A 57,671-nucleotide genomic window follows, 5' to 3' on the forward strand; every position below is an offset into this window, starting at 1 on the left:
GTAGGGGCGGGAGGCCTCCCGCCCCTACGGAGAGGGGGCACTGGAGGGCCAGGGGGGATGGGGGTGAGGAGAGTTGGGGAGTGAAAGCAGCCTTATGAGGTCAAAATTAAGGTAACAGTGTACTACTCCCTTGTAAAGTTAGATTTGAATAACGTATCCGTATCCATTTCTTACGAAAATCACCCTACGATTTTCACGCTTTGTGGCGATCCAATAGGTCATGATCGTTTAGTAGGTGGAAAAAGAAACACCCTCCCTGGCCCCCCCTCCAGGGGGGACTGACGTGGGGTTGCTGCTGCTGAAGTCCCCCCTGGAGGGACAGGGCTGTTAAGTTCTAGAGTATTTCGAGAATTTTTTGATATTTTTGATAAGATGAGTTCCAGAGAAACGCCCTAGATTCGTGCCCACCAAAAGTGATTTATCAATACTTTTCAAAAGTCCCATTCCTTCTCTCCCCGCATGCGGGAAGGGAGAGAAGGAGGGGCTGGGTGGGGCCAGGAGAGGAGGTTAGGTGAAAAACCCCTCTATTCTTTATACCCTATACTTATCTCCCACACTTCCACACCGATTTGATATTACCCACCTTTTTTCCATCTTTAAAATCAAAGGGGATCTCGGTTTGCTCAAAAAATGCTATCCCATCCGGTAGGGATGAAGAAAGTACAGGATTTACCTGATCTCAAATACAGAATCTGCTGGATTGATTCTGCCGTTAATAAAAAATACCTTCAAAGATGATCTACAAATCGGGCCGTTGGATAGAAGCTCTCCAGATAGAGGGGGAAATCTATGATAAAACTCAAAACATTTATCTTTGCAATGGCAGTTATAGCAGGCATTATGATCTCTCATCATACCGCCCTGGCCGCCACTTTCACGGTCGATTCCACAGGAGATGGAGGGGATAGTAATTTAACCGATGGGATTTGTAACGATGGAACCGGGAAGTGTACCCTACGTGCAGCCATTCAGCAAGCCAACAGTACGTTGGCCACAGATACCATTCAATTCAACATCCCCGGTATAGGTATCCAAACCATCACGCCTGGATCGGCCCTGCCTACGATCACCAATCCGGTCATCCTGGATGGAACCACACAACCTGGTTTTATAACCACCCCTCTGATTGAATTAGATGGAAGCAATGCCGGGCCAGGAGTGGATGGATTACGGATTACTGCTGGAAATAGTACTGTAAAGGGGTTGATCATCAACCGATTTGGAGGGAACGGAATTACACTGGCCTTCAACGGTGGTAACACCATTACGGGCAATTTTATCGGAGTCAATGCTACCGGTGTTCTCGCCATGGGTAACGCCAAAGATGGAATCTTCATCAATGGAGTTTCCAATAACACCATCGGTGGAACCACGCTGGTCACGGGTAACCTCATTTCAGGTAACAATTCAGACGGCATCGAGATCTCCGGCAATGGTGCAACTAACAATATCGTACAGGGTAACTTCATCGGTACCGATCTTACCGGTGCCCTGGACCTGGGTAATTTGCAAAATGGAATATTTATCAACGGCGCTTCCAACAACACCCTGGGTGGGACAACCTCCGGAACCGGTAACCTTATTTCAGGTAATAACTCCCACGGCATTGAGATCTCCGGCAGTGGCGCAACAGGAAACCGGGTCCAGGGTAATTTTATCGGTACCAACAGCACCGGTACCGTTGCCTTGGGTAACAGTGGTAATGGGATTCTTATTTCCGGAGTAGCCAATAATATCATTGGTGGGTCTACGTCAGGATCCGGTAACGTACTTTCCGGTAACAACTTGAATGGAATTCAAATTTCGGGCACCGGCGCAACCGGCAATCAAGTTCAAGGTAACTTCATCGGCACCCATATCAATGGTAGCCTCGCATTGGGTAATAACGCCAATGGCATTCTCATTTCCAATGCCTCCAATAACACCATCGGTGGGACAACCCTTGGGGCCGGTAATATCATCTCAGGTAACAATTCAGATGGTATTGAAATCTCGGGTACCGGCGCGACTAATAATCAAGTCCAGGGTAACTTCATCGGTACCGACATCAGCGGCCTTATTATCCTGAGTAATACCGGTAATGGAGTCCTGATCTCCAATGCTTTTAATAATACCATCGGTGGAACTGCAGCAGGAGCCGGTAACCTCATCTCGGGTAATAACGCAACAGGTATTACCATCTCCGGTAATAGCGCAACGGGTAATCAGGTTCAGGGTAACCTGATCGGGACCAACCTGGGAGGTAGTAGTGCCCTGGGTAATGCCAGTGAGGGGATACTGATCTCCAGTGCCTCTAATAATACTATCGGTGGAACAACTTCAGCCGCCCGCAATATTATCTCCGGTAATACCAGTCATGGAATTACCCTCTCGGGTAGCGGAACCAGTGGGAATTTGATCCAGGGTAACTTCATCGGTACCGATAGTAACGGCACCAACCGCTTAGGAAACTCTCAAACTGGAGTATTTATCAATGGGGTCTCCAATAACGTTATCGGAGGAACTGCTACCGGAGCAGGAAACGTTATTTCGGGTAATAACTCGGATGGTATAAGAATCCTCAGTACCAATGCAACGGGAAATCTGATTCGAGGAAACCTTATCGGAGTCAATGTGAACGGTACTGTGGCTTTAAGTAATGGGGGTAATGGGATCTTTATTAATAATGCCCCCGGTAATACTGTTGGCGGAACAACGTCTGGAGCCCGTAATGTTATTTCGGGTAATAACTCGGATGGGATTGAGATTTCAGGTACTGGTGCCACCGGGAATCTCATCCAAGGCAATTATATCGGTACCGATATCAACGGTACCGCCGCTCTGGCCAATATCGGTAACGGGGTATTCATCAACGGGGCATCCAGCAACACCGTGGGAGGTACAGTCACCGGGTCCCGTAATGTTATTTCGGGTAATAACTCGGATGGGATTGAGATTTCAGGTACCGGTGCCACCGGGAATCTCATCCAAGGCAATTATATCGGTCTTACCTCCGCCGGCACTGCTACGTTGGGTAATGCGGGTCACGGCGTGCTCCTTAACGACGTAGCCAATAATACCGTGGGTGGATTGACGGTCGGCGAACGTAACATTATCTCGGGTAATGCTCTGACCGGTATTGCCATCTCGGGTACCGGAGCTACCGGGAACTTAATCCAGGGTAATTTCATCGGTACGGACTCCACGGGTACTATCGCTTTGGGTAATACCAGCCATGGTGTGGTCCTGGCTTCATCGGCAAGCAACAACACCATAGGCGGTACGGCGAACGGAGCAGGTAATGTCATTGCCTTTAACGGGAGTGATGGAATATTCGCCAATTCAGGTACCGGTAATCTCTTCTCGCGCAATTCTATCTTCTCCAACACCGATTTAGGAATAGATTTGGGAAGTAATGGAGTCACTCTCAACGATGCTGGTGATGGAGATACAGGGGCCAACAATCTTCAGAATTTTCCCGTCCTAACTTCGGCCAACTCCGGAGGAGGGGGAACGACCGTCCAGGGAACCTTTAACAGTATGGCCAATACCAACTTTGTCCTGGAGTTCTTTTCTAACAGTACCTGTAACGCTTCTGGCAATGGGGAAGGAGCAACATTCCTTGGCTCGACCACCGTAATAACCGATTCTGCCGGTAATGCAAATATCAATATTACTTCCACAACGGTAGTTCCTACAGGTCAGTTTATCACCGCAACGGCTACAGATCCCAATAACAACACCTCCGAGTTCTCTAACTGTATTCAGGTTAATCGGGCAGATCTTTCGGTCATCAAAACGGACTCCCCAGACCCTACCACTGTAAATGCAACCCTGACCTATACGATTCGAGTAACCAACAATGGCCCCTCCCAGGCTACCAACGTAACCTTGACCGATACCCTTCCATCCAGTGTGACTTTTGTCTCCTCTTTACCCGGCTCACCAACCTGTACCCCATCGGGTAGTACTGTTACCTGTAATCTCGGAACCCTCAACAGTGGAGCAATCTCTACCGTTACCATCCTCGTTATACCCACCTCGGCAGGAACCATTACCAACACCGTCAGTGTTACAGGGGGTGGGATTGATCCTAATCCGGCTAACAATACAGAAACGGAATCTACTACGGTTACATCGGCCGATCTGGCCATTACCAAGTCAGATTCCCCAGATCCGGTCCTGATAGGAAGCAACCTGACCTATACCCTGACTGTGACCAACAACGGTCCTTTCCAGGCGACAGGGGTAGTGGTGACCGACACGTTACCTGCCAGTGTCATCCTGGTTTCGGCGCCAGGCTGTACCCAGGCCGGTAGTACGGTTACCTGTAACCTCGGATCTATCAACAGCGGTTCCAGTGCCAGCGTCACCATTGTAGTCCAACCTACTACCGTGGGAACGATCAGTAATACTGCCAGTGTGACCAGTAATACCTTTGATCCTACACCAGCTAATAATACCACAACGGCTCAGCTTACGACGGTTAACCCGGTCGTAGATCTGGCCCTTACCAAGACGGATTCTCCAGATCCGGCTACAACAACGGCAGATCTGACTTATACCCTGACAGTTAACAACAATGGCCCTTCTCCGGCTACGGGAGTAACCCTGACCGATACCCTCCCTTCGGGAGTGATCTTTCGCTCGGTCTCTCCTACCCAGGGGAGTTGTAGCGGGACGAGTACCATTACTTGTAATCTCGGAACGATTAGTAACGGTGGCAGTGCAACCGTTACCATCGTCGTCACCCCCAACACCACCACTACCCTGGTTAATACGGCCAGTGTAACCGCCAATGAAACAGACTCCAATACAGCCAACAACACCGCTACCCAATCCACTGCAATCGTAATAATCGGGTTATCCGTTATTCAATCGGATTCACCGGATCCAGTAGCCGTGGGAACGGACGTGACTTATACCATCCGGGTAATCAATAATAGTAATTCCCAGGCTACCCAGGTAGTACTTACAGATACGCTGACCGGTAACTTTTCCTTCGTCTCGGCTACATCCACTCAAGGAACTTGCAGTGGAACCACCACCATCACCTGCAATATAGGAACTATGAATAAAGGAGTGGTTACCATAACGGTCAAGGTCAACCCCACGGCAGTAGGTACTATTACCAGTACGGCCACGGTAACCAGTAATCCACCTGATTCCAATCTGGCCGATAATACGGCTGTGGAGACTACCACGGTGACAGTTACCGATCTGGCAATTACCCAATCCGATTCTCCAGATCCTGTGACCGTAGGTGCTAACCTGACCTATACCCTGGTGGCTACCAACAATGGTCCTTCCCTGGCTACCGGAGTGATTGTAACCGATACCCTTCCGGTCAGTGTGACCTATGTTTCTGCAAACAGTACGCAGGGAACTTGTAGTAAGGGAAGTGGTACCGTCACCTGCTCCCTGGGTAACCTGGCTAATGGAGCCAGCGCTACGATTAATATAGTGGTGACCCCTATAACGGTGGGAATCATCAACAATACCGTACAGATAGCCGGCAATGAAGCCGATTCCAATCTGAGTAACAATACAAGTTTGCAAAGCACAACCATCACGGCAGCCGATCTTTCTGTTACTCAGACCGATTCTCCGGATCCTATAAAGGTTGGGAATAACCTGACCTATACCCTTCAAGTAACCAATAACGGTCCTTCTTCCGCTGCCAATGTGACTTTAACGGATACCCTTCCGGTCAATGTGACTTTTGTTTCGGTTACACCTAATCAGGGGAGTTGCAGCGTCACAACAACCGTAACCTGTAATTTAGGCACTTTGACAACCGGAGCCAGTGCAACCGTTAGCCTTATCGTCCAGCCTACCGGGGCAGGAGCGATTACCAACAGCGCCAGTGTGTCAAGTAGTCAGTTTGACCCGAATACAACCAATAATACTTCCAGTCAAGGTACTACCGTTGATCCCACTGCAGATTTGTCGGTCACCCAACTGGACATACCAGATCCGGTAACCGTCGGAGCCAACCTGACTTATCTCCTTACGGTTACCAACCAGGGTCCTTCCCAGGCCACGGGTGTGACTTTGACAGATATGCTCCCGCCCAACATCACCTTTGTTTCAGTCACCACAAGCCAGGGGAACTGTAGCCTGACCATTGGCGTTAATTGTACCTTAAATACTTTGGCCGTTGGGGCTACCGCTACCGTTACCATCCTCGTCAAACCCCCAACGGCAGGAACTATAACCAATACGGTTACCGTGGCAAGCCTCGTATTTGATCCTGTTTTGACTAACAATACAAATTCACAAAATACCGAGGTTACCGCTGCTAACCTGACAATTACAAGTAGCGATTCACCAGACCCTGTAACGATCGGAGCCGGTCTGACTTATACCCTTCAAGTAACCAACAACGGTCCTTCAGCAGCCACCGGAGTAACCTTAACCGATATCCTTCCTGTCGGCGTAACTCTTGTTTCAGCCACTCCTGATCAAGGGAGTTGTACAGGTGTAACGCCGGTAAGTTGTGCTCTGGGAACCCTTAACAATGGAGCCACAGCAACCGTAACCCTCGTGATGAATGCCCCCACAGCTACAGGAACCATTACAAATACGGCGACCGTAGCAAGCAATGAATTTGACCCGAACTTATCTGATAACACGACCTCTCAAGATACTACGGTTAATCCCGCAGCCGATCTCATGGTTACTCAATCTGATTCGCCGGATCCGGTAGCTGTGGGGAATAATGTTACTTATACCATTACCGTCACCAATAACGGCCCTTCTGTGGCTACAGGAGTAACCCTGACAGACACACTTCCGGCCGGAGTCCTCTTTGTCTCGGCTACGTTAAGCTCAGGAAATTGTAACGGAACCGGCCCGGTTATCTGTTCTTTGGGTACTTTAGCTAAAGGGGCAAGTATTACCATAGCCCTTGTCGTTAAATCTACCACAACAGGATCTATCAGTAATACAGTCCGTATTACAGGGAATGAAACCGATCCCAATACGGCCAATAATAGCCAGATAACCAGTACTTTAGTTACCCTGGCAACCGATCTTGCCATTACTCAGGCCGATTCCCCAGATCCGGTCCTGGTAGGAACCAATCTGAGTTATACCATAACTGTCATCAACAACGGTCCTTCGGCGGCTACAGGGGTAACTTTAACCGACACCTTACCTTCCGGTATGACCTTTATTTCTGCTACCCCCAGTCAGGGAACCTGTACAGGAACAAGCCCGGTAACCTGTACTCTGGGTATTTTACCCGTCAGCGCCACAGCTACCGTTATTCTTGTCGGGAAGCCTACCACCACAGGATCCCTTGTTCATACCGTAAGTGTAGCCAATCTGGCAACCAATGAAACAGACCCGAACCTGGCCAATAATACGGCCACTGAGAATACAACGGTTAATCCGGCAGCCGATCTGGCTGTCTCTCAATTAGATTCTCCGGATCCGGTAACAATTGGGAATAATATCACCTATACCATAACCGTTACCAATAACGGTCTCTCAACTGCGACGGGAGTAACTCTCCAGGATACTCTACCTGCCGGAGCCACTTTTGTTTCCATTACACCCGGTCAAGGGAGTTGTAGTGGAACAGGTACGATAAATTGTTCTCTGGGTACTTTAGCCAGTGGGACTAATACCCTTATTACTCTTGTGGTTAAGCCGACCCTAGCAGGAACCCTGAATAATAAGGTCAGTGTAACGGCCAATGAATCCGATCCTGATATGAGTAACAATACCGGAACAGCCGACACAACCGTCAATCCGGCGGCTGACCTGTCGATCCGTATAACAGACTCGCCAGATCCGGTGGGGGTTGGAATAAACTTAACCTATACCCTGACCATTACCAACAATGGCCCTTCATCGGCCACGGGCATAACTCTAGTCGACACATTACCCGCCGGAGTGATCTTCATTTCGATAACACCCAGTCAGGGAAATTGTAATGGAACGAGTACCCTGACCTGTAACCTGGGAACTTTAAATAGTGGTGCCGGAGCCACGGTGGTCTTGATCGTTAAACCTCAGGTGTTGGGAATCCTCAGCCACGCCGGTAGTGTGACAGGTAACGAGTTCGATCCCAACACGGTGAATAATATAGCCACCCAAACCACCACCGTAACAGCCTTCATTGTTAATTCTACTTTAGATCCTGGAAATGGGGTCTGTGATGCGACAGAGTGCACTTTGCGGGAAGCCATTAATACAGCTAACGCTACCGCCGGAACCGATGTGATTCTATTCAACCTCCCCGGGGCAGGCCCCTATACGATTCAGCTTATCTCGGCGTTACCCGATATCGCCGACCCCATCTGGATCGATGGTACCAGCCAGCCTGGCTTTACAGGTACTCCCCTCATCGAACTGAATGGAAGTAGTGCGGGGATCGGAGCCAATGGATTAAAAATTACTGCCGGAAATAGTATTGTCAAAGGACTTATCATCAATCGATTCGCCGGAAATGGAATTCTTATCACAACCGGCGGGGGTAATCTCATCCAGGGTAATTTTATTGGTACTGACGTCTCCGGTACCACCGCCCTGGGTAATGGGGGTACCGGTATATTCATCAATCTGGCATCCAATAATTTAATCGGGGGGACTACCCCGGGGTCGGGTAATGTCATTTCGGGTAACGGTTCTGCGGGTATTCAGATCTTCGGTGGAAGTGCAACGGGGAATCGGATTCAGGGTAACTTTGTCGGTACTAACTTTAACGGTACCGTTGCCTTAGGGAATGCCTTTGATGGGATATTCCTTGTCAATGCCCCGGGCAATACCCTCGGAGGTACCACCCCAGGAGCCCGTAATATCATCTCGGGCAATAAGTTAAACGGAATTGAAATCCTGGGGACCGGAGCAACCGGAAATTGGGTGCAGGGTAATTTCATTGGAACCCAAGCAGACGGTATCGGTCCGTTAGGAAATACCTTATACGGTGTGCTTATAAATACTTCGGCAAGTAATAATACCATCGGTGGGACAGCTCCGGGTGCAGGCAATATTATTGCTTTTAATGGAAGTGATGGAATATTTATAGATTCTGGCATCGGGAATGCTCTTTTTCTCAATTCTATCTTTTCTAATTCGGGTCTTGGGATTGATCTGGGCCTCAAGGGCATAACTTCCAACGATTCCGGAGATGGAGACTCAGGAGCCAACAATCTTCAGAATTTCCCTCTGTTAACCTCAGCTGTTTCCAGTGGTGGCAGTACAACCGTTCAAGGAACTTTGAATAGCACACCTAACACCCGTTTTAGAGTTGAATTCTACTTTAGCAATACCTGTGATCCTTCGGGAAATGGTGAAGGTACCGATATTCTCGGTGTAACGACCCTAACAACGGATGGAAGTGGTAATGCATCTGTGAATGTTACCTTTCCGGTTTTAATTCCGGCAGGTCAGGTGGTAACGGCCACGGTAACAGACTCCAACAATAACACCTCCGAGTTCTCTCCCTGTGTTACGGTAACCCTGACTCCACCTCCAACACCGACTCCAACAGCCACACCGACGGCTACCCCGACCCCTGTCCCGACCCCGGTTATTACTTCTATAATCTGGGGGATTTCGGGGGATGTTCCCATACCCAGAGATTACAACGGAGATAATAAGGCAGATATCACCGTATGGAGACCCGGTGCAGGGGATTGGTTCATTATGCTGGATCCTCCCATTATTCAACCTTGGGGGGTAAAAGGGGATAAACTGGTACCGGGTGATTATGATGGAGATGGAAAGACGGATATAGCAGTCTTTCGACCTTCTATCGGAACCTGGTTTGCCTTGAAATCTTCGGGAGGGGTTTTCGTACAAAAGTTCGGGTCGTCTTCAGATATTCCGGCTCCTGAGGACTATGACGGAGATGGCGTTACAGATCTGGCCGTCTTTAGACCCTTTCTGGGTACCTGGGGAATTAAGCTCTCCAGCAATCCAGGAAATCTGAAACCGATCCGCTGGGGATTATCCGGAGATATACCCGTACCGGCCGATTATGATGGGGATAAAAAGGCAGATGTAGCCGTATGGAGACCCGCGGAAGGGAACTGGTATATCAGTTTTTCAACAGGAGGTTCTACAATCCTACAGCTCGGTTTACCGGGTGATATACCCGTACCGGCCGATTATGATGGAGATGGGAAAGCGGATCTGGCCGTCTGGAGGCCCGGTGATGGAATGTGGCACATTACTTTTTCCTCAACCGGTTTGTTTAGCTCCACACAGTGGGGTTTATTGGGTGATATACCCGTACCGGCCGATTATGATGGAGATGGGAAAGCGGATCTGGCCGTTTGGAGACCCGGCGACGGAACCTGGAATATCATCTTTGAGAAATAAAATCATGCGGCATTCTGAGTCTGGTAGAGAAGTGGTTAAAGTCCTCATCGTGGACAATCATGCATTCTTTAGAAGAACTTTGAGAAGTTATCTTGAGGAAATTAAAGGCTTCGAAGTTATGGAGGAAGCAGAGGAGGGCGAGGATGTTTTTAAGCTTATGGAGAAACTGAGTCCCCACCTTATCCTGATGGATGTTTTTCTTTCAGGAAACCGTAACAGTTTCAAAATCTGTAAGCTTCTTAAACAGAGAAACCCGGCTTTAAAGATTATTCTCTACTCCTTATATGATCTTGAAATACAAGAGGGAAATAACCTGGGGATTGATGGCTTTTTAGTCAAAGATGCGCTCTTTGATGGACTTTTGCCCTTAGTAAGGGAATTTTTCCAAAATCAGAAAAGGAAAGTAATCTACCATTAAAAACTGGTACCCGGCTGGATAGGGGTGGACGGCTCCAACGGGTAGCAGGGCCTACAAAAACAATCCGACAGGCTATCTCCTAAGCTTGTCGAAGAAAACTATCATGATGATGAACTCAAAAAAGCGAAGAAATTACCTGATCGGTTTTGTGTTGGGGCTTATGGTAAGTTGTCCGTTGTCCACCGGAGCAGACAATGAGCAACGAACCGGGGGTCATACACCTGCCTATCTGGCACTCAGTAACCTGCCTTTAAGCTTTGAAGTCAATCAGGGTCAGAGTGATGCGCAAGTAAAATTTCTGTCCCGTGGCAGCGGTTATAGTCTGTTTTTGACGGCCAACGAAGCCGTACTGGTTCTAAATCCTATAACCGATATTCAAAATAGAGGGGATCCCTCTGGTGCCTCAGTAAAGGATAACAGACGAAGAACAACCGACCATCCCTATGTTTTACGCATGCACCTGGTCGGTGCCAATCCCTCTCCTCAGGTGATGGGACTGGATGAGCTACCCGGTAAAAGTCATTATCTGACAGGTAATGATCCGCAAAAGTGGCACATCCAGATTCCTACTTTTGCCCGGGTCAAATATGGGGAGATATACCCCGGCATAGACCTGATTTACTACGGTAACCAACAGCAATTGGAGTATGATTTCGTTATTGCTCCCGGTGCAGACCCCGGAAAGATCCGGCTGGCTTTCACAGGTGCAGATGACATCCAGGTAAGTCCGGAAGGGGATCTTGTTCTGGCCCTTGCCGATGAAACTATCCGTTTACATAAACCTCATATTTACCAGGAGATCGACGGAATCCAACAGAAGATCCCGGGTCGTTATGTACGTCTCGAACCTTCTTCACAGCCCCCGGAAGAAGACCCCCCGACCACGGACTGCAAATCACAAACCACGTTTAGCTTTGAAATAGCTGCCTATGATCCCGGCAGACCCCTCATTATCGATCCTGTGTTGAGTTATTTTACAACCCTTACCGGTAGCAAGAATAATGTTGGTAACGGGATTGCTGTAGATGCTGCGGGAGGTATCTATGTGACCGGTTATACGGTATCAACGGATTTTTCGGTTGGGGCAACAGGGGGACAACCTTTACAGTCCTCTTCTGGAGGAGGTTCCTCAGATGCTTTCGTAGCCAAGTTAAATGTTGCGGGAACGGCCATTGTTTATGCTACATATCTGGGGGGTAATGGAACAGATATCGGTAATAGTATTGCGGTAGACACGTTCGGCAACGCTTATATAACAGGATCTACTACCTCAACCAACTTTCCGGTAACTACCGGAGCCCTGGATACGAATTGCGGTACGGATGGTAATTGTAATAGTGTAGGAGCCCTTAGTTTTCTGGATGCCTTTGTAGCTAAATTGAATCCTACCGGCACCGGTCTGATCTATGCCACCTATTTGGGCGGAAGTGGCGATGATGAAGGTTTTGGAATTGCCGTAAATACCTCCGGTAATGCCTATGTAACCGGGCGAACGAAATCGCTGGACTTTACGACAGTAAATGCACTTCAAGCCAATAACGGTGGAATTCAAGATGCCTTTATTGCGAAGCTCAATACGGCAGGAAGTACTTTGGTTTATAGTACTTACTTCGGAGGGAGTGGGAGTGATGCGGGTTTCGGTATTGCTCTGGATTCCTCCGAAAATGTTTACTTAACCGGAGAAACCGAGTCACTCAACTTTCCAACCCTGAATCCCTTCCAATCAGCCTTAGGTGGTTTACCCCTTATTAGCAAGGATGCCTTTGTGGCAAAATTAAACGGAAGTGGCAATACACTGCTGTATTCTACCTACCTGGGGGGCAGTGACACCGATAAAGGTTTGGGAATCGCAGTAGATAACTCCGGCAAGATTTATGTAACCGGCATTACCTCTTCGATGAACTTCCCGGTAGCCAATCCCTTTCAAGCTTCTTATCAGGGTTCTCAAGATGCCTTTGTAGCCAAACTGGATCCCTCTCAATCTGGAGGAGCCTCCCTGGTTTATTCGACTTACCTGGGGGGTACTGCCACAGATGAAGGTTTTGCCATTGCCGTGGATGCCATCGGTAATGCCTACATAACTGGAGATACCGGGTCTAATAATTTCCCCCTTGCCATTCCCTTTCAGCCTACCATCAGTGGTGGCTTTGATGCCTTCTTAACAAAGTTGAGCGCTACCGGTACGACCCTTCTTTATTCTACCTTTATAGGTAGAAATAGTAACGATCGTGGTCTGGGTGTTGCCGTGGATACTTCTGGTAATGCTTATGTGGCAGGAAGCCTGGGTAGCGATGTTTTAATCGTCAAAGCGACTCCCTCCATTGATCTGGCGGTTATCAAAACCGATGATCCAGATCCTGTGCTGGCCGGACAGAGTCTTACCTATACCGTAACCGTTACCAATAAGGGTCCTGATGTGGCAACAGGGGTTACCCTGACCGATACCTTGCCGGGGAATGTGATCCTTATCTCGGCTACTCCCAGCCAGGGAACTTCCTGTACCCTGATAGGGGTTCAGGTTATTTGTAATCTGGGAACTTTAAATGCCGGGGCTAGCGCTACGGTTACCCTGGAAGTCACGGCACCTGCTGTAGCCACCACCCTGACCAATACGGTCACCGTCACAGGAATAGAACCGGATTCCAATGGGACTAATAATACAACCAGTCAAACTACAACTGTCAATCCTGCGGCAGATCTGTCCATTACCAAAACCGATAATCCCGACCCTGTTTTAACCGGGCAAACCCTCACCTATACCCTTACCGTCCTCAACCAGGGACCGTCCGGAGCTACCAATGTAACCGTCACAGATACCTTACCGGGGAATGTGACCTTTGTTTCGGCTACGCCCAGTCAAGGTACCGGCTGTACCCAGGAAAGTGGTAAAGTAACCTGTGGATTAGGTGCAATAGCCAGTGGAAATACGGCTACCTTAACGATTCTGCTCATTCCCCAGGCCGGGGGATCTCTCACCAACACGGCTACCGTAACAGCAACCGAAGCCGATCCTGATGGAAATAATAATAAGGTTACCCAAGACACGACCGTTACTCCTGTGGCCAATCTTTCTATAACCCAATCAGATACACCAGATCCTGTACTGGCGGGTCAAAAATTGACCTATCTCCTTACCGTTGGTAATGGAGGCCCGGATCCGGCGACAGGGGTCACAGTGGTGGATACCTTACCGGGAAGTGTTACTTTTATCTCGACTACCCCTACCCAGGGTTCATGTGGTAACACAGGGAGTACGGTTACCTGTAATTTAGGAACACTGGCTAAGGGGGCCACCGCAACGGTTACGATCCTGGTAACGGCTCCGTTAACCGCCATGAACCTTACCAATACCGCTACCGTAACTGGAAATGAGATCGATTCCAACGGTACCAACAATACGGTGGCCGAGAGTACAACAGTCAATCCGGCAGCGGATCTTTCTATCACCCAGACGGATACTCCGGATCCCTTGTTTGCAGGTCAAAATTTAACCTATCTTCTCCAGGTAACCAATAACGGTCCGTCCGGTGCGACGGGGGTTACCGTGACCGATACCCTTCCAGGCGGTGTAAGCTTCCTTTCGGTAACTCCCAGTCAGGGAAGTTGTAGCGGGACAGGGGTCCTGACCTGTAATCTGGGAACGTTGGTCAATGGAGTTACGGCGACCATCACGATATCGGTAACGGTACCACTAACAGCCGGAACCCTTACCAATACGGCTACGGTCACAGGGAGTCCCGCAGACCCCAACAGTGCCAATAATACCTCTGCAGAGACTACTTCTGTTAATGCAGCCGATCTTTCTCTGAAGAAAGTAGGTTCTCCAAATCCTGTCTTTGCAGGAGAAAATTTAACCTATCTCCTCACCGTAACCAACAACGGGCCTTCGACGGCCACAGGGATAACCCTGTCCGATACCTTACCGTTGGGAGTTACTTTTGTTTCTGCGAATGCCGGTCAGGGAACCGGTTGTACCTTGACCGGTGGTAAGGTTAATTGCAGTCTTGGTAGCCTGACCCGTGGATCTACGGCTACAGTTACCCTTCTTGTGGCAGCCCCTCTGGTAGCGGGGACCCTTACGAATACGGCTACCGTAACTGCAAACGAGCCTGATTTAACCAACTCCAATAACACGGCTACCATAACCACCACCGTCAGTCCACCCCCTACCCCGACTCCCACGCCGACCCCTACCCCCACGGCTACGCCGACTCCTACCCCCGCTCCCACGCTGACCCCTACCCCCCTGCCTACTCCCAACATCACATCGATACCCTGGGGTATTCAGGGGGATATTCCGATCCCAGGAGATTATAACGGAGATAAGAAGGCAGATCCTACAGTATGGAGACCTGGCGAGGGGGATTGGTTTATTTTGCTGGATCCGACCATTGTCCAGCCCTGGGGTATCCAGGGAGATAAGCTGGTACCGGGTGAATACGACGGGGATGGAAAAGAAGATATTGCAGTTTTTCGACCTTCCACGGGAACCTGGTTTATCTTAGGATCTTCGAGTGGACCTTTGGTCCGCACATTTGGAACCCGCAGCGATATACCGGTACCTGCCGATTATGATGGAGATGGAATTACAGATTTGGCCATTTTCAGACCTTCCTTAGGGATTTGGGTTATAAGCCCCTCCAGCAGTCCGGGAGGTCCGGTACCTGTTCCACAACCGAGCAACCTGATTCAGATACCCTGGGGAATAGCGGGAGACACACCGGTACCTGCCGATTATGATGGAGATGGAAAAGCCGATGTGGCGGTATGGAGAGCCACTGATGGGAATTGGTACCTTAATTTCTCAAGTGGCGGGTTCGATACGGTAACTTTAGGCTTACCCACCCTGTCGGGAGACACACCGGTACCTGCCGATTATGATGGAGATGGAAAGACCGATATAGCCATCTGGCGACCGGGTAATGGAACCTGGTACTTTACTCTCTCCTCAACAGGTTTACTTAATTCCAGGTCGTGGGGCTTATTCGGTGATATTCCTGTACCAGCCGATTACGATGGGGATGGAAGAGCCGATCTGGCCGTGTGGCGACCGGTTGATGGGACCTGGAATATTGTCTTCGATAAAACGGGAACTCCACCCCTCACCCCAACTCCGACCCCAACCCCTAACCCCTCAACTCCTGAACCCCTGATAACCTTCTGGGGCATTCAGGGGGATATTCCGGTCCCGGGAGATTACAATGGGGATAAGAAGGATGATCTGGCCGTATGGAGGCCTGGAGAAGGAAGCTGGTTTATCCTGTTAGATCCCCCTATTATTCAGCCCTGGGGTACAAAGGGGGATAAGTTGGTTCCGGGAGATTATGATGGAGATGGAAAAGAAGATATTGCAGTTTTTCGACCTTCCGTTGGAGCCTGGATCATTTTAGGCTCTTCCAGCGGACCTTTAATACGTGTCTTTGGAACCTCCACAGATACCCCTGTACCGGCCGATTATGATGGGGATAAAATAACAGATCTGGCTATTTTTAGACCATCCCTGGGGGTGTGGATGATAAATCTGTCCGGCAACCCGGGAGGTTCCGGATCGGGAAACCTCCTTCAGGTAGTCTGGGGGATGGCAGGAGATATCCCGGTACCTGGGGATTATGATGGGGATGGCAAGGAGGATGTGGCCGTATGGCGACCCGGGGATGGGAATTGGTATATCAATTTTTCAAGTGGGGGTTTCACCATATTTCCCTTGGGCTTACCGGTTCTACCGGATGATATCCCGGTACCTGCTGACTATGATGGGGACGGAAAAACTGATATAGCTATCTGGCGACCCGGGGATGGGACCTGGCATATTACTTTTTCCTCGACGGGTTTATTTGGTACCAAACAATGGGGTTTGTTTAACGATGTTCCCGTACCCGCCGATTATAACGGCGATGGAAAGGCCGATCTGGCCGTATGGCGACCCAGTGATGGAAGCTGGAACATTACCTTTGACAAGTAAAACAGAAGTCCGTTGCTCGTTGTTCGTTGTCTTTTATTCTTTATCCTAACAACGAACAATGAATAAGCGACCGATGACAATGGTCCGATGAACATGAGATTGAAAAAATATCAATGGATTACCTGGACAGGTGTAGTGATGGTTGTCGGAGTATTTCTATTACTTCCCAGGTCAACACTTGCCGGCAATACCTTCTTCTTTAGCAACTCTACCCTGGATTTTGGGAGTGTTACCATAGGTCAGACTGCTTTTCTGACTTTAACCATTGCCAATATGCCGGCTTCGAAAACAGACGTAGATGAGATCAACGGAAGCGTCTTTGCCATACCCAGTGGGGGAACCTGTAGCTCGGCGAACAGTACGGTCTTTTCAACTGCTGCTTTTTCTATCATCAGCGGCGGTGGTGCCTTTAATTTAGGCCCTGGACAAAAGAAGGATATTAAATTTGGTTTCGCTCCTTCGGCAGCCATCACCTATTCTGATACGGTATGCCTGACGGCCAATCTGGTTCATATCGATTCCAGTGGAAACAAAACGATAACTCCTTTCATAGGATCTCCCTATGCCATCCCCATTAACGGAAAAGGGGTATCGGCCAGGATTAATATGGAAGTAAGTTTAACTTCCATAAGTTTTGGAGATGTGGTGGTAGGTCAGGCGGCCACCCAGACCCTTACCATTACCAATTTATCCAATTCGACGGATTCTTTAGATGGGACGGTGGGAAATCTCTCAAGCCCATTTTTTGTAGTCAGTGGGGGAGGTTCATTCAGTCTGTCGCCAGGCCAGTCCAGACAGGTCAGGATCAGTTTTTCTCCCGTGGCGTTAATCACCTCTACCACAACTTTATCTATTACCCATAATGCAACGAGTTCAAACTGCAGTACGCCCGGGACGTGTAACATATCCTTAACGGGAACAGGGGTAGAGACGATCAACTTATCCATAAGCCCTTTATCGATAAATTTCGGTAACATTCTTGTAGGTCAGGCCTCTAATCAAAGCATTACAATCACCAATGATTCGAATTCCACAGGTATTTTAGAAGGGTCGGTGGCTGCACCTCTTGCTCCTTTTTCTGTAGTGAACGGAGGAGGTACATTTAGTCTACCCCCCGGTGCCTCCAAGACCATCACAGTAAGGTACGCTCCAACGGCCGTTTCGATAGTTCCGGATCAGACTACCCTTCTCATAACCCATAATGCCTCAAATTCAAACTGTGGTACTCCGTCTCCTTGTGGGATAAGCTTGATAGGGAATGGTGTAGAGTTAATCAAGTTATCTATCAACCCTACTCCTGTGGATTTCGGTAATGTTGCCGTAGGACAAACTGCCAGGCAGACTCTGACCATTACCAATTCGTCTACCTCCCCGACTTTGTTAGAAGGGAGCATTGGGACCCTTACAGGCCCGTTTTCTGTAGTCAGCGGGGGTGGCTCCTTCAGCTTATCCTCGGGCCAGTCGCGATCTGTCATCATCAGCTTTTCTCCTACCTCTTCGGGGACAACTTTTACCGATACCCTGGTCATTACCCATAATGCGACCACTCAAACCAGCCCTACCACTGTAACGGTAACCGGAACAGGAATAGAAGCCATTAACTTATCGGTAAGTCCTTCACCGGTAAACTTCGGTAATGTTGCCGTAAATCAATTTTCTGATCAAACTTTTACCCTCACCAACAACGCAAACTCGACCACAACCCTGGAAGGGGAGGTTGATGTAACCAGTCTCTCAGGTCCGTTCTCCGTAGTGAGTGGAGGGGGTTCCTTCAGCCTTTTACCTGGTAAATCTAAGACGGTTACCGTAAGATTTGCTCCGACGGCTCCGGGTACGGTTTCTGGAACCTTAAAAATTACCCATAATGCCACCAATCAGGGTAGTCCAACGAGTGTGTTATTAACGGGAATGGGGACCTCTATCATTAATGTAGCTTTAGTACCCACGTCCATAAGTTTTGATAATGTTCTGGTAGGTCAATCCGCCCGACAAACCCTTACCCTCACCAATTTATCCTCCTCATTGGGCATTCTGGAGGGGACGGTAGGGACCCTGTCCGCTCCTTTTATCCTTATCAGTGGGGGCGGCTCTTTCAGTTTAGCACCAGGTCAATCCCGGTTCATTATCCTTAGTTTTTCCCCAACTTCGGCCGGAAACTTTTCAGATACGTTGGTTATTACCCACAATGCCACCAATCAATCAGGTCCCACCAATGTGCCGTTAAGCGGAACCGGAGTACCGGTTATTGATATAACTGTAAGTCCCTCTCCGATAAATTTCGGCAGTATCCTGGCAGGTCAATCGGCTACCCAAACCATTACCATTACCAATGCACCTACTTCTACAAATACCTTGACGGGAAGTGTGGCGAGTCTCTCGGCTCCATTTTCAGTGGTTAGTGGAGGAAATTCATTTAGTCTTGCACCTGGAAAATCCCGAACGGTTATCGTGAGCTTTACCCCTACGACAACCGGGTCTTTTTCGGATACCCTGACGATCACCCACAATGCCACCAATCAGACCAGTCCTATTAACCTACCGATAACCGGAACCGGGGAAGTTTCTGTGATCAATATGGATGTAACTCCGAGTCTTGTAGATTTTGGTGGAGTGATTGTCGGTAAATCCGTCACTCAAACCCTTGTTATTACCAATGTATCCTCCTCGACCACTACCTTAGAGGGAAGTGTAGACAGTTTATCAGGTTCGTTTTCTCTGGTCAGTGGGGGAGGAACGTTTAGCTTAGCTCCTGGGAAATCCAAATCCGTCATTGTTAGTTTCTCTCCGACTTCTACAGGGAATTTCTCTCAATCACTTTCTATTACCCACAATGCCACCAACCAGGTAAGTCCTACCTTCGTACCCTTAAATGGAACCGGGCTTCCGGCAATTAATCTGACCGTCAGTCCTTCGTCTGTGGATTTTGGCAATATCCTTGTAGGTCAATCTGCTAACCAAACCATTACGATTACCAATCAGTCCAGTTCCACCGGAACTTTAGAGGGGAGTATTGGAAATGTCGTAGGTCCATTCTCGGTCGTCAGTGGGGGAGGTACTTTTAGCCTGGCCCCTGGAAAATCCAGGTCGGTTGTAGTAGGTTTTTCTCCTGTCTTTTCCGGGACTTTTTCTCAAACCCTGGCTTTTACCCACAATGCCACCAATCAGAGTAGTCCTACCAATGTGACCTTAACAGGGACGGGAATTCTATCTACTATCAATATAGATGTGAGTGCAAATCTTTTAGATTTTAGTAATGTTCAGGTGGGCCGATCGGCCACTCAAACCCTTGTCATTACCAACTTATCTTCCTCGACGGATATTTTAGAAGGGAGCATTGAGAGCTTATCCGGTCCGTTCTTTGTAGTTTCGGGAGGAGGTACGTTTAGTTTATCGCCTGGTAAATCCAGGTCGGTGGTTATAGGTTTCTCTCCGACGTCCGAAGGAGTCTTTTCCCAAACCCTCGATATTACCCATAATGCGACCAATCAGCCGAGTCCCATGAGTATCTCCTTAAAGGGAAACGGAACTCCAACTATTAATCTTTCCATCAGTCCTGCATCGCTGGCATTTGGTAATTTAACGGTGAATGATCTCGCCAATCAGACCCTGACCATCGCCAATCTCCCTACTTCCTCCAATACTCTGGAGGGGAGTGTTGGTAATCTGTCGGGTCCGTTTTCTGTGGTCAGTGGAGGGGGAGTATTTAGTTTAGCTCCCGGGAAATCGAAAACTCTGGTCATAAGTTTTTCTCCAACTTCTGCAGGCTCCTTCTCACAAACCTTGCCCATCACCCATAATGCAACCAATCAACCGAGTCCTACCGGTGTTGTAGTCAGTGGTACCGGCGTATCTGCCGTGATCAATATCAACATTGAAGTAGTTCCAAATCCGGTAAGCTTTGGGAGTATTCCAATAGGAGACGCATCGCGACAGACCATCACCATTACCAACCAGGCCAATTCCACAGGGAATTTGGAGGGGAGTGTAAGTACGCTGTCACCTCCTTTTTCAATAGTTAGTGGAATCGGTCCGTTCACTTTACCACCCGGACGATCCCAAACCGTTTTGGTAGGGTTTTCTCCAACTTCGGAAGGGGTTGCCACCCAAACCTTAACCATTACCCATAATGCCACCAACACTTCCAGTCCTGTGGAGGTTTTGTTAACGGGAACCGGTGTCCCTCAGGTTAATATCTCGGTAAATCCCACTCCGGTGAACTTCGGTGAGGTTATTGTAGGCAAAGCCGATACCCAAACGTTTGTAATTACAAACAATAATAATTCAACCGGTACCTTAACAGGGACGGTAGGTGACTTATCGGATCCCTTTTCCATCGTCAGTGGGGGAGGCGCATTCAGTCTAGCACCCCAGCAATCGAGAACCGTCATTGTTCGTTTTACTCCCAGCTCGATAGGGTCCTTTTCCCAAACCTTAACCATTACCCATAATGCCACGAATACTCCCAGTCCTATCCAGTTCCCGGTGAATGGAACAGGGTCCCTGACCATTAATCTCTCCATCAGCTCTACTTCAGTGGGTTTTGGCAATATTGCCGTGGGTAAGTCCTCGGTTCAAACTATTACCATTACCAACGATTTGAGTTCAACAGCCCTGTTAATTGGGAGTGTCGGGAATCCTACTGGTCCCTTTTCTGTAACTAAAGGGGGAGGACCCTTTAGCCTGGAGCCGGGGAAATCTTTATCGGTAGTGGTGGGCTTTTCTCCCTCCTTTGCCGGTATATTTTCTGGAGTTTTACCCATTACCCATAATGCAACCAATCAAAGTACCCCCCTGAATGTGTTGCTTACAGGAGCAACACCTATCGGCTGGGGGATTGGTAAAGATATTCCGGTGCCGCGGGATTATGATGGCGACAAGAAAGCAGATATTGCCGTTTGGCGACCCAGCGAGGGAAACTGGTACATTTTAGCCAGCAGTAATCCTATTCCCTTTGTTCCGGCCTGGGGATTACCTGGAGATAAACCTGTACCGGCCGATTACGATGGGGATGGAAAAGCGGATCTGGCCGTTTTTCGACCTTCCACAGGAACGTGGTTGATTTTGAACTCTTCGGGGGGAATTGTCATCGAGAATTTCGGAGCTTCTAATGATACCCCCGTTCCGGGAGATTACGATGGGGATGGAAAAGCGGATATCGCCGTCTTTAGACCTACGTTGGGGGAGTGGGATATCAAGCCTTCGGGAGGTGGAACCATGCTTCAGGTCTTATGGGGATTGAGGGGAGATACGCCGGTGCCTGGAGACTATGATGGAGATAAAATAACCGATCTGGCCGTCTGGCGACCTACAGAAGGGGTCTGGTACATCGCTTTTTCAAGCGGTGGTAGCCTTGCAGCACCCTGGGGGTTGCCAGGTGATACGCCGGTACCCGGAGATTACAACGGAGATGGAAAAACAGATCTGGCCATATGGAGATCTAAGGATGGAACCTGGAACCTCGCCTTGTCGGATGGAACCGTTAATACCACGTTATGGGGCTTACCCGGTGATATTCCCGTTCCGGCAGATTATAATGGGGACGGAAGGATTGATTTGGCAGTATGGAGACCGAAAGAAGGGAACTGGTACGTTCTCTTTTAAACAAAGCCTGTTCTGAACCCCCACGCTCCTATCCCTTTAAGGGTATTTTTTCGGCCTTAACTCCTCCCGCTTTCCCTTCCTTCGAGGGAAGAAGAGAGTGGGGATCCAGGTGATCCCGAAGTTCCCCTTCTCGGCATAGGAAGGGAGCGAGGGGATTAGGTGAGAAAAAACTATCCCTGATAACCTTTCCCCTCTCCCGAAGCTTCGGGAGAGGAGAGTGAGGGGATGAGGATAAAATCAAAAAGCAAAAATGAGAATGCAGAGAAGTCGGAGTCCATGGAAGAAGTCTTTCTTCTACCTTTTACCTTTTGTCCTTTACCTTTCGATTTTTTCGCTCTTTTCCGACATAGCCTCTGCAGCCCAGAGCCGACCCGTTATCATAGACCCTACAGAGTTGGACTTTGGGGATACCCCTTTGTGTCAGCAGTCGACCCAGAAGATTATCATTGCAAATAATGCCAACGGAAGAATGGGAAATGTCAATATCGGCTCGCTGACAAGCCCCTTTAACGTAGATAGTTTTGGACCTTGTTATGATAACCAGGGTCAGCTTATTCAGGGATGTACGAATCCTAACCCGGTTATATTACCACCGGGTAAAAAATTGCTTATCCAGGTTAGTTTTTCTCCGACCTCTGCCGGGTCCTTTTCGGATACCCTTGTCATTAACCAGACGTCTGCACAAAGAGGAAATCAAAACATAACCAAAAATTTACCCGTACGGGGAAGAGGAACGCCCCCCACCATAAATGCAGAGATAAGTCCTAACCCGGTGGATTTTGGCAATGCCATTGTAGGAAGGTTTGTGACCCAAACGGTTCTGATTACGAACCGTGCCGATTCAACCGGAAAGTTAGAAGGTACAGCCAGTATCTCTCCAGGCCCACCCTCGCCATTTTTTGTGGTTGGGGGGGGTTCATTTAGTCTTAACCCAGGAAAATCGCAAATAATCACCCTTCGTTTTACTCCCACCTCGATAGGGTCGGCTTCCGCCAATCTTGTAATTACTTATAAACAGGTACCTTGTGATTCAAACAGTCCAACCCGTACGACGACCGTGGGACTGACAGGAACCGGAGTCCCTTTGATCAGCATGGCTGTAAATCCCTCATCCTTGAGTTTTGGTGATGTCCCCACAGGTCAGTTTGCCACCCAGGCTGTTCGGATTACAAACTTATCCAGCTCGACCGGTACGTTAACCGTCAACATAGGTGCCCTTCCGCCGCCCTTTTCTATCATTGGTGGGAATAGCGCCGATCTGGCTCCCGGGGATTCCATGATTGTAGCAGTTCGTTTCTCTCCCCTTACTCCAGGACCGTTTTCTGGGATCCTTAATATCACCCATAATGCCAGTCGTGTAGTAGGTTCTACGACGCAATCATCTCCCTTCCAGGTTCCCCTCAGTGGAACCGGCGTATTACCTACTATCGGTATAGTGGTAAGTCCAAATCCGGTAGATTTTGGTAGTGTCCCGGTAGGAAAATCTTCTGTTCAGGTTATTACCATCGAGAATCCATTTTCCTCGACGGCTCCTCTAGATGGAACTGTTGGTAACCTTTCCAGCCCGTTTTCTGTAACAAAAAGCGAGAATCCCTTCAGTCTGGCACCCGGGAAATCGATAAAAGTTGCCGTAAGTTTTTCTCCCACCCAGGTGGGTCCATTTTCTACCACCCTGATTATTACCCATAATGCGCCCAATGGAGCTCCTGGAGGCGTTACAAATATACCCATCACGGGAGTTGGCGGACCTGCCGTTAATCTGGCCATCCAGCCTTCACCCGTGAACTTTGGGGATGTTGCCGTAGGTCAATCTGCCAAACAGGTTATTACCATTGCCAACATGCCTTCTTCAACCGGTGTGTTGGAGGGGACCCTCTCCAGTATCTCAGGTCCCTTTTCTATCATAAGTGGCGGAACGGGGACTTCCGATCTCGGCAGTTCGTTTAGTCTGGCACCCGGTAATTCAACCAGAGTGATCATAAATTTTACACCGACTTCACCTGGAACAACTTCCGGAACTTTGATAATCACCCATAATGCCACAAATAAAACAAGTCCTACCGATGTTATATTAAACGGTACCGGGATAGCGGCGGCCAACCTGGCAATAAAACCCTTATCTGTAGACTTTGGTAACGTTCCGGTAGGTCAGTCGGTCAATCAAACTCTTACAATTATAAACCTTTCCAGCTCAACGGCTACCCTGGATGGGGTGGTTAATGCACCTTCAAGCCCCTTTTCCATTGCAAGCGGAGGAGGCCCCTTCAGTCTGGGCCCGGGAAAGGTTCAGTCGGTGGTGATCCGTTTTTCTCCCACTTCTTCGGGAACTTTCTCTGATAATCTGACTATTACCCACAATGCAGCCAACGTAGGGAGCCCCGTCAGTATACCAATCCGTGGAACCGCCGTAGAAGCTATTAATCTCTCTGTAAGTCCGACCTCTGTGAGTTTCGGGAGTGTTCTGATCGGGGGGCAGGCTACCCAAACCCTGACCATTACCAACGGATCTTCTTCAACGGGTACTCTGCAAATGAGTATCGGTAATCTCTCCGGCCCGTTCTCCCTGGTCAGTGGAGGTGGTTCCTTTAGCCTGGCTCCTGGAGCATCCCAAACCCTTACGATTAATTTTTCTCCTACCTCTCCAGGGGCAGTTTTTCAAACGTTAACTTTGACCCATAACGCCACAAATCAGGCAAGTCCCATGAATATCTCTATCAATGGCGTAGGGGTATCCTCTCTGATTAATATGGAGATAAGTCCAGATCCGGTAGATTTTGGTGATGTTCCGGCAGGTCAATCTTCTACCCAGACCCTGACCATTACCAATCTCTCTTCCTCAACCGGTGATCTGGTAGGGAGTTTTGGTAATCTCTCAGGCCCTTTTTCTATCATCAGTGGCGGTAATCCCTTTACCTTGGCACCCGGAAAATCCCAATCCGTCATTATTCGATTTTCTCCAACCTCCCCGGGGGTTTTTTCTCAGGCTTTATCCATTACCCATAATGCCACAAATCTATCGAATCCTGCCAATGTGCTACTAAACGGAAAAGGGATCTCCGGAGTTAATCTGCTTATCAATACCATACCCCTCGATTTAGGTAACGTCATCGTGGGACAGTCCGTTAATCAGGTTCTTACGATAGCCAATCTGTCGACTTCTGCAAATACGTTAACAGGAAGTGTAGGAAATCTCTCCGGTCCATTTTCTGTTGTCAGTGGAGGAGGTCCCTTTAGTCTGGCACCCGGGGAATCCCAATCCGTTGTTATCGGTTTTTCTCCCACTTCTCCAGGGACTTTTTCTCAAACCCTGTCTATTACCCATAATGCCACAAATCAAATCAATCCCCTCTCTATACCGGTGAGTGGAACAGGAACCACGGCCTCCATTAACATAGACATAAACCCTTCCTCTTTAAATTTCGGCAGTATCTTTGTGGGTAAATCGGCTACTCAGACCTTCACGATTACAAACCTATCCAATTCAACAGATGTATTGGAAGGAAACATAAACAATCTCTCAGGTCCTTTTTCGGTCGTTAAGGGAGGAGGTACTTTTACTCTGGCCCCTGGAAAATCCCAATCTGTGACGATAAGTTTTTCTCCGGGATCTGAAGGGACCTTTTCCGAAACTCTCCTTATCACCCACAATGCAACCAATCAGGGGAGTCCTGCAAAAGTATCCCTCAGTGGTACAGGTCAGGCTCTGATCCAACTCTCCATAGCCCCTTCTTCTATAGATTTCGGTAACATTCTGGTGGGCCAATCTTCCAGCCAGACCCTCACCATCAAAAACGAAGCGACTTCAACGGGTACCCTGGAAGGAACGGTGGGAACCCTGTCAGGTCCCTTTTCTATAATGAAGGGGGGAGGTCCCTTTAGCCTGGCTCCCGGAAAATCCCTATCGGTCGTCCTTAATTTTTCCCCAACCTCCGTGGGTACCTTTTCTCAATTACTTACCCTCACCCATAATGCCACCGGCCAGACAAGTCCCGCCGATATTTCCATAACCGGCACCGGGGTCCTTCCTGTAGTAAATATGCTTATAAGCCAAACTTCCATAAACTTTGGGAATGTTTCCGTTGGTAAGACGGCTACAAGATCTTTTACCATTACCAATCTGGCTACTTCGACGGATACCCTGACAGGAAGCGTTGGGAATCTCTTAAGCCCATTTTCTGTGATGAGTGGAGACGGCACCTTTAGTTTAGCACCGGGAGAATCCCAATTTGTAGTTATTGCTTTTTCTCCAGAACTCTCAGGGCCAGCTTCTGAAACTTTGGTCATTACCCATAATGCGAGCAATCAGACCGGTCCAACCAATTTAACTTTAACGGGAACAGGAGCGGCGGTCATCAATCTGTCGATCAATCCGACTTCCATCAGTTTTGGTAATATGACCGTAGGTCAGACCGATAACCAGGTCTTTATGGTTACCAATGAGGCCAGCTCGACAGATACCTTGGAAGTAAAGGTAGGGAATCTTTCAGCTCCTTTTTCTATAGTTAGCGGTGGTGGGGCATTCACTCTGGCCCCTGGAAAATCCCAGCCCATCCTTGTAAGTTTTTCTCCGACTTCTCCTGGAACTTTTTCTCAAACCCTATCCATTACCCACAATGCTACCAACTCATTAAGTCCGGCAAATGTAACAATAGAGGGAACCGGCGTTTTCGTAGTGAATTTATCTGTAGAGTTAACTCCTTCGACAGGTTCAGGGCAACCCTCCGTAAACTTTGGCGAGGTAGACATCGGCCGGTCTGCTACCCAGATGATGACCATCACCAATCAGACTTCTTCTACCAATGCCTTAACCGGAACTGTGGGTACCCTTTCAAATCCGTTTTCGGTGGTCAGTGGAAGTGGTTCGTTTAGCCTGGCCCCTGGAAAGTCGCAAACCCTGTTGGTTCGTTTTTCTCCGACCTCTGCCGGAACCTTTTCTCAAACCTTAGTCATTACCCACAATGCCACCAACTCCGGGAGTCCTCTTCAAATTCCGCTAAGTGGCACAGGTAAAGCAACGGTCAATTTATCTATCAGCTCTACCTCCCTGAGTTTTGGCAACATTCTGGTAGGAGAGACTTCTACGCAAACAATCACCCTTACCAACGAGGTATCTTCAACAGGTCTGTTAACGGGAAATTTCAGCAGTCCTCCGAATCCATTTTTCATAGCTCAGGGAAGTGGACCCTTCAGCCTGGCTCCTGGACAATCCCAGACCATCGAGGTGATTTTTTCACCCACCTTTCCGGGGTTGTTTCTAGGAACCTTTTCCATCTCCCATAATGGTGGGAATCAACCGACTCCTCTAAACATTCTCCTGTCCGGTGCAACTCCTGTTAATTGGGGGGTCCGAAGAGATATTCCGGTACCTCGAGATTACGATGGGGATAAGAAAACAGATATTGCGGTCTGGCGACCCAGTTTAGGGAACTGGTACATTTTATCCAGCAGGGATCCTTCTTCTATTCCAGGACTTTCCGGTTTTGTTCCGGCCTGGGGGATGCTGGGAGATAGGCCGGTACCAGCAGATTATGATGGAGATGGAAAGGCAGATCTGGCCGTTTTTCGGCCTTCCACCCAGACCTGGTTGATTCAGGGTTCTTTAGGAGGAATCGTTACAGAAAATTTTGGAGCCGCCGGGGATATTCCGATTCCAGGCGATTACGATGGAGATGGAAAGGCAGACCTTGCGGTCTTTAAACCTTCGACCGGTGAATGGGATATTAAGCCTTCTGGGAGTACCTCTGTCATCCAAGTATTATGGGGACTGAGCGGGGACCTTCCAACACCTGGAGATTATGATGGGGATGGGAAGACGGATATTGCCGTGTGGCGCCCCGGTGATGGAACCTGGAATATCATCCTCTCAAGCGGCGGATCCATTGCCATTTCATGGGGTTTATCCGGGGATAGGCCGGTACCCGGGGACTATGACGGGGATAGGAAGACGGATATTGCCGTGTGGCGCCCCGGTGATGGAACCTGGAATATCATCTTCTCGGGTGGCGGGTTCACCACAACCCTTTGGGGCTTATTGGGTGATATTCCCGTCCCGGCAGATTACAATGGAGATGGAAGGGTGGATATTGCTGTATGGCGCCCCGATGAAGGGATCTGGTACATCCTTTTTTGACAAAAAAACAAGAAATCTGTAGAATTTCTATTGACAAATATTCAACCTCGTACACTATGATAGGTTAGATTTAATCATAACCAGGTTGGGTGAGGTTATGCAGGTCAGGATTATTTGTTCTGAACCTTCTCTCGCTTTTGATGGGGAGTGGAAAAGGGAAGATACTCCCCAACAGATCCTGGAATACGTCATTGCCAAAGCACGAGAATTGGATATACCCATTCATTTAGAAATCGAAAAATCAGGTATCTGGAGCATCGCTCCCAATGGAAAAATCATGAAGGGAGCTTTATTCGACTGTACAAGGATGAGATCTTAACATGGGGCGAAGTATTGAAGAAATTCGAAAAGAAATTGATCGTATTGATGACCGTCTTATAGAACTTTTAAGTCAGCGAGCGAAGCTTGTTCTCGAAATAGGAGATCTTAAAAAAGCCCAGGGGCTCCCCGTTTATGTCCCTGATCGAGAACAAGAAATCCATCAGAGGGTTCAGGCCCAGAATAAAGGTCCTCTGAGTAATGAAGCCATTGTTCGCCTTTTTAAGGAAATTATCCAGGAATCCAGAAATCTGGAGCAAGAAATTCTTTCTAACCCTCAGAGAGATCCACTTACAAAGTACTGATCCTATAGCTATACTCCCAGGTCTGAATAACCTCAAGGGCCTCTTCGGCACTTTGAACGTTTTCCAGACTTCGACGCAATTCGCGGTGCTGAAAAATTTTAGCCGCCGTGGCGAGAAGTTGAAGATGGATGCTGCTTTCCTTGTTGGGAGATAACAGTAAGAAAACGATCTTAATTTTATTCGGAGTGGGTGTATGTAGGATACCCTGGTGAGTCAATCCCAGGGCTACAACCGGTTTAATAAGCCCCTCTACCCGAGCATGGGGGAGAGCAATCTCTTCATTAAGGAAGGTAGAGCCCCGGGCCTCCCGTTGTCGTAAAAGTTCCAGTACAGATTCTTCCTCCAGTCCGGTTTCCTCGTGCCCAATCGCCTTAACAAGCCCCCGAAGAACCTGCTCTTTAAAGACAGGCTCCTTCCATAGAAGAATCCGATTGCTGGAGAGAAGGTGAGTCAGAGTACCTGAGCTGGGTTGAGCGGAAGAGGGGGTAGAAGCAATGGGATATTTTGCTTCTATATTTTCCAAATCCTCAAGGGATGGGGCTGTATCTGAGGTGTCCTCCTCTAGCTGAGTGTCCACAACGATGATGGTAAGTCCCTGAGCTTGGGAGATGAGTCGCTCTACGAGATTCCTTTGACCCAACAAACGTCTCCACCAGGGTAGCTCTCCAGAACGCCCAACTACAACACGACCCACTCTGTATTCGTGGGCAAAACGAAGAAGCGTATCTACCACATCTTGACCTTTGAAGGTAAAAACAGTGGCACCGAGTTGATTAGCTAAACTCAATGTGCTGGAAAGGAGACGTTGGGTTTTAGTATCGAGGAGGGTTGGATCTTCTGAAGGGGTTTGGACATAAACAGCGTACCAGTTACGATTTAACCGTCCGGCCAGACGTGAAGCATATCTAAGCAATGCGGCACTGTTGGGGCCTCGTGAACTTAAGCCTACCATAATTTGGTCAGGTAAGGCCGTACGTTCCTCATCCATGATTTCTATGCGCTTACGTTCGATTTGCGATGCGATTTCACGTAATGTGAGCTCTCGAAGTTGTTCAAGATTAGATGTTTGAAAGAAGTTGTTCAGTGCCATGGTAATCCGTTCCTGAGGATAAATTTTGCCTTCTTTCAAACGTTTCTGAAGATCTTCCGCCGAAAGATCCACGTTTACCACCTGATCCGCTTCAGCCAGGATGGAATCCGGGAGGCGTTCCTTAACCTTCACTCCAATCAAGTTTTCAATGGTATTATAAAGACTTTCCAGGTGTTGGATATTGAGGGTAGTAATAACGTGGATCCCTGCAGCCAAGATATCCTGCACATCCTGATACCGTTTCAGATTACGACTCCCCGGTAAATTGGTGTGGGCAAGTTCATCCACCAATACCACCTGAGGTTTGCGCGCAAGGATGGCTTCTACGTCCATCTCTTCCAGGGTAATACCCCGATACTGGACACAACGACGGGGAATAACTTCTAACCCCTCGATGAGCCGGGCCGTTTCTGCACGACCGTGGGTCTCGACAATGCCTATGACTATATCAATCCCCTCTGCTTTCAGTCTGTGACCTTCCCGAAGCATCTGATAGGTTTTACCTACACCTGCAGCATAGCCTAGATAAACTTTAAGTCGCCCCCTCTCGGCCCGACGGATCAATTGTAAAAAGCTCTCAGATCGGTGATTACTCATGTATTAACTAGAGACTTGAGGCTAAAGACCTGGAGTTTAATTCCTCGTCTTGGGTCTCCACGCTCCAGTCTCTAAAATTGTCTACTTCGGCATAGGATAAAACTCATCCAAAGCCAAATTCAATTCGAGCACATTAACCCGCGGTTCTCCTAAAATTCCAAATTGTCGCCCCTGGGTATACTTGTATACGAGTTGTCTTACTTTCTCTTCCCGTATCCCACGTGCACGAGCAATTCGAGGAATCTGAAATTCAGCTCCCGCCGGGGTAATGTGCGGATCCAGACCTGATGCAGACGAGGTGATCAAATCAACCGGAATAGGCCTGTCTGGATTCTCTGAGCGTAATAGCTCGGCGGTTGATTTGACCCTTTCAGCAAGCCTTTTGCTTGTTGGTCCTAAATTGCTACCACCTGAAGCAGTTCCCTCATAACCGATACCTGCCGCCGAAGGTCGTGGGTGAAAGTAACCCGGTCCCTGGAACGGTTGACCGATCAATCGCGATCCTATTACCTTACCATTTTTTTCAATAAGGCTGCCCTGTGCTTTTTCCTTAAAAAATACCTGTGCCAGTCCGGTTACAACACATGGATATATAATTCCTAAAAGGAGCGTAAGTACCAGAGTCATTGCAAGAGCTGGATAAATATGTTCGAATAAATTCATTTTTTCCATGGTTTTTGTATATGATCGGTTGTTTTGGTCCTTGATTACTAACAACTTTAAGCTAAACCCAGTGCAGTAATAATGATATCGATGAGCTTGATTCCTACGAAGGGAATGATAATGCCTCCAAATCCATAAATTAGAATATTGCGTCGGAGTAGGGCGGTTGTACCTATAGGGCGATACTTAATACCGTGTAATGCAAGCGGAATGAGTGCAACGATAATCAGTGCATTAAATATTACTGCCGATAGAATGGCGGACTCTGGGGTCGCGAGTTGCATGATATTGAGTGCGGAAAGCGGACCTGCTTTCTCGCCTGCTCTGGCATATAGCGTTGAGAACATGGCCGGAATAATCGCAAAGTATTTAGCCACATCGTTGGCGATGGAGAAGGTTGTGAGCGCACCGCGGGTTATGAGAAGTTGCTTGCCGATCTCGACGATTTCAATGAGCTTGGTTGGATTAGAATCAAGGTCTACCATATTACCTGCTTCTCTGGCTGCCATTGTGCCGGTATTCATGGCCACACCAACATCTGCCTGGGCCAAAGCGGGTGCATCGTTAGTCCCGTCTCCAATCATGGCGACCAGTTTACCCTGAGCTTGCTCCCGACGAATAAGATCCATTTTGTCCTCCGGCCTGGCTTCGGCCAGGAAATCATCAACTCCTACCTCACGTGCAATGGACGCTGCCGTTAGCCTGTTATCTCCTGTGATCATAACCGTTTTGATACCCATCCTTCTTAAATGCTCGATACGTTCTTTTATACCACCTTTTACAAGGTCCTTCAGATAGATAACACCAAGTATCCGATGGGTATCAGCAACCACCAGAGGTGTTCCTCCTGCCCTTGAGATACGCTCGATCAGGTTTTTAAGTTCAGGATGTACGATGCCACCTCTGGATTGTAGGAAGGCTATAATAGCATCGGGCGCGCCTTTGCGAATTTGACGCCCATCCTTTAAATCAATACCGGACATTCGGGTCTGTGCAGAGAAAGGGATGAAATGTGCTTCACCGGGTGCCAGCTTCCGGGCTCGCAGATTATACCTGGTTTTTGCAAGCACAACGATGGAGCGTCCTTCAGGTGTTTCATCTGAGAGGCTGGCCAGTTGTGCGGCGTCCGCCAGTTCCTTTTCTGTAACTCCGGGTAGTGGAATGAATTCAGTTGCCTGCCGATTACCCAGGGTGATAGTACCTGTCTTGTCTAGCAAGAGCGTACTTACATCACCTGCTGCTTCCACCGCACGCCCAGACATGGCCAATACGTTTTTCTGAATCAATCGATCCATACCTGCAATACCGATGGCCGGCAGCAGTCCGCCGATCGTCGTGGGAATTAAGCAGACCAGTAAGGCAACTAATACCATAATTGAAGGGGGTTCGGCGGAAGCAAAACCATTGGCAGCCTTTACTACATGGATGCTGTAAAGGGCATAGGGAAGTAAGGTCATGACAGCAAGGAGAAAGATAATCGTGAGTCCGGCCAGTAAGATATTCAATGCGATCTCATTGGGTGTTTTCTGACGCTCTGCCCCTTCAACCAATGCAATCATACGATCCAGGAAAGTCTCTCCGGGGTTCGCCGTGATACGTACTTTAATCCAATCAGATAGCACCCGAGTCCCCCCGGTAACCGCCGAGCGATCCCCCCCTGACTCGCGTATGACCGGTGCACTTTCACCAGTAATGGCCGATTCATCCACAGATGCAACCCCTTCGATGACTTCCCCATCGGCCGGTATAAGTTCTCCAGCCCTTACCAATACCACATTACCCTTACGCAATTTAGATGCAGGAACCTGTTCGGTTTGGATGCCTTGTATTCCCTGATCCACATCTTGTACGATAAGGTTGGCAATGGTCTCCGCCTTCGCCTTGCGAAGTGTATCAGCCTGGGCTTTACCACGCCCTTCAGCCATGGCTTCTGCAAAGTTAGCAAAAAGTACCGTGAACCAAAGCCATACGGTCACCTGTACGGTGAAACGCAAGTGACCGGTATCGCCTATAATAATGTCGCGAAGGATCAGCAGCGTCGTAAGTACACTACCAACCTCGACGACAAACATCACAGGGTTATGGGCAACCTGTCGCGGATCTAACTTTATAAATGAATCTTTAATAGCCCGTTTGACTATCGGTAGGTCAAATAGAGGTCTTTTTTGTACTTTTTCTGCCATAACTAAAAAAGTCATCAGTGCTGAGTGATAAACTTTTTATTTTCACTCCGCATTCATGACTAAAATAAAGTTCCCGCTTTCATCAGGAAATGTTCCACAAGGGGTCCGAGGGCCAGCATCGGAAGGAATGTTAAGGCACCGACAATCAAAATGACCCCCATAACCAGTCCAATGAACAGAGGCGTGTCAACAGGAAACGTGCCTGCTGAAGGAGGTATGATTTTCTTACTTGCCAGGTTGCCTGCTATGGCCATCATGGGGATGATCATAAAAAATCGCCCAATGAACATAGCCAGTCCCAGTGTCGTGTTATACCAGAGTGTGTTGGCTGAAAGTCCGGCGAAGGCTGATCCGTTATTGCCTGTTGCTGATGTGAAAGCGTAAACGATCTCTGAGAGACCGTGTGGTCCGGTATTACCGACCCTTGAAGTCCCATAATCCACGACGCTGGACCAAGCCGAGAAAATCATTATGGACAAGGCAGAGCTAAGAACATAAAGCATGGCCATCTTTACCTCTTTAGCCTCAATTTTCTTACCCAGGTACTCTGGGGTACGCCCTACCATCAACCCGGCGATGAAAACCGTCAATACCATCATCACCAATATCCCATATAGTCCTGAACCTACGCCTCCAAAGATAACTTCACCTAACATCATATTCAACAGCAGTATCATTCCGCCTAAAGGAGTATAAGAGTCGTGCATGGAGTTGACTGCACCGCATGAAGCATCAGTTGTTATCGTAGCAAAGAGTGTGGAGTTCAGGATGCCAAAACGAACTTCCTTTCCTTCCATATTCCCCCCTGCCTGTAGATCTGTAACGGCCTGTGTCACCCCGTAGGAACTAAGGGTTGGGTTACCCTGAGCTTCAAAGTAGTAGGTAACAAAGAAGCCTGACAGGAAAAGGATGACCATTATTACAAAAACAGCCCAACCGTGTTTTTGATGACTGGTCATCTGACCAAGGGTATAGGTGAGACCAGAGCTGATAGCGAAAATGGCAAGCATCTCTATGAAATTCGATAAGGGGGTTGGGTTCTCAAAGGGATGAGCCGAGTTGGCGTTGAAAAAGCCACCGCCATTCGTACCAAACTGCTTGATGATTTCTTGAGAGGCAACCGGCCCCTGGGCAATGATCTGTTCGGTTATTGTTTCGACTGTTTTTGTACCATCATCACCGACCTTCTCAATCTGTTGCGGCTCAACAAGTGTAACCTTTGTGTAAGGACTAAAATTTTGAACTACACCCTGGGAGACCAGCGCAAGCGCGCCTATGAGGCAGAACGGAAGCAGCACATAGAGCGTACAACGGGTAAGATCCACCCAGAAATTGCCGATTGTATTAGTTTGACATCGGGCGATCCCACGAATGAAGGCAATGGCTAAGGCAATTCCTGTGGCTGCAGATACGAAGTTATGGAAGGTAAGCCCGACCATCTGCACCAAATAACTCATGGTAGACTCACCCGAATAGGCTTGCCAATTCGTGTTGGTTGTGAAACTGACAGCCGTATTAAAAGCCAGATCCGGAGCCACACCGATAAATTCCTGTGGATTAAGGGGTAGATAGTATTGAAGTCTCTGAAGACCGTAAAGAACCAGGAGTCCAACCCAACTGAAAAGTAGCATGGCTGCTGTGTAAGCAGTCCAGTGCTGCTCTTGTCGCTCATCCACCCCGCAGATCCTATATATTAGTTTCTCGAGTGGACTGAAGAATTTATCCATGAATGTTCGCTCACCCGAGAAAACTTTAGCCATGTACACGCCAAGTGGTTTGGTTATGGCCAGTAAAACTAAGATATAAATCGTAAGCTGCAAAAATCCATTAAGCGTCATAAGGTAGAAGAGAGAAGAGGTTGGAACCTAAAAGCTAGAAAACCCTATTTTAGCTCCAACTTCTTGATTTCTCAACTCCATTAGCTTGAAAAGATTGTCTGATGAAGTAGAGGTACTCCTTGTGATCGTCCTTAAACAGGACAGTTACAGAGGATTACTCCTACCGTGTAGGAGTCGTTAGAATTTTTCTGGCTTGAGCAGAGCAAATATCAGATACACCCATAAGCCCAGAGCTATAATGCCGCTTATGATATATTCCCAGTTCATCTGAAACTTGGTTCAAAGATCCTGGATATCCATTATCCAAAGAACTCGTCACCCCCCTAAACATGAGAATAAAAGTCGATTTACCCATTTAATTAGGAACCATTATCCATAAATAATCAGCTTGATTTCTTCGGGAAGTTGCCGGGCCACCTGATCGATGACATCTCCTTTGAGGGCTTTAATCAGTTTACTTCGGACTGAGCCTCCCAGGATGAGATAATCAACTCCAAGGGTTGCTGCCTGATCTAAGATTACCTCTGCCGGGGCATTGCTTACGGCGTATAGAGGAACAATTTTAACTCCCTGGCTTAAGGCCTGGGTCGTTGCAAAAATATGCTGAGCTTCTTTATCTATACCGGATGGGGTCTCAGTGCTTAGTACAGGAACGGCAATTTCCTTCACAAAGAGCACGTAGAGGATTGCCTGACGAAATCGAGCTTCTTCGATAGCGAACCGTAAGGTATCTGTAACGCCGCGAACTGCCACGAGGATGGAAGTTGCCGGTTTCCTTGAAATAACCCCAGGGACTATTGCAGGTGTTACGATAGCTTCTTTTCTTCTTTTCTCGTAGGTTTTGGCACCCGCTCTTAAACCCAACCCCACACCCAGGATACTGACCGCAAAGGTGAGGGCATTGCGTTTTTCATAGGCAATGGTGGTCTCGATGAGGATCATCAGGACAAAGGTTATGAACATGACGGTTCGTTCTAACTTGGAGAGATTCAGCCTGAGATTGGTGGAACAGGCTCCGAGGTTAATGGTAATGGCTCCAACGACTCCAATGGCATAGAGAGCGGCGAGGCGGGTCAAATCGTGTTCGATTAAAAGAACGAGAATTGGTAGGCCGGTAGCAACAAGGAGGGGCGCCCAGGGTACACCATATCGGTTAAGTTGCCTAAAGATCTGGGGCATTTCTCCATCGGTGGACATCATATAAAAAATGGCGATCAGGTCTACAATAGCAGTATTACATGCCGAAAGTAGAAGGAGTGCGAATACCATACTAACGACTCCGGCAAAATGTTCTCCCACATAATACTCGCCCAGATAGCGAAGCATATCTTCTGTATGGTCGGATAGATTGGGGACTGCATGCATAGCCAGTCCTAGGGCAGTGGTAAAGAGGGTAACTTCCAGTAACACGGGCAAGATGGCCCTACGGGCAGTTTTGTAAACACAAGGATTATCTTCAGTACTTCCAGGATCCAGCTTCATCACACCGGTCATGTTAGCAATGGCTTCCACTCCAGAGAGGGCCAGCACAATTCCTACAAAATTAAACCAATTTCCCAATATACCCCCTTGAGGAGGCTCCAGATGAACAAATCTCAAATGAGGAAAAGCGAACCCTACCAGGATAGCGACCGTAAGGACTGTTGGAACTGCCAAGAATATCGCAACTCCTCCGCTATGTCTGGGTCCGAAGATATTTAAAAGACCCAGCAGAAGAAGGGATCCAATGGCCCACCAGGCTGGATGTTCTAATTCAAGGTAGTGAAATGCGTCGAGACTGCTCAAAGAAGCCGTTACCACGTAATCGGCCGTAAGGAGGAGGGCTCCAATAACGGCCAGGGTACGGGAACGATGCCGTACGGAAGAATAAACACCTCCTCCGTCTGGATAGTATTTACAAATCCAGATGTAGTTGATTCCAACGATGGCGGTTAAGGTAGCCATAGCCAGAATCAGGTAAAAAGAAGAGTATCCGGCTAAGGCAAAGGCAATTCCTGTTACATAAGCTTTACTGGTTCCCCAGTCTCCGTAGAGCATGGCTGCCGCTCGGGCTGAGGTTACATTACGCGGACGTTTAAGAAAAACCATATTGTTTTAACTAAAGTCGCTCGCAGAGGTGGATATATCCCAGCGACAAAACAAGAAAGGTAAAAATTAAAGTTATAAAAATGAAGTCAAGCATTATTCCTCCAAATCCGATACGGTACCTTTAGGGATGATCTTTTCATCCCCCCACGCTATATCTTCCCGGCTTCGACCGAAAGTACGAAGTTCATAAAGCCTTCGCATATTTTGTTGAGCCGGTTCGTAATACCGGTTGAGTTCTATGGCTTTACCGTAGAATTTGCGTGCCTCCTTTTCCCGGCCCTGGAGTTCATGCAGGATACCTATGAGATTAAAGATCTCAGGATCGGAGGTACGTAGGGCCACGGTTGCCGTAAGTAAGAACTCCGCCTTTGAAAAATTCCCGCTTCTTAAAGCCTGTCTGGCTAAGGCTAAGATGGCATCTATCCCTTCTACCTCTTCGGCTTGAGTCAAATTTCTTTCGGTGAGCGCTCGAGCTACCGTGGTTCGGACGATCTCTGGAGTCACCGGTTTCTCAAGGAACTCGATAGCCCCCAGTTTCATGGCTTCGACCACATTCGGCACCGAACCATAAGCCGTTAAAATGATAACTGCAGGTGCAGCTTCCATTTTCTTCAATCTTTTTAAGATTTCCATCCCACTTAATACCGGTATGGAGAGGTCCAGCAGGATAATGTCAGGTGCTTGACGTTTGATAACCTCTAAAGCCTCTTGACCATGGGTAGCCTCCTCGACTTGATAACCTTCTAACTCCAGACAAGTCCGCAACATGAGTCGAATGTTACTTTCATCCTCTACAATAAGAATGCGTTGACCTGTCATATAGAATCCGTGTATGGATGAAAGTATGGAGGTATGGGGGTGTGGGAGTGGGGAAGTATGGAAGTGTAAGGGAGTATAATCCAATATTTTTCACCTCCACCCTCCCACACCTTCCCCACTCCCACACCCCCATACCTCCATACTTTCATGGATACTAAAGGTTTGATAATAGACGGCAAATCTTATGGAGGTTGTTGGTCGGCCCGTCGAAGCGTAAAACTAAAGGCGGTACCTTCCCCTTCCCGGCTTTGACATTCCATTTTACCGCCGTGGGCTTCAATGATTTCTTTGGCGATGGCCAATCCTAACCCGGCACCCTCCGTAGTCCCCTGACCCGGAACCCGAAAGAATTTATCAAAAACCCGGGGTAAATAGTGTTCTGGTATGCCTATGCCGGTATCTGATACCGAAAAGCGAACGGTTTTTTCTTCTGGATGGACTTCCACTTGAACCCTCCCTCCTGCCGGCGTATATTTGAGTGCATTGGACAATAGATTCGCTAAAACAAGGCCTATCCGTGTAGGATCCGCCCATACATCGGGGGTCTCGGGATGGATATGGATATCAAGGGATATTCCACGATCTTGAAAGGCAGCCTGGATGGGATCAACCGCTTTATAGATAATCTCTCGTGGCTTCATCTTTTGGAGATCCATTCGCACGCGACCGGATTCAATGCGGCTAAGATCCAGCAGATTCTCGATGATCTGGCGGAGTCGATCACTATCTTCCTGGGCTGCTACCAATAACTCAATCTGCTTGGAGGTAAGAGTCCCGATCTTTTCCTCCAACAGGAGATGAATAGCCATTTGTATGGAAGTCAGTGGGGTTCTCAGTTCATGGGATACTGTCGAGAGAAGGTCGCTCTTAAGCTCATCCAGCTTCCGTAAGCGGGTAATATCTACGAGGACGATGACAATTCCAGCTGGTCGTTTTTCCTCATCCAAAACTTGAACCACTTGGGGTAAGAAGAAGCGCTCCTGTCCATCATCGAAGATCTGGATGGCAGATTCATAACCTTTCTGTTGGACAACAGGACCTTCCTGGGCTGCTGCAAATAGAGCTGGTAGCCAGGAGGCTGGGTAATGGGTGACCTGGTCCCCGGGTTTGAGTTTGAATAAAAGAGTAGCCGTCCGATTAACCATTTCTACCTGACCTTCTGAACTGAGCACAATTACGGCATCTGGTAAACCATCGAGGGCTTGTTGCATCGTTCTCTGGGTCCGCAAAAGGCGGGCCCGCACTCCACGACGGAACTCGCGCAGGCGCGATGCCATGGCATTAAATGCCTCTGCTAATTGGCCAAGCTCATCCCGTGATCGAACCTGTACGACTAAATCGAGATTACCCTGTTCAATCTCCCGAACGGATTGAGTCAGCGTTTTAACCGACGATAAAATGGATCTTCCCATGAAAACCACAAAAACCACCGCAAGAGTTGCACCGGTAAATAATAGCCCATACATTCGCTGGATGGCCTGAGCAGCAATCTCTTTGGCCCGATCACTGGCGGCTACCATAGCTTCCTGATTCATTTGCAAAATCTCATCGGTGATGTTTTTAATCTGCTCAAAGAGGGGGAGGAAGAGGTTGAAATAAATGTTTTGGCGTTCTGTAAGGGAACGATGCGGGTCGAATACCTGAGGATACTCGGTCATGTACTTCTCATAAAGGTTTCGTAATCGCTCCACCTTTTCCCCTTCACCTGGTAGGGTAATGTTATGAAGTTCAACGTCCAACGCCTGTTCGAATCGGGATATACTTTGAAGACTGAGTTCACGGCCTTTATCCATCTGCCCCAAAAGGGAGAATTGCACCCCATCGTCCATCCCTCCTATGGACTCTTTCATCTGTTGAGCGGCAATAATACTTCGATAATTCTCTCGTAAAATCACATCGATCGACTGACCCAGTCTGGAGAGTAGAAAAACACTCTGACCCCCGATGATGATCATAATGACTAAAAGTCCACCGAATCCGATAATCAGTTTTTGACGAAGTCCAAGAACAAATTTCATATCCTCCTCGCTTTTAATTCTTACTTAAGAGCAACGGGTATGCCAGTTTAGGGTGGACTGGTAACCCATTTTATTATAAAGTCTTATGAATTTTCTAAATCCGGACAAGAATTCCCCGGGCGTGCAAAATGCCGGAATGGGAGTTTAAAGACCCTGAAAAATGTAGGGTGAAACCGAAAACGATGATGAGCCGTGAGGAGAGGGACGGCAGGTAGCTTTTAGGAGGGTCATCTCCCCAACCTAGATACCGTACTTTTTCCGGCGCCGTCTAAGGGTTGCTTCATCGATGCCCAGGATTTGAGCGGCTTCTTCCAGGGATTTTGCCACAGCCAGTACACGTCGGATATGTTCTTCTTCGATCTTATCCAGAGGGACTGGATCTCCGATACGGAGGGTAGAAGTTCGGGGAGATAAAGTGGAGGGGAGATGTTCAGGTCCAATCCATTCGGTTTGGCAGAGTATCGTTGCTCGTTCCACAACGTTACGCAGCTCACGGACGTTGCCGGGCCAGGTGTAGTGGCGTAAGATCTCCAGGGCTTTATCGGTAAAACCTAAAATTCGCCGATGGTTTTGTTGACTGAAAAATGCCAGAAGGTGTTCTGCCAGGGGACCGATATCCTCAGGGCGCTCCCGTAAAGGAGGAATTTCTATTTGGATCACGTTGAGTCGATAGAAGAGATCTTCCCGGAAACGGCCCTCTTTGACGGCTGCTTCCAAATTTTGATTAGTTGCCGCAATCACCCGGACATCTGCCTGTCGAGTTCGGGGATCACCGATGCGCTCGTATTGTCGGTCTTGGACGAAACGTAGCAATTTGGGTTGGAGGGCAAGGGGTAAGTCCCCTATTTCATCCAGGAGGATAGTTCCGCCTTCACATAGGGCAATACGTCCGGGGTGATCCCGAACTGCACCGGTAAAGGCCCCTCTCACATGCCCAAAAAGCTCGCTCTCCAAAAGTTCTGGTGAAAGAGAAGGACAAGATACCACGGAAAAGGGTTTATTTGCTCGAGGGCTCCAGGCATGGATGGCACGGGCCAGTACCCCTTTACCCGTTCCGCTCTCTCCGTGGATGAGAATTGTAGCATTGCTTTCGGCAAATTGACGGGCCAGGGCGAGGGTTCGTTGCATCGTCGGGTTGGTACTGGTCAGGTCTACCTCGGGATTTGCCTGCCCCAGGGCTTCTTGCAGGGCTATAACCTTCTCTTCCAGCGCACGAACTTCTGCGACTCTTCGAACTACAAGATTTACCTGGGAAGGGATAAAGGGCTTGACCAGGTAATCTGCAGCACCACGCTTCATGGCTTCCACTGCAGTATCTACCGAGGCATAAGCCGTAATGACGATAATTTTAATCCAGGGGCTTATAGCCAAAAGTTGTGGGATTAAATCGAGACCCGTCTTTGTACCCAACCTTAAATCCACAAAAGCCAGATCAAAGGATCTGCTGGAAGCTTCAGTAAGGGCATCTCGAGAGTTGCTGACGGTAACAACCCCATGGCCCTCTCCTTCCAGATACATACTCAGGGTCTTTCGAATATTTGGCTCATCATCTACAATGAGAATATTCAGCTTAGAAGGGATCAATTTCTGGTTAACCATGGAGATGTTCTCGGATAGATTTTTCACCGGCCGGTTAAAGAATTTAAGAACATTTTCTGAGCTTTTTGAAGCTCTTAACGCTTCGTGTGGGATCATTCCCTTCTCCGGTTACCGGGAACTCTGGATCTTCTTTTCTTCACTTTCCTCTAAAAGCTCCTTTATCTTTTGTTTGAGAGCGGTTAAATCGGCAGATTTTACGATATAGCCGTTAGAGAGCCAGACACTAAAATCCTGCTGTTTGTATTCTCCATAAGCCGTAGAAAGAATAATGGGTAAATTTCGATGGGTCTCTCGGATGGTTCTCAGAAATTCAATACCATCCATTTCAGGCATTCGGATATCCAGAACGACCAGATCAGGATTGTGAGCTTTTACGCTTTCGAGTCCTTCTCTTCCATTAGAGGCTGTTATCACCTCATAACCTTCCTCTTTTAATTCTTCCTCATAGAGAAGGCGGATATTCTCTTCGTCATCTACAACGAGTATCTTTTTCATAGTCGAAAAGATCTGAGGTTGAAGCTTGAAAGGAGTTTTCAAGCTTCAACCTCAGGTCTTAAGTCTCTAAGAGGTTGTCGGAGGATTCACAGGGAGATTAATTACGAAGGTTACTCCCTTTCCGGGTCTATTTTTAACATAGATGGTCCCGTGATGGTTTTCAATAATTCTACGGGCAATGGCCAGTCCGAGTCCGGTACCCGAATGTTTGGTTGTAAAAAATGGATTGAAAATGTTATCTAAAATCTCCGGTGGGATACCTCCTCCGGTATCACTAAACTCGATGGTAACGCCATCTTGGGCTCCCAGACGATTATTATATGTGACAATATTCAGGCGTCCTTTCTCGGACATAGCTTCAATGGAATTATTGATGATATTAATAAAGACTTGTTTGATTTGCTGGGCATCCACCTGGACTTTATGAAGTTCGGTAAAAAAGATGGTATTTACTTCGATGTTCTTTTCGGCTATATCCTCAGAAAGGACCTCAATGGTTTCTGAAATAAGAGTATTGATATCGCTGGTTTGCAATCTGAGTTCGGATTTTTTCGAAAAAGCCAGGACATCTTCCAGAATTTTTTCAAGGCGAGTAGTCTCTTTGATAATGATATCTACGTATTTACGACTTTGTTCTCCAAGATTCACGTCTTTGCCCAGACGTCTGGCAAAACCCCCCAAAGCCGACAGGGGGTTTCGAATTTCATGGGCTAAAGCTGCTGCCATTTTACCTAAGGCTGCGAGCTTTTCAGACTGAACGAGTTGATCCTGAACCTCTTTGAGCCGGGCGTTACGATCTTCCAGATGTGCGTACAGGGTTGCATTTTCTATGGCCAATGCGGCTTGATCGGCAAACATCTGAAGAAGATTCATGTCTTTGTCTGTAATGGGTAAGTGATTATAAGCGTTGTCTACGTAAAGAACCCCGATAACTTTGTCCTTGGCAATAAGAGGTACGGTGGCAAATCGAGTAACCCCCAGGGTTTGTATAAGTCCCCGGCTTTCTCCCAGGTAATCCGACTCTTCTGTGACATTGAAGGCTCTTTTTTCGATGACGGTTTTAGCTAAAACCCCCTGGGTGGGATGAATAGGGATCCATATCTTTTTTGCGGCTCTTTCAAATTCGGTTTCTTCTGAAGGTTTTACGTCTTCGGTAATCATTTCTACCAGGGGTTTATTTTCAGCAGGTTTTCTACTCCAGATGCGACTGGCTTCTTCGGGATTGCTTGGGCCGACTCCCATAATACCACGGAGTTGATTACTGGCTTCATTGACCAGGAAAAGGATCGCCCGATTAAATCCTAATCCTCCACCAATGGTTACGCCCGTAAGAATAATTTTTAAAAGTCGATCCAACTTGACGGTGGATCTCATGGCGGTGTTGATATGGTATAAAATAGAAAGCTCTTTCAGCCTGAGCCAGTTATCTGAAGCCAGTTCTTCCATCCTTTCATAATACCTGGCATGTTCGATGGCGATAGAGGCATGGCTGGCCAAGGCCAACAGTAAATTTAAATCATCTTCTGAGAAGCTTTGACGGCCTGTAGCAGGATCTTTATCCAGCAGAGCCAGAGTACCTATCATATAATTTCGGCCTTTAATAGGTACACAGAGAATCGAGTTGACCCGATATCGGGTGCTTTGTAAGAAGTGAGGGTTCTTGGAGGCATCGGGTGCCAGGACCGGTTCTCCACTTTCGGCCACCCATCCCGCAATACCTTCTCCTACTTTAAGCTCTAAACGAACGATGTCTTCTTTCTGAATCCCATAGGTTGCTTTAACGGTCAGCATGCCGGTATGTTGATTAATGAGCCTCAAAATACACCCTCTGGCATTGGTAATCTCCGTAGCAGCTTTTGCGATTAAATTGAGAAGATCAGGTAGATTAATCAGGGTAGAACTCAGGGCCTGACTGACTTCCACCATTTTGGTTTGTATATAGAGTTTTTGTTTTAAATCTTGAAGTAATTGGTGGGTTCGAACAATGCCGGAGATCTGAGAAGCGATGATGAATAGTAATTTGATATCTGTTTCCAGGAAATCGTTGGGGGTGGCCGAGTGAACACAGATAACTCCCAAACAAGAGCCCTTTTCGTCCAGGATAGGCACGGAAAGTAGAGATTTAAAAGGAATAGATAACCCGCCGGATCCAGAATCCATCTGGAGGAACCCGTCTTGAGCAATCTGCACTTTTTTAGTTTCGGCAGTTTGTCCGATAATTCCTTCCCCTCTCTTAAACTTAAGATGATTCAGTAGATTCGGGTCTAAGCCTTTGGTTGCTTTGAGGATTAATTCATCGCCTTCGTTGAGATAAATAGAGCAGGCATCTGCCTGCGTCATTACTGCCGTAATCGTTACGATCTCTTGAAGCCGGTCGTTCAGGTCCAGGGAGGAATTAGCGGTACGGGCAATTTTATCTAAAATATCCAGTTCAATATTGGTAGATATCATAGTTCTATTTCCCTTAAATGCTTGGAGGCTTCTTCCGGAGGGGTTGGATTGATGTAAAAATCCGTACCCCGCTCAAATCCGGCTGTTTTAGTTAGTCTGGGCATGATTTCCAGATGCCAGTGATAGAAATCCACAGAGTAATCATCATGGAGAGGAGCCGTATGGATAAAATAGTTATAGGGTGGATTTTGTAGCACCTTATCCATTCGATTTAAGAGGTCCTGAAGGATTTTTGCCAGAGATCCGTATTCACTTTCCCGGCAGTTCTCGAAGTGAGAGATATGGCGTTTGGGCAAAATCCACACCTCAAAGGGGAATCGGGGAGCGTAGGGAGAAAAACCTACAAAACTCTCATTCTCAAGGATAAAACGAGTTTTGGCTCCCAGTTCCTGCCGGACCATATCACAAAAGATACAGCGTTCTCGATCGTTGAAATACTTTCGGGATCCATTCATTTCTTCGATAACAGCTTTCGGGAGTACCGGTAGGGCAATCAATTGGGAGTGGGGATGTTCTAAGGAGGCTCCGGCAGCTGCTCCATGATTTTTAAAGATCAAGATGTACTTAAATCGCATATCCTTTTTTAAATCCATAATCCGATCCCGATAAGCCCACAGCATATCTTCGACTCCCTTTAAGGACATCAGAGGGAGGGTTCCATCATGATTGGGAGTCTCTATAATCACTTCATGGGCTCCAATCCCATTCATTTTGTCATACATCCCTTCACCCACCTTATCTAAATCTCCTTCAATCTGTAAGGCCGGGAATTTATTGGGCACCACCCGGAGGGTCCACCCTGGTGAATTAGGAGCACTGGGGTAAGGGCGATAGACTAACACTTCAGGGGGTGTTGAGCTCTCGTTACCCGGACAAAAAGGGCAAAACCCACCTTTCCTCTGTTCTACCGTGTTTTTAAAATCCGAAGGTCGTTTACCACGTTCGGTTGCTATAATTACCCACCTGCCACAAACAGGATCTTTACGCAGTTCTGGCACTGATCTTAAAGTCATGGGTATAGAAGTCAGAAGCCAGAAGTCAGAAGTAAGACTAAATTCTAACTTCAGACTTCTGGCTCCTATACCCATCACGTGTCACCGATGGATAAGTTTATCCAAAGAAGACTTCTGCAATTTTATATAACTCCATATCGACAGGTTTAAAAGTATTTAAATCTTCAGAGAAGTCTACGCAGGTAACCTGGCTCCCTTGCAGGCAGACCATTTTCCCATATATTCCGGCTTCTATCAATTCTACGGCTTTAATACCAAATCTCGTTGCAAGAACCCGATCAAAAGCAGTTGGAGAGCCTCCCCGCTGAATATAGCCCAGAGCCGTTACCCGGGTTTCAAATCCCGTTCTTTTCTCTATTTCTTCGCTGAGGATATTTACGATCCCCGGAGATCCTGCATAACTATATCCTTCTCGCTTTATCAAAAACTGTTGGTCTTCTCTAGGTTTGGCTCCTTCAGCCACCACGATAATGCTAAAATTTTTTCCACGTTTATGGCGGTTCCGAATAAACTTACAAACCTCTTCGATATCAAAGGGGATTTCTGGAATTAAAATACAGTCCGCTCCACCGGCGATGCCGGCAACGGTTGCAATCCATCCGGCATGGTAGCCCATCACTTCCACGATCATCACCCGATTATGGGATTCGGCAGTTGTATGGAGACGATCGATAGCTTCGGTCACAACCGATACGGCAGTATCAAATCCAAAGGAGTAATCTGTGGCCTGGATATCATTTTCAATGGTTTTGGGAATTCCAACCACCGGAACTCCTTTCTCCGAAAGTGTTTTAGCAATTCCCAGCGTATCTCCTCCTCCCACCACGATCAGAGCAGAAAGCCCTAATTCTTTTATATTATCTATGAGTCTTTGAACTCCTCCCTCATAATTGAGGGGGTTAATTCGAGATGTACCCAGAATGGTTCCGCCTTTATAAAGGAGACCGGAAACCGAATCCAGATTTAGAAACTCTACATCCTTTTCCATCAAACCTTTCCAACCACTCCGGATGCCTACCACTTCATAGCCTATTTTATAAGATTTTCTTACTACAGCTCGAATGACGGCGTTTAATCCCGGGCAATCTCCACCACCTGTTAATAAACCTATTCTTTTCATTAAAAATATACACTAAAAGTATAAGGGATCAGAAACGAAGAAGTTGGTTACGCTACTTCTTGATTCATCATAGATCCTTTAGCCTTATTTTAAAAGACGTTCTTGTGCGGCTCGGACTCCAGCCGACAGTTGGATGGGATATCCTAAATCGTATAGAGCCATTTCAAGTCCTGCAATGGCCGTAATCACATCAAATCGATCGGCAAACCCCAAATGGGCAATTCGGAAAATTTTTCCCTTGAGTTTATCCTGTCCTCCGGCAAGGGTAATGCCATATTTTTCCCGCAGGTGTTTAATCAGGCGACTACTATCTATACCTTCGGGTGATTTTACTGCCGTTACGGCATTGCTGGGTGATTCTGGGGCAAACAATTCAAGTCCCAGAGCTTGAACGGCAGCCCTTGTAGCCTCGGCCAGGCGAGCATGTCGCTCCACAACCTGATCCAGGCCTTCTGTTCGAATAAGTCGAAGGGTTTCCCTTAAAGCCATAACCAAAGGAACTGCCGGGGTGTAGGCATTTTCATTTTTATCCTGGGCTTTTTTCTCTTTTCTCAGATCAAAATAATATTTGGGGAGATTGGATCTTTCGGCAAACCTCCAGGCCTTATCACTTACGCAGATAAACGAAAGCCCGGGAGGAATCATAAGGGCCTTCTGAGAGCCTGTAACCACAACATCCAGTTTCCAGGCATCCATTTCGATTTTGTAAACCCCAATCCCGGTGACCGCATCCACAATAAGCAGAGTTTGATCCAGTGGGCCTGTAATTTGGGCAATCCTTTCCACATCATGTTTAACTCCGGTTGAACTCTCTGTGAATTGGACAAAAACTGCTTTAATAGTCGGGTCTTTTTCAAGCCTGGATTTGATCTCTTCTGGATCGACCGCTTTCCCCCATTCCACATCGATTAAATCGACTTGAAGTCCATAGGCCATGCAAATATCTCGCCAGCGTTCGCCAAACTTTCCACCTTGAACTACCAGTACCTTATCTCCGGAACATAAAAAATTACATACCGCCGCTTCCATACTTCCGGTACCCGAAGAGGTAAAAAAATAAACCTCCCGGTCTGTCTGGAACAGGTACTTTAATCCTTCTTTAACTTCTGCCAAAACCTCCTTAAATTCCGGCCCTCTATGATAAATAGCCGGTTTTGCCATGGCCAGTAAAGCTTCCGATGGGATAGGTGTCGGACCCGGAGTCAAAAGATAACGTTTCATAGGACTATCTAGTCACAAAGATACCGAGACATCAAGATAAATACCCATTCGATTCATCTGATTTGACAATCCCTTCTTCCCCTATAGGCGCCGGGATAAGGCGCCCCCACCCGGTCCTTCCCCCGTTTCACAGGGGAGGGAACTTCACTTCAGAGTTCCTTCCCCTGCAAAGCGGGGGGAAGGTTAGTAGGTTAAACGTCTCGTTTGACATTAAGGAGGCCCCCTCAGGGATTTCACTCTTATCCTGGCGTCCAGGCCCTCTTTCCCCCTAACCCCCTTCCTGAAGCGGGAAGGAGGGACTCAGGGATGGCCTGGATTCCCACTCTCCCCTCCCGGGGAAGAAAAGTCAGAGGGATCGAGTCCAAAACCCACCTCTCAGAGAGCCTCTTCCCCTCTACCGGTTCGGAACCCTTCCAGGGAGGTTAAAATAACCTTGTCGAAGAATGACCCTGGACCCTCAGTTAAAGGTAAAATATCCAAGGATCGCCGGGTTCAAGAGCTTACAGCAGGCTTCGTTAACTCAACGCAGGGCGTACAGGGGTATGAAAGGTCATAGGGGTTATCCAACTTTACATCTTCCTCTATCTAAGTGTCTTCGTGTCTTTGTGGCTAAATAATTAATATTAAGTTTAAAAAACCACAACGTGTCCTGTCAAGATGAATTCAGGTTAGCCAAGAATCCTCCTAAAAACATCTTGACTTTTATCCAACCTTGGTAGTACCTATTGAGGATAAAAAGCTGATCATTCATTTGATTATTCCTTTTATGTAGTAAGGTAAGTGTCTATTTAGAAAAAGACAATACTATCTTCGGGATAGTGTAAAAAAGATACTGGAATGTGGGACACACATCGGGTTGCCATTTGATTTAGGCCCACATCAAACCTAGTTCTTAGGTAAAAAATTTTATGCAGAAACGCACACACTACTGCGGGGAGCTCAATGAAACGCATGCAGGAAGCCGGGTTTTTGTGTATGGATGGGTTCAAAGACGACGGGACCATGGAGGGCTCATATTTGTCGATCTACGGGATCGAACCGGGATCGTACAGATAGTCTTCAATCCGGCTTTACATGAAGAAAGCCATGAAACAGCCAGGCAACTCCGGAATGAATATGTGATCGGTGTCGAAGGCCTGGTTGAAAAAAGGCCCGAAGGGATGGAGAATCCTTTAATTCCGACGGGTCGAATTGAAATCCTGGCCGAAAAGCTGATCATTTTGAACGAAGCTGAAACACCTCCCTTTCCCATTGAAGAAGGGATCACGGCCAGTGAAGATCTTCGGCTGACTTACCGTTATCTGGATTTGCGAAGACCCCCTTTACGGAACAATTTTATCCTACGCCATAAGGTTTATCAAATCGTACGAAATTTTCTATCCGATCGGGGTTTTATAGAGGTTGAGACCCCCTTTTTAACCAAAAGCACGCCGGAAGGAGCCAGGGATTATCTAGTTCCCAGTCGAATTCAGCCGGGGAAATTCTATGCACTTCCGCAATCTCCTCAATTGTTCAAACAGCTTTTAATGATTGCCGGATTTGACAAATATTTCCAGATTGTGAAATGTTTTCGAGATGAAGACCTTCGGGCGGATCGACAACCTGAGTTTACCCAGATAGATATCGAGACGTCTTTTATGGAACGAGAAGAACTCTTTCGCATCACGGAAGATCTGATGAAAGCCCTTTTCGAGCCGCTCCGAAATATCCAACTGACCACACCCTTTCAGACTATGTCTTATCAGGAAGCCATAGACCGATACGGATCGGACAAACCGGATCTGCGGTTTGGAATGGAATTGGTTGATGTTTCGGATATTGCCCAAAGAACGGAGTTTAGAGTTTTCACCGAGGTCCTGGCAACGGGAGGGCAGGTCAAAGGTTTGAAGGTGAAAGGTCAGGCGGCTTTCTCCCGGAAGGATCTCGATCTGCTTACGGAACTCGTGAAGGGATGTGGGGCGAAAGGATTGGTGTGGATAAAAATCACCGAGAATGAAGTTCAATCCCCTGCACTCAAGTATTTCTCTGAAGAGGTTATGAACTCCCTCCGGGATCGATTTAAAGCGGAACCTCAAGATCTTTTACTTTTAGTAGCCGATAAACCTAAGGTGGTCGCTACGGCTTTGAGCAATTTGAGACTCCATCTGGGTCGAAAGCTCAATTTGATTGATTCACAGGCTTTCAAATTTCTCTGGGTTACCAACTTTCCTCTCTTTGAGTATAACGAGGAAGAAAGGAGATTTGAAGCCATGCATCATCCCTTTACTGCACCCGTAGATGAAGATATACCACTTTTAGAAACCGATCCTGCCAGGGTAAGGGCCAAGGCTTACGATCTGGTTTTAAATGGCCAGGAAATCGGAGGTGGGAGTACCCGAATTCATCGAACTGATCTGCAAAAGCGAGTTTTTGAGCTTCTTAATATTAAGGAAGAAGAGGCAATGAAAAAATTCGGCTTCTTACTCCAGGCCCTTAAATATGGAGCTCCTCCCCATGGGGGGATTGCTCTGGGATTAGACCGGATTGTCATGATCCTTACCGGATCGGAATCGATTCGAGATGTCATTGCTTTTCCAAAAACTCAAAAAGCCGTCTGTCTCATGACCGATGCACCTTCGTTTGTGGATAAGAAACAGCTCGATGAGTTGAGGATTCAGGTGAAAATCTAAACCTGTGAGGAGAACCTGGTGACATTCATCTCCATAAATCCATTGACAAGCAAGCCGGTAATCTACATATTTATGGTAGAGAAAGTTATCAACCAAGTCGGTTGGTTAATTGGATAAATCCCCTGAAAAGGGTCCAATTAATTAGTCGATTTTTTAAAGTAGAGGTGATCTCAAACATTGCAAGAACAAGATAAAAGTGTTAGCCTGAGCTTTAACGACTCTTTGCAGAGCTTATTTGGAAATTACGATGAAAATTTAAAAACTATTGAACGAGCTTTTGATATTTCCATCACCCTTCGAGGGGATAAGATTATCCTGAAAGGAGAAGCCGAGGATGTCTCCAAGGTTGAAAAGATCCTCAATCATCTGGCTTCTCTGCTGGCTCATGGCCGCAAAGTAAGTCGAGAAGATGTTCGTTCTGCGATTCGTATTGTCTCTGAAGATACCGAGGTAAATCTTGAAGAAGTATTTTCGGATTCCATTCAAATTCCCTCTCGAAAAGGCTTTGTTACCCCCAAAAGTTTGACCCAAAAAGAATATATCGAAGCCATCCAGCACCATGATATTGTCTTTGGAATCGGGCCCGCCGGCACCGGAAAAACCTATCTGGCTATGGCAATGGGGATTTATTTTCTCCAGAATAAAACCTTCCATCGGATTGTTCTCACACGACCGGCGGTAGAAGCAGGTGAAAAGCTTGGATTTCTTCCAGGGGATCTCTACGAGAAAGTGAATCCCTATTTGCGTCCCTTGTACGATGCTCTCCACGAGATGATGGATATAGAAAAAGCCCAGCGACTTCTCGAACGAGGTACTATTGAAGTGGCTCCACTTGCCTTTATGCGCGGACGCACCCTGAATGATTCTTTCGTCATTTTAGATGAAGCGCAAAATACTACCTCAGAACAGATGAAGATGTTTCTCACCCGGCTGGGATTTAGCTCCAAGGCGGTTATTACCGGAGACATAACTCAAACCGATCTGCCTGAAGATAAAGTGTCCGGCTTAAAGGAAGCTCAGATGATTCTGAACAACGTTGAGGGGATTAAGTTTATTCACTTTACAGAAAAAGATGTGGTTCGACATCCTCTGGTTCAGAAAATTATTACCGCTTATGAAAATTATGAAAAAGTAAGTGGTCCTAAGGCCTCCAAAAGAAACCACCTGATTCGAGTAGGTGATTTCAATGGAAATTCTGCTTCGCAATCCGGCGAAGACGAGGAAAGTCAGCCTGCGCCGGTTAAAACAAACTGCCCGTAAAACCCTGGAAGTCCTGGGGGGTTCCGATAATTGGGAGTTAAGTATTGTGCTGGTCAAGGATGAGGAAATTCGCCGCCTTAATAAAACCTATCGCCATATCGATGAAAGTACCGATGTCCTCTCCTTCCCCCTACAAGAAACCTCTTCACCCGGATCTTTCAAAAAAAGCCCCGGGTCTTCTTTGCTTTTCCCCCTGGGAGATGTGGTTATCTCGGTAGATACTGCCGATCGTCAGGCCCGGATTCATGGTCATTCCCTGGGGGATGAAATGGATATGCTGTTAGTCCATGGAATTCTTCATCTGATGGGTTATGATCATGAGAAAAAAGAAGATGCAGAACAGATGATGCAGATGGAGGCCCGGATTTTAAAATCCAAAGAAGGACTTATTAAAAAGGGTTTATAAAAGCTCTTTTCCAGAAATATTGGTTTAATTTTTACTTGACTGATTGATCCAAACCCTTTATCATATCGATAATTTCCTGATTCTTACCTGTGGTCAGGGCCATAAAAGTATGTCTAAAATAATTGAGAATCTACAGGCCAATGAACGAATTTATTTTAAACCCCTGGATTTTTATCCTTCTCTTAATGGTTACAGGAATTTTGGTGTTTATCCTGGAACCCTATTTGGAATTGGAGGGTAGGCGTATTTTTTCTTTTTTAAAACGGGGTTTGCTGAAGTTTCGCACGTATCTTTATCTGTATTTATATCGTTGGAATCTATTCGATCCTACCAATCCACGTTTCAGGACCAAACTTACCGAGCTTATCGATGCCTACGCAGATGAACCCATCATCGCCTTTGATACCCTTCTCCTTCCTTCCCTGCCTAAAAAATATAACGCAACCTGGGTCATCCAAATCCTCAAACAGCTCCCTGAGAAAAAAATGCTCAAACTCATCGAAGAGTGGCATGACCCTACCAGACCTACGAAACTCATCAAGGCTATCAAATCAGAAGAAGAAAAAATTACCTGGATCGAATTGATCCTTAAAAACCTGAAAACAAAAAATCGAGGGGTGGAAATCGTCCGGGATGTTTTTAAGGGGATGAGTGAGGGGGAAATCGTTCAGCTTTTAAGAAAGTTTAGCCTGGAATCCTTAAAAGAACTGGGAGAAAAAAGCGATATTGTCGATTTTGCTTATCTGCTTCTTCTGGTAGAAGCAAATTTAAAGACAAAAGACGTGGGATCCGGAGAAGATCTTTTATTTACTAAAAAAGTTCTGAATACCATTTCCTGGGAGAAAGCAAGGGAACTTCAAACAACCTGTCGAGCACTCTGGAATAAGTTCCCAAATTTGCGTCAAGGTCTGAGCTCAGAACAGCGAGAAGCCTTCATGAATCAACTTCGCCTTGCACTGGCCCAAAGAGAAGCTGCCGAATTAATGGTTTCTCCTGAAGAAGAGGAAGAAAATGCCTAAACCCTTGCTTAAGGGCATTCTTCCACAGGGCTTTCTTTATAAATTTTTGAAAATTTAGTTGCAGATGGTTTGATCTTTGCATAGATCTTTTAATAACCCTTCAAGATTAAAAATCTTAAAATAACGACGGAGGTCCTCAATGAGAGGGATTCAAATTCCTATTGAAAATCTATTTGTAAAAACTTCCCGACATCCCCATTTTCCTTTTACCTTTGAACTGGAAGAAGATGGAATTCAAGGTAAATTGGAGGTGGTGGATTTAGATCGGTTGAGTTGTGCCCTCCACAGGCTTGAAATTAAAAAGCAAGAAGAAAGTAGGTCAAACGTCTCGTTTGACATTCTGACCCGGGCAAATCGATTGAAAGACCAGGGAGAACAGATCATCCAAAAAGTTACCTACCTGCTGGAACCTTTATCCCTTATCGAATGGGATAAATATACACCGGTTGTCCAGATCAGGAGTTTTCCACCTCAAGTAAGGGAGGATTTTATAGAGTTTTATGAACTTCTCTTGCACGGAGAGGAAAACCAGACTTCCTTGACTCTGGTTCGATATCGGAACCAGAAAAACAACCGGTTGAAAGAAACAAGGCCGATGATTTTAACCAGAGAGGTTCTCGAACGGTTATTAGGAGATCTCTTTGGGGTTATAAAAGGCGGAAAGGCAGAGGTTACAGCTTACTCAAGTTGATATTTTTGAGGAGTTCAGAAACAAACCGGCTGGATTGATCCAGGGCAAATTCAAAATCTTTTCTGGCCTTAAGACCGGGTCTTATTTTTTTCAGACAGGTCCTGTTTAAATCTATATTCGCCGTATCGGAAATAGCCCGAATGGCCAGGAACGGAACCTGATTCAGATAAGCTACGTGGGCTATGGCAGCGCTTTCCATGTCTGTGGCGAGGGCCTGATAGCGTAAAGCCAGGTCTTTTCTCTTTTCTTCTGTACAAATGACCTGATCCCCGGAGACTATAACTCCTGTATGGATTTTCCTGTTACCAAAAACCTCCCACCGACCGATCTCCTGGGCAGTTTTTAAAAGGTCTGGATGGGAAAGAAACCAGGGGATTTTTTCTTTTTTTTTACCTCGATAGATAAATATCTTTTCAGAAACAAAGTGCCCGGCTGTATACCAGCCAAAATCGTGCTGAATGAGTCGCTCTCCCAGTACGATATCTCCGATATCACACTCAGGACTGAGGGCACCGGCTGCACCAAAACAAAGGAGGGCTTTAGGTTTATAATTCTGGATCATCACCTGCGCTGCAACAGCCGCATTAACTTTGCCGACTCCGGATCTGGCCAGAATAATGTCCTTATCCCGATAAAAGCCCCGATAAAAAAGAATCGAGCTCTGTTGAAAACTCTCGTTGAGGGAAAGGATCTTTCTCACACGATGAATCTCCGCAGACATGGCTGCAATGAGACCAATGCAGGCATTCATGGTTAAGAGCGACTATCCAGGATAAACGTTACCGGTCCATCGTTAAAGATCTGAACGGTCATATGAGCCTGAAAAATTCCTGTTGCAACCGGAAGACCGCCTGTCTTTAACTCTTCAATGAAAAATTCATAGAGGTACCGGGCTAACTCCGGCCCGGCGGCTTTTGTAAAACTCGGTCGCCTTCCTTTCCGGCAATCCCCCAAGAGGGTAAACTGAGAAACTACCAAAAGGCTTCCGTGAACATCTAAAACAGACAGGTTCATTTTCCCGGCCTCATCTTCAAAGATCCGCAAGTGGAGGATTTTCTCCGCCAGATAGGTAGCATCCTTCTCCGAATCCTCCTGTTCAACCCCTACCAGGACGACGAGTCCCTTTCCGATTTCACTGATTATTTTCCCCTCAACCCTTACAGCAGCCTGGGAAACACGCTGAAGAACTGTCTTCAAAATTCACTCTGGAAGTATGGGGGTGTGGGAGTGTGGAAGTGTGGAATATGTTCTCCTATATTCCTATATTTATATTCTCATACTTCCATACTTCCATACTCCCATACCCCCATACTCCCATACTCCCACACCCCTACTTCCACATTCTTCATTAAGATTTACCTAACAACTCACTTAAAAACTCGATATGATATCTTCCTTGACGGAAGGAAGGATCCCGCAGGAGTTTTTTGTGGAGAGGGATAGTCGTTTTGATACCCTCTACGATGAATTCATCTAAAGCCCGTTCCATTCGGGCAATGGCCTCTGCCCGATCCCGGGCATGGACGATCAGCTTGGCAATCAGAGAATCATAAAAAGGAGTTACCTGATATTCACTATAAGCAGCCGTATCCACACGAATGCCAGGGCCTCCTGGAAGATTAAAAGCGGTGATCTTACCGGGATTTGGAGTAAAGTTCTGGGGATCCTCCGCATTGATGCGGCATTCGATGCTATGACCGGTCAGTCGGATATCTTTGGATCGATATTTAAGTTCCTGTCCTGCGGCAATCCGGATCTGTTCTTTAATAAGGTCTATCCCGGTAACCATCTCGGTAACTGGATGTTCTACCTGGATACGGGTATTCATCTCGATGAAGTAAAAATTTCCCTCCTGATCCATGAGGAACTCTACCGTTCCAACGCTACTGTATTTGATTTCCCGCATGGCGGCGACCACCAGATTTCCCATTTTTTCCCGAACTTTTTCGGTTACGGCCGGAGAGGGAGATTCCTCTAAAAGCTTTTGATGACGTCTCTGGATGGAGCATTCCCGTTCTCCCAGATGGTAGACATTTCCCTTTTGATCTCCAATAACTTGAAACTCAATATGACGCGGTTTCTCAAGAAACTTCTCTACGTAGATATCCGGACTTCCAAAGGAAGAGATGGATTCCGAGCGGGCCATCATGAAGGAGTTGGCCAGGGCCTCTTCCGAAAACACAACCCGCATCCCACGTCCTCCTCCTCCTGCCGAAGCCTTGAGGATAATGGGGAACCCGATGGATTTAGCCACATCCAGGGCTTCTTTGAGGTCTTTAACCGAATCGCTACTGCCGGGTAAGATAGGAAGTCCGGCCCGTTTAGCAATTTGCCTGGCAGAGACCTTATCGCCCATTAATCGTATAATTTCCGGTGGAGGACCAATAAAGGTAATATTACACTCCTGGCACATTTCGGCAAACCGTGCATTCTCTGCTAAAAAACCGTATCCAGGATGAACGGCCTCGGCATCTGTAATTTCACAGGCACTGATAATGTTTGTTTCATTCAAATAGCTTTTTCTATTCTCCGGTGGCCCTATACAAACACTCTCGTCTGCAAATCTTACATGAAGAGATTCGGCATCTGCCTTTGAATAAACCGCAACGGTCTTAATGCCCAGTTCCTTGCAAGCCCGAATAATTCTAAGGGCAATTTCACCCCGGTTGGCTATGAGAATCTTCTTAAACATGCTGACCTGTCCCTCCGGCCATAAAAGGAAAGATGCTTAACTCATCTCCTTCAGATAGACGCTGATCTAAAGAAGCATTGTTTCCATTTATCAGGACAATCTGTAAGAATTGTTCAGGTACCCTTAAGCTCAAGGCAACCTCGCGAACGGTAATTCCCTCGGGGACTTCCAAAACCGCTTTCTTGCCATCACTGCCTGGTGGTAGATATTTTCTCAGATTCGCAAATAGCCTGACAGTAACCTCCATACCTCCCACTCCCCCACCCCCTATCAGGTAGAAAGCTTTTCCTTCAACAACTTATTCACGAGCTGGGGATTGGCCTTTCCCTGGGTTGCCTTCATAACTTCGCCTACAAAGAAGCCGAATGCTTTCTGCTTACCCGCTTTGTATTGGGCTACGGTTTCAGGGTTTGCAGCAATAATTCGGTCCACAACCGCTGCCACCTCTTTTTCATCCGAGATCTGAATCAATCCCTTTTCCTTTACGATTTCTTCCGGCATCTTTCCGGTAGCATACATGTCCTCAAAGACGACCTTAGCGATTTTACCGCTGATAGTACCTTCTTCGATTAACTTTAGCATTCCGGCAAGGTGTTGGGGGGTTATGGGACAGGTTCGGATATCTGCTTGTTCATGCTCTTTAAGCTTTCGAAGGATATCTCCCATAACCCAGTTACTCACCACTTTGGGA

30 protein-coding genes (1 of these 30 running past the window's edge) are annotated in these 57,671 nt (G+C 47.3%); 12 read left to right on the forward strand and 18 right to left on the reverse strand.

Features of this window, described 5'->3' with window-relative positions; genetic code table 11:
* Window positions 1-840 precede the first annotated feature (840 nt).
* From VNM22_02195 to pheA, 7 genes are all read left to right on the forward strand, one after another.
* Window positions 841-10,314, forward strand: a complete 9,474-nt coding sequence (locus VNM22_02195; protein HWP45948.1) for an FG-GAP-like repeat-containing protein — start codon at window positions 841-843, stop codon at window positions 10,312-10,314.
* The gene (locus VNM22_02200; protein ID HWP45949.1) at window positions 10,304-10,732 is read left to right on the forward strand and encodes a response regulator; all 429 of its coding nucleotides are present in this window, start codon (window positions 10,304-10,306) and stop codon (window positions 10,730-10,732) included. The genes VNM22_02195 and VNM22_02200 overlap by 11 nt, the downstream gene beginning before the upstream one ends.
* A gap of 103 nt (window positions 10,733-10,835) precedes the next feature.
* Complete coding sequence (locus VNM22_02205; GenBank protein ID HWP45950.1) at window positions 10,836-16,694, forward strand: SBBP repeat-containing protein; 5,859 nt, start codon at window positions 10,836-10,838, stop codon at window positions 16,692-16,694.
* 99 nt (window positions 16,695-16,793) lie between these two features.
* Complete coding sequence (locus VNM22_02210; protein HWP45951.1) at window positions 16,794-22,295, forward strand: choice-of-anchor D domain-containing protein; 5,502 nt, start codon at window positions 16,794-16,796, stop codon at window positions 22,293-22,295.
* 250 nt (window positions 22,296-22,545) lie between these two features.
* The gene (locus VNM22_02215) at window positions 22,546-28,425 is read left to right on the forward strand and encodes a choice-of-anchor D domain-containing protein (protein ID HWP45952.1); all 5,880 of its coding nucleotides are present in this window, start codon (window positions 22,546-22,548) and stop codon (window positions 28,423-28,425) included.
* Between the two features lie 97 nt (window positions 28,426-28,522).
* Window positions 28,523-28,744 carry a hypothetical protein gene (locus VNM22_02220; protein ID HWP45953.1) on the forward strand — a complete coding sequence of 74 codons (222 nt, stop codon included), beginning with the start codon at window positions 28,523-28,525 and terminating at the stop codon, window positions 28,742-28,744.
* A 1-nt stretch (window position 28,745) separates the two neighbouring features.
* Entirely contained in the window at window positions 28,746-29,048 is a 303-nt protein-coding gene (gene pheA / locus VNM22_02225) for a chorismate mutase (protein HWP45954.1), read from the forward strand.
* Here pheA and VNM22_02230 read toward each other — a convergent pair.
* The 13 genes from VNM22_02230 to VNM22_02290 form a co-directional block, all read right to left on the reverse strand.
* On the reverse strand, window positions 29,035-30,735 hold the full coding sequence (locus VNM22_02230; protein ID HWP45955.1) for a PTS sugar transporter subunit IIA: 1,701 nt from the start codon (window positions 30,733-30,735) through the stop codon (window positions 29,035-29,037). The two genes, pheA and VNM22_02230, sit on opposite strands and share 14 nt — an antisense overlap.
* 81 nt (window positions 30,736-30,816) lie before the next feature.
* On the reverse strand, window positions 30,817-31,398 hold the full coding sequence (gene kdpC / locus VNM22_02235; GenBank protein ID HWP45956.1) for a potassium-transporting ATPase subunit KdpC: 582 nt from the start codon (window positions 31,396-31,398) through the stop codon (window positions 30,817-30,819).
* A 56-nt stretch (window positions 31,399-31,454) separates the two neighbouring features.
* Window positions 31,455-33,581: a potassium-transporting ATPase subunit KdpB gene (gene kdpB / locus VNM22_02240; GenBank protein ID HWP45957.1), complete on the reverse strand. Its 2,127-nt coding sequence runs from the start codon at window positions 33,579-33,581 to the stop codon at window positions 31,455-31,457.
* Window positions 33,582-33,640: 59 nt separating this feature from the next.
* On the reverse strand, window positions 33,641-35,419 hold the full coding sequence (gene kdpA, locus VNM22_02245; protein ID HWP45958.1) for a potassium-transporting ATPase subunit KdpA: 1,779 nt from the start codon (window positions 35,417-35,419) through the stop codon (window positions 33,641-33,643).
* Between the two features lie 369 nt (window positions 35,420-35,788).
* The gene (locus VNM22_02250) at window positions 35,789-37,507 is read right to left on the reverse strand and encodes an amino acid permease (protein HWP45959.1); all 1,719 of its coding nucleotides are present in this window, start codon (window positions 37,505-37,507) and stop codon (window positions 35,789-35,791) included.
* Window positions 37,508-37,600: 93 nt separating this feature from the next.
* Entirely contained in the window at window positions 37,601-38,326 is a 726-nt protein-coding gene (locus VNM22_02255) for a response regulator (protein HWP45960.1), read from the reverse strand.
* A 182-nt stretch (window positions 38,327-38,508) separates the two neighbouring features.
* Window positions 38,509-40,344: an ATP-binding protein gene (locus VNM22_02260; protein HWP45961.1), complete on the reverse strand. Its 1,836-nt coding sequence runs from the start codon at window positions 40,342-40,344 to the stop codon at window positions 38,509-38,511.
* A 240-nt stretch (window positions 40,345-40,584) separates the two neighbouring features.
* Window positions 40,585-42,039 (reverse strand): sigma-54 dependent transcriptional regulator, encoded by a 1,455-nt coding sequence (locus VNM22_02265; protein ID HWP45962.1) that lies wholly within the window; start codon window positions 42,037-42,039, stop codon window positions 40,585-40,587.
* A 12-nt stretch (window positions 42,040-42,051) separates the two neighbouring features.
* Window positions 42,052-42,438 carry a response regulator gene (locus VNM22_02270; GenBank protein HWP45963.1) on the reverse strand — a complete coding sequence of 129 codons (387 nt, stop codon included), beginning with the start codon at window positions 42,436-42,438 and terminating at the stop codon, window positions 42,052-42,054.
* A gap of 66 nt (window positions 42,439-42,504) precedes the next feature.
* A complete protein-coding gene (locus VNM22_02275; GenBank protein ID HWP45964.1) occupies window positions 42,505-44,889 on the reverse strand; it encodes a GAF domain-containing protein in 2,385 nt (794 codons plus the stop codon).
* Entirely contained in the window at window positions 44,886-45,902 is a 1,017-nt protein-coding gene (galT, locus tag VNM22_02280; protein ID HWP45965.1) for a galactose-1-phosphate uridylyltransferase, read from the reverse strand. The genes VNM22_02275 and galT overlap by 4 nt, the downstream gene beginning before the upstream one ends.
* A 97-nt stretch (window positions 45,903-45,999) precedes the next feature.
* Window positions 46,000-47,022 carry an ATP-dependent 6-phosphofructokinase gene (locus VNM22_02285; protein ID HWP45966.1) on the reverse strand — a complete coding sequence of 341 codons (1,023 nt, stop codon included), beginning with the start codon at window positions 47,020-47,022 and terminating at the stop codon, window positions 46,000-46,002.
* Window positions 47,023-47,106: 84 nt separating this feature from the next.
* A complete protein-coding gene (locus VNM22_02290; protein ID HWP45967.1) occupies window positions 47,107-48,243 on the reverse strand; it encodes an alanine--glyoxylate aminotransferase family protein in 1,137 nt (378 codons plus the stop codon).
* A gap of 908 nt (window positions 48,244-49,151) precedes the next feature.
* Here VNM22_02290 and aspS point away from each other — a divergent pair.
* The 5 genes from aspS (at window position 49,152) to VNM22_02315 (ending at window position 54,288) form a co-directional block, all read left to right on the forward strand.
* Entirely contained in the window at window positions 49,152-50,912 is a 1,761-nt protein-coding gene (gene aspS / locus VNM22_02295) for an aspartate--tRNA ligase (GenBank protein HWP45968.1), read from the forward strand.
* Between the two features lie 177 nt (window positions 50,913-51,089).
* Window positions 51,090-52,172, forward strand: coding sequence for a PhoH family protein (locus VNM22_02300; protein HWP45969.1), 1,083 nt, complete (start codon window positions 51,090-51,092; stop codon window positions 52,170-52,172).
* Window positions 52,099-52,578: an rRNA maturation RNase YbeY gene (ybeY, locus tag VNM22_02305; protein HWP45970.1), complete on the forward strand. Its 480-nt coding sequence runs from the start codon at window positions 52,099-52,101 to the stop codon at window positions 52,576-52,578. The genes VNM22_02300 and ybeY overlap by 74 nt, the downstream gene beginning before the upstream one ends.
* A 140-nt stretch (window positions 52,579-52,718) precedes the next feature.
* Entirely contained in the window at window positions 52,719-53,597 is an 879-nt protein-coding gene (locus VNM22_02310; protein HWP45971.1) for a hypothetical protein, read from the forward strand.
* Between the two features lie 139 nt (window positions 53,598-53,736).
* Entirely contained in the window at window positions 53,737-54,288 is a 552-nt protein-coding gene (locus VNM22_02315; protein HWP45972.1) for a hypothetical protein, read from the forward strand.
* On the opposite strand, the gene mtnN is transcribed toward VNM22_02315, so the two are convergent.
* The 5 genes from mtnN to gatB form a co-directional block, all read right to left on the reverse strand.
* Window positions 54,269-55,039: a 5'-methylthioadenosine/S-adenosylhomocysteine nucleosidase gene (gene mtnN / locus VNM22_02320; protein HWP45973.1), complete on the reverse strand. Its 771-nt coding sequence runs from the start codon at window positions 55,037-55,039 to the stop codon at window positions 54,269-54,271. The two genes, VNM22_02315 and mtnN, sit on opposite strands and share 20 nt — an antisense overlap.
* A gap of 2 nt (window positions 55,040-55,041) precedes the next feature.
* Window positions 55,042-55,485, reverse strand: a complete 444-nt coding sequence (gene dtd, locus VNM22_02325; protein ID HWP45974.1) for a D-aminoacyl-tRNA deacylase — start codon at window positions 55,483-55,485, stop codon at window positions 55,042-55,044.
* Between the two features lie 151 nt (window positions 55,486-55,636).
* Window positions 55,637-56,980, reverse strand: coding sequence for an acetyl-CoA carboxylase biotin carboxylase subunit (gene accC / locus VNM22_02330; protein ID HWP45975.1), 1,344 nt, complete (start codon window positions 56,978-56,980; stop codon window positions 55,637-55,639).
* On the reverse strand, window positions 56,973-57,227 hold the full coding sequence (locus VNM22_02335; protein HWP45976.1) for a MoaD/ThiS family protein: 255 nt from the start codon (window positions 57,225-57,227) through the stop codon (window positions 56,973-56,975). Before VNM22_02335 ends, accC begins: the two co-directional genes overlap by 8 nt.
* 23 nt (window positions 57,228-57,250) lie before the next feature.
* Window positions 57,251-57,671, reverse strand: the 3' portion of a protein-coding gene (gene gatB, locus VNM22_02340; GenBank protein ID HWP45977.1) for an Asp-tRNA(Asn)/Glu-tRNA(Gln) amidotransferase subunit GatB. The gene runs 1,163 nt beyond the window's last position; only the last 421 of its 1,584 coding nucleotides appear in the window; its start codon lies beyond the right edge, outside the window — the gene reads right to left on this strand; its stop codon occupies window positions 57,251-57,253.

The sequence above is a fragment of the Candidatus Limnocylindrales bacterium genome (assembly GCA_035559535.1).
Lineage (GTDB): Bacteria > Moduliflexota > Moduliflexia > Moduliflexales > JAUQPW01 > JAUQPW01.

What these genes read in the sequence shown, in the direction of transcription:
- kdpA (HWP45958.1), bottom strand. Translation starts at nt 35,419, where the DNA reads ATGACGCTTAATGGATTTTTGCAGCTTACGATTTATATCTTAGTTTTA.
- VNM22_02310 (HWP45971.1), top strand. Translation starts at nt 52,719, where the DNA reads ATGAACGAATTTATTTTAAACCCCTGGATTTTTATCCTTCTCTTAATG.
- ybeY (HWP45970.1), top strand. Translation starts at nt 52,099, where the DNA reads ATGGAAATTCTGCTTCGCAATCCGGCGAAGACGAGGAAAGTCAGCCTG.
- mtnN (HWP45973.1), bottom strand. Translation starts at nt 55,039, where the DNA reads ATGAATGCCTGCATTGGTCTCATTGCAGCCATGTCTGCGGAGATTCAT.
- galT (HWP45965.1), bottom strand. Translation starts at nt 45,902, where the DNA reads ATGACTTTAAGATCAGTGCCAGAACTGCGTAAAGATCCTGTTTGTGGC.
- VNM22_02250 (HWP45959.1), bottom strand. Translation starts at nt 37,507, where the DNA reads ATGGTTTTTCTTAAACGTCCGCGTAATGTAACCTCAGCCCGAGCGGCA.
- accC (HWP45975.1), bottom strand. Translation starts at nt 56,980, where the DNA reads ATGTTTAAGAAGATTCTCATAGCCAACCGGGGTGAAATTGCCCTTAGA.
- VNM22_02285 (HWP45966.1), bottom strand. Translation starts at nt 47,022, where the DNA reads ATGAAAAGAATAGGTTTATTAACAGGTGGTGGAGATTGCCCGGGATTA.
- kdpB (HWP45957.1), bottom strand. Translation starts at nt 33,581, where the DNA reads ATGGCAGAAAAAGTACAAAAAAGACCTCTATTTGACCTACCGATAGTC.
- VNM22_02205 (HWP45950.1), top strand. Translation starts at nt 10,836, where the DNA reads ATGATGATGAACTCAAAAAAGCGAAGAAATTACCTGATCGGTTTTGTG.
- VNM22_02315 (HWP45972.1), top strand. Translation starts at nt 53,737, where the DNA reads ATGAGAGGGATTCAAATTCCTATTGAAAATCTATTTGTAAAAACTTCC.
- VNM22_02195 (HWP45948.1), top strand. Translation starts at nt 841, where the DNA reads ATGATCTCTCATCATACCGCCCTGGCCGCCACTTTCACGGTCGATTCC.
- VNM22_02220 (HWP45953.1), top strand. Translation starts at nt 28,523, where the DNA reads ATGCAGGTCAGGATTATTTGTTCTGAACCTTCTCTCGCTTTTGATGGG.
- VNM22_02335 (HWP45976.1), bottom strand. Translation starts at nt 57,227, where the DNA reads ATGGAGGTTACTGTCAGGCTATTTGCGAATCTGAGAAAATATCTACCA.
- VNM22_02275 (HWP45964.1), bottom strand. Translation starts at nt 44,889, where the DNA reads ATGATATCTACCAATATTGAACTGGATATTTTAGATAAAATTGCCCGT.
- VNM22_02270 (HWP45963.1), bottom strand. Translation starts at nt 42,438, where the DNA reads ATGAAAAAGATACTCGTTGTAGATGACGAAGAGAATATCCGCCTTCTC.
- VNM22_02265 (HWP45962.1), bottom strand. Translation starts at nt 42,039, where the DNA reads ATGATCCCACACGAAGCGTTAAGAGCTTCAAAAAGCTCAGAAAATGTT.
- VNM22_02215 (HWP45952.1), top strand. Translation starts at nt 22,546, where the DNA reads ATGAGAATGCAGAGAAGTCGGAGTCCATGGAAGAAGTCTTTCTTCTAC.
- aspS (HWP45968.1), top strand. Translation starts at nt 49,152, where the DNA reads ATGCAGAAACGCACACACTACTGCGGGGAGCTCAATGAAACGCATGCA.
- VNM22_02290 (HWP45967.1), bottom strand. Translation starts at nt 48,243, where the DNA reads ATGAAACGTTATCTTTTGACTCCGGGTCCGACACCTATCCCATCGGAA.
- kdpC (HWP45956.1), bottom strand. Translation starts at nt 31,398, where the DNA reads ATGAATTTATTCGAACATATTTATCCAGCTCTTGCAATGACTCTGGTA.
- VNM22_02260 (HWP45961.1), bottom strand. Translation starts at nt 40,344, where the DNA reads ATGAAATTTGTTCTTGGACTTCGTCAAAAACTGATTATCGGATTCGGT.
- pheA (HWP45954.1), top strand. Translation starts at nt 28,746, where the DNA reads ATGGGGCGAAGTATTGAAGAAATTCGAAAAGAAATTGATCGTATTGAT.
- VNM22_02230 (HWP45955.1), bottom strand. Translation starts at nt 30,735, where the DNA reads ATGAGTAATCACCGATCTGAGAGCTTTTTACAATTGATCCGTCGGGCC.
- VNM22_02255 (HWP45960.1), bottom strand. Translation starts at nt 38,326, where the DNA reads ATGACAGGTCAACGCATTCTTATTGTAGAGGATGAAAGTAACATTCGA.